The organism is Agrobacterium sp. SUL3, assembly GCF_001263295.1.
Taxonomy (GTDB): domain Bacteria; phylum Pseudomonadota; class Alphaproteobacteria; order Rhizobiales; family Rhizobiaceae; genus Agrobacterium; species Agrobacterium tomkonis.
Genome location: NZ_KQ414520.1, coordinates 1 through 57,671, shown reverse-complemented (window position 1 = coordinate 57,671; position 57,671 = coordinate 1). Strand labels below are relative to the sequence as shown.

Sequence of the window (57,671 nt, the reverse complement as noted above, 5' to 3'; positions counted from 1 at the left end):
TGATGGTTTTGCGCGCCATGATTACACTTCCCCCGGAACGAGCACGAAGAGGCCAATGACATCTGGTGGAATGATCGGCTCGACACTGACACGAGACGCCGAACCAGCGGCGGCCCGTAGGCGCGCATGGTCTTCAACCAACTCCGCAGCGCGCTTTCGGACAAACTCGGCAATCGGACCAGCCAGCAGATCCGGGAGTGCCGCCCGCGCCGCGTTGATCATGCGATCTCGGGCAACTGGTGCGAGGTCGGCAGTGGCGGGAGAGGCCAGCAGTTCGCGCACCTTGCTGCCGGAAGCAATGACGGTGTTGCTGTCGAGGGCAACGAGTGCTGCCTCTTCAGCCAGCAAAAGGCGTTCGCGTCTTGCATGAACCGTTAGCTTGTAACGAATGCGCAGGAGCGCAACGCGTGTCATCTGGGAGACGGCGGCACTTGGCCAGGCTCCGACACGACCGATGCCCAGGTCTGGCAGCGCTTCACTGTCCAGCGAAGCCTCAAGGAGGCTTTCCGCCAGGGAGGATGTCAGCGGATGTGTTCTGGTCAGGAGGGATGTCCCTGACGGCGCTGGCTCCTGCAATGCAAGCTTGATGGACCCTTTGAGGCCACGTTGTTCCAACGTTTCCTTCAGACTGGGCTGAAGAGCATGGATATGTGCAAGCTGCAAAGACTTCTTCTTTTCCAGTGGAACTCCGAACCGCGACATGGCGCGCTCGACAAATTCAAGCGTCTCATCCGGTGACCCGAGCAGAGATTTGACCTTCTCCCATTCGGGGGCGACCTCACTCGGCTTCATAGCATTTTGCGCAAAACGAGCACGCGACCGCTTTTCGTTTTCGCTTGCATCTCGCCACCGGGTCTCCATCACTTGGATTCCGTTGGTCAGTTGCAGGTCGAGTGTGAGCTGCTGTTGAGCCCCGCCACCGCGGCGAAGCATCATCGCGGCCATCAACGCATCGGTGACCGGTCCCCGCTCATCTGGTAGAGGAACAGTGACCCCAGTCGCCTTTCGGATTTCCTCTGCTTTTCGGAGAATCACGTCGAGCACGGCGCCGTCGATCGCGCTATCGGGCGAAAACATCATGATCGACCGCACGAGCTCGGCAGGCTGGCCAAAGCGATCCACACGGCCCTCACGCTGTTGATGGCGTGTCGGATTCCAGGAGAGATCGTAATGGATCACCGTGTCGAACAGTTGCTGAAGGTTTATACCCTCCGACAGGCAGTCGGTGGCAACGAGAATGCGCTGCTCATCAGCGTCAGAATTTACGGCCGCCATTTCCGCAACGCGATCGCGGCGTTCGTCCGGTGTCAGCTCTCCCGTCACTGCTTGCACATTCAGCTTCGGGAAGGTTTTGCGGAGCCCTTCCTTCACATGTTCCGCCGTCGCGAGGTAGCGGCAGAAAACGACAGGATTCGCGCCTTCCTTGATCAAAGGCTTGAGGGCCTTGATGAGGGCGTTCAGCTTGGGATCATCCGCTGAAAGAAGTGTGCTGGCCTTATCAAGCAGCCCTTGGAGCGCGGGATCGCTGGAGAAGATCGTGTTCGGCTCGATATCAACGGCGTCTTCATCGTCGCCATCCTCGTCATAGATCTGCGGCTCGAGGCGTTCATCTTCGTTAGACGCCCGATTTCGCAGCGCACTCATTGCCGCAGCAGGAGATGAGCCGACACACCGCATCAGTGCCAGCGTGCCCCAGAAGGCAAGACGACGATCCTTCTGCGTATCTCCCGCCCGAGAGACGACAGCGAAGCAATAATCGAGGACGGCCTCATGAAATGCTCGATGTTCGTCGTTCAGACGGTACGAGTATTCGGTGGTCTCGTGCTTGGGGAATGCACGGTTTTCGTCCCACGCCCCTTCGACGAGATCGACGCGCCGCCGCTGAACGAATTGTCTGGCAAGGCGCTCTCGGTACTTTGGGTCATCAAAGTTCACGGTCCCGAACTCCCGGTCGATCAACGACAGGAGCCGGGCGAAAGCTTCCTCATCCCCGGAATGCGGCGTTGCTGTCAGCAGGATCAGCCGACGCTCGGGATCGCGTGAAAGGCCTTGCAGCAAGTCGAAGCGCTGCTGCCTCCCTTTATGGGTCCCAACGCAGGCGTGGGCTTCATCTACGATCACGAAGTCTGGGCACGCCCTGGCAAAACCATCGCGACGCTTTTCGGCCTTGATGTAGTCGAGACTGACGACTGTGAAGGGGTAAGCATCGAACAATGTCTGCGCCAACGGTAGATTTCGCTCCAGACGTGCGGCCGTCCCGGAGGTGACGGCAACAGCGTCGATCCCGAACCTGTCCTTCAGCTCGATGATCCACTGATCAACGAGATGAGGTGGGCATAACACCGAAAAGGCGTCGACCTCACCACGATCCATGAGTTCGCGAAGAATCAGGCCCGCTTCGATCGTTTTGCCGATGCCGACGTCGTCAGCGATCAGTAGGCGCGGCACCTGTAGGCGCAAAGCCATCAACAACGGAACGAGTTGGTAGCTGCGCGGCTCGAATGCGAGCTGCGCGGCCGAGCGAAACGGCCCCGCGCCGCGACGAAGGGTCAGCCGGAGCGAATCCGCAAGGAGTGCCGCCTTCGACTGGACTGTCGGGCGAGCATCGTCCGGCAGGTCAAAGCGAGCAGCTTCGACAGGCGTCAGTTCGAGATCCGGTGCGAGAACGACGATGTCGTTTTCGTTACCTGAGAGTGGACGTAGAGCGAGGAGCCCCTCCCCGGGTGTCGGCAAAGCTACCCATTCCCGGCCGCGTGCTTTGATTAGATCGCCAGGAGTAAAATTCAGTGTCATATCAACCTGCAAAATTCTTGATGAAACCGTCTGGTAGCCCTTCGGACGAAACTTCGGGCAAGCTGTATACAACCCAGCCCTTGCTCATCGCATCCGCCTCAGCTTCCGATGTCAGCTCTTTGGTCGACGCAGCAACCATACTTGCACGCCACGCAAACTCGAACTCGACGCCCCCGAAACGTGCGGGCATTGTATCGATCTGAGGAATGCCAGCGGCTCCGAACGCCTCAAGCCAAGGCGATACCACTGCGCCTGGTGCTGCCTTTGCCGCTCGGGAAATCTCCCCGCGACTCAGATCGATTAGGAATTGCGCAACTTGTGGGCTCGCCCGATTGATCAACTCGTGGTCTGGCTGATTGAAGTAGGAGAGAAGGCAGCGATAGCAGCCACGCACGCAGCTCCCATCCTCTTTCTCCTGCAGCAGATCTGCATCCCCCGCCGCAATCGCAGCATCTACATTTTCGAAATGCATCAAGCCGAGCGCCGTCTTGGCGACCTCATTGATTGCTCCTCCGTCGTCAATCAGGCGCGTAAGCACGCCGGCTCCGCCTTCGGTCGCCTCATAGGTGAGAATTGCTCGCCTGTTATCTCTCGCAGGCAACGGCTCACTCAGAATTTCACCTTCCTCAAGTTGGAAGACCACCTCTATCCCACGCAGCAATGCATATTGGACCGTTGCGATCGTTTCTGGCTCGTATTGTTCTGGCCTTTCAAAGCGGAGCAGCAAGGCATTCTTTCGGTCGCGAACGATTGGCACTATTTTGACCGGTTTCACCACATCCGGCGGCACATCCGTGTCACCATCCTCACCGTCAGACTTCGCCCAGTAACCGGATCTTGGATCGATATGGAAGCCGAAGACGGTCTGATCCCTTCGACGCTTAAGGCCCTTGTTCAAGCGACTGATTTCAGCGCTATTGGCGTATTGAAGTGACAGGAGCGACGTTTCTTCGCAGACGAACTTGGCGTTGCTCACCTGGACCTGACCGTCCTTCTTCGGCCAGGAGAACACGGTCTGGATATCAAAGCCCTGCCGTACTCGTTCTTCATCGTTTGCCGTAATGCGCTCAGTCGGGGCCGCTTCTACATTGTCGATACGAAGCGTCTTCTTAATGGGGACCTCTCCGGCCATGTGATTGTCGCACCCGTGACAACGCTCGACTTCGCCTTCGTGGGACGCACCACAGTTGGAGCAAATGTAGATGTCCTTGGTCGCCAATTCGGATCCATCGCCTTGGCGTACCTCTGGGGGCAGCTTAGCCTTCATAACCCGGTAGGCACGGCCTTCATGGTATATCAGACTGCGCGGCCCGAACTCGGAAATGGCCAGAAATCGTGCCCTGGACAGGAATGTGCCGGTTTTCCCTTCACCGGGTACAAACGCGTACAGCGGTAGGCGTGGGAAATTGTACCCAGGCAGGAAGCCTTCCGTCGCAAGATACCGATACGAATAGAAATCGGATCCATTCGAGGCTTTGCCTTGTTCGAGAATTGCAATTTGATCCTGGGCTTGCATCTGCGCGGCTTTGATCTTACGTCGGTCCGCTCCTGAGAGCCCAGTGATCTCCGAGCGCTTGTTCGCCTCGGCCAACTGCGTTCTTGCGGAGCTGTAGAGCTCACGCCAACGGTCAAATGCCCGATCAAATGCTTTCGGCGCGTTCATGGCTGTTTGAAGAACGAACTCGTCCGGATCTTCCATCCAGATTGGGATCCTGCCACCATCGGACGCCAGAATCTGTTTCAGAACTCGCGCCATAGGACCGCGTGCCTGAGAGGCAACAGTAGACTTCGAAATTACCGCCAGAACCTCATCATTCAGCGGGAATTTATCGCCGTGAAGGTCTAGGATTTCAGGAATATCTGGGGAAAGCGCCAATTTCGCTTCCGCGAGCCAAACCGCATGAAGGTGCGACCGGACAAGTTCTTCATTCGTGATGTCGAGTGCTGGTGGACGAACGACACCGGCCACCATATCATTGCGCCGTTCAAAGAAATACTGGTCATGCGGAGATCCCGAAGCGCAGTACGTCACGACAACCGCCGCCTGCCCAGACCGTCCGGCACGTCCAGCGCGTTGTGCATAATTCGCTGGCGTGGGCGGTACGTTCCGGAGATACACGGCGTTCAATGCGGAAATGTCGACGCCGAGTTCCATCGTTGGGGAGCAGAATAGCGCTGGCAAAAATCGGTCGGTTTCGCCGGTTGCTCGAATTTCCGTGCGGTACTCCGAGGTCGCGAGATGTTGCATATCATCCTGTTCGAACCGGAACCGCCATTCTCGCCATTCGCGCTGTTTCTGCGATACCTGCGCCGTATGTTCACGGCCCTCCAGCCCCCAGTAGGTACTGCGCCCATCGCCAAGGTCATTTGCGATCGCGGTGTAAAGGTCATGAAAGTATCGGTTGCCGCGCTGGCTTTCATCAGAAAGCGCGGGCCCGGGGATAAGCCGGACTGCGGATGGTGACAGGCGCCAGCCTGTCACGTCACCATCGAGCTCGACGGGCACAAGTAGCCCTTCATCGCTCAGAAAGGCAAGCACTCCCTCCATGAACTCGTAATACTCATCCTTGTTCAGCTTCGCGCCTAGGACGGACTTCCGGTTCAGGAACCTTGCGATTCTGGAGTTGGGGCCAGCCCGGAGAAGAGTTTGTTCTTCGCGAAGCGTGACCACATTCTTGCTGCCCCCGCGCAGGACCAGGGAAGAGCGTGCTCTCGGGTTCTCCTTCTGGTCAATTGCCCATGGGGCTTGAAGAAGTATTCGGGATTTCTGCGCCACACCATCGAGGACAGTCAGGTCTAGGGCCTCGGTCTGAACAGCCAGGCCTTCGAGCATCGCAGACAATATAGCCTTGAGAATAGCCTGCCGCTGAGCGATGCGGAGATCGCCAAGAGCTGGATGGATGGCCATGAAGCGCTCGCGATCTTCAGAAAGTTCCTCAAGGCCGAGGAAATTCACATCGATCAAATTGAGAACAGACAGGCTGGGGTTGGTGAAGCGCCATCCACGGCGTAGGTCGGTCCAGACACGATGGGCGAGCACTTTAGCGAGCGAACGCTGTGCGTCTTCACGGATAATGGCGCCAACATTCGCGTCGAGAAGCCAATGCTGCCGAGCCTGCTTGTTGACTGCGGTGAAACCAAGCGCCTTCACTACCTGAAGGCCGAACTCGTCTTCTGCAAGGCCTTCTGAGCCAGCGGAGATCACCGCGTGAAGAATGGCTCCGCGCAACAGACTTACAAACAAGAAGTCGTTGAAATGACCTGACTGCAGTGCGGCATCCTGACGGTTGTCGGTAAAGCCCAGCAGTTTGCGCTTCGTCGCAGGTACGCCGCTGCCCGGTTTGTTCATCCACTCCAGGGCACTGGCCACGAGCAGTGTTGTCGCAGAACTCCGCCCTTCGCCAGAGAGCCCGGCAAGCTTGCTGCGTTCACGCATGCCTTGCGTGGGCTCGTCATGACAGCAAAGGCAGAAAGCAAACTTCCCGGGGATGAACCAGAAATCGTTGCCGCCCGCTCCATGGCGGCCGTCTGCACCCACCGCATATGATATTGGGGTGCGCTTCTTACGATAGCCTCTCAGCCGCTCGATGCCATTCTTTTCCTCCCGCCAACTCTCAGGGTAGCCCTCAAGCTCCCCGGAGAACTGAAAGTAACTATCGTCGACATTTACTGGGCAGAGATAGCCGGCAACCTCGTCGTCCTCAGTATCGAGCGGGGTGTCATCAATGCTTCGGGGAAGAAAACGCAAATCCCCATCATCCTCGACCTTCGTCACGACATGGTATTCTTGGCCACAGTTTCTGCAAAAACGCGTCGGATAGAGGCGGTTGCCAGGCGCATCCGGATCTTCAAGCTGCCCCTCGAGAAGAATCCGCCGGGGTCGGGCTGTGAGTGTCGTAAATACTTCGCCTGCGCCGGAGATGAAACGATGGAGCTTGAAGGCGAGAAAAGCACCATCCTTTGTGCCGCCGCGCTCATTCTCAGGCAGACTTGTCCGCGTTAGGAACGTTTCGAGATAGTGGCGGCAGGTTTCGGCGTCGACCCCAGTGGCCAGCGACAGCTTTTCGACAGCCTGTTCGAACGGGATCGGCCTTTTTCTCCGGAGTTCGAGCCCGTCGTCCAATCCGAGCTCCAACTCCGCCCACACCGAGAGCGGGTGGTGCTTCAGGGCCGCGTCGTCGAGTGCGTCCGGGAGGGGCTGCGTTAAGACCTTGCTCAAGGCGCCAACGACATGCTCAGTTTTCAAGGCGTCATCGGTGGCACGCTGCAAGGACTCGTCGATGACCGCATCCGGGCCAATCTCGGTGCCAAACAGTCGTGACGCGACCTTCGCGACGGCGAGTGCGCGGCTCTCATCCGAGCCCTCGGATGCCATCGTTGCCGAGGTGCCGATGCAGATCGGCTCTTTGTCAGGAGAGCATCGATCACGCAGACGCCGAACCAGGACTGCAACATCGGCTCCCTGGCGTCCGCGGTAGGTGTGAAGTTCGTCGAGAATTATGAACTCGAGGCCAGATGCGTTTGCGATTACCTGCGAGTCCAGATCGTCCTGCCGCGTCAGCAGCAATTCGGCCATCATGTAGTTTGTCAGGAGAATATCTGGCGGGTTGGCGGCAATTCGCTCGCGTTCTTCTCGGCTTTCCTGACCAGTGTAACGCTTTACCACTGGCCTGAAATTATCAGGTAACCCGGAACCAGCGATGAACTTGTCAATCTCCTTCATCTGGCTATTGGCCAGGGCGTTCATCGGATAGACGATGATTGCCGATGTCCGCCGCGGTTTTCCCGCGCGACGAGCACGGATAATTGCGTCGACAACTGGCACAAAGAAGCACAGGGATTTCCCCGAACCTGTGCCGGTCGTCACAACGTAGCTCTTGCCTTGTTTCGCCTTCGCAATTGCTTCGGCTTGGTGACGATGGAAGCGAAGGGGTGTCGCTCCGAACCGGAAAACCTTGCCCGTGCCCTCATCAAGGTCACCTGTGGCGACGAGTTCATCGACCGTCGGCCCAGCCATAAAGCGCGGGTTGAGTGATAGGAGGGCATCAGGCCAGAACTTTCCGGCGTCGTACTGCGCGTCGATCTCGGATTTCAGGTCAGGCGCCCGAATCGCGCTGAAGGAACGCGAGAAGTGCTCATATGCGTCGATCAATTGGTGATCAAACTCAAACGCTTTCATCAAGATGCCCAACTACCTGAACGACAATAATTGTTTACGATAAACACCAAGTAGTGAAAGTACAATTGACTTTCCGACTGCCGAATTTCGGAAAAAGCCGCGCCACTTCAGCAACTTTCACGGTACTGAGCAATGGATGCCGCATTGGCGTATAGGCTCGTGCGATAAAGTTCGAACGAGGAGATAAGCGGAAATAATTTCCGCTGGGGCCGGGAGCGGAATGGCAGCTTTGGCATCATGCAATTCAAAAGCTGACATATCTACTACGCCAACTTCAGCGCCAGCTTGCCTCTGGCAAATCTCACTTACGATCAGCCGCAGCAAGTTTCGCGCAAAATTGCATGGCCAAGTTGAACGCACGCAATGAAAGGGATTTTTCGCTATGGCTGATTTCAGTAGTGATCGGGCGATGATGGCGTCCTCTAAAACTTACAGCAAAGTGATTTCTGAAATCAAAAAAGCCTGGCTCGAGGCATTTGGAGATGAGCTCGTGGTCCGCGGATCCGCCCCGACTTCCCGGTTCGAAAGTATGGTGGATGAACTCCGCAGGCGCTGGGCACGACGCGATGATAAGGAGCGTCTGATCGTGGCCCTTGACCTCGAAGAAGGGGGCAATGAGAAGAAGAGTGTTGAAGAAGTCATCGAGAAGCTTGCTACCGGCAACCTTGTGAAAAGCGTTGACGATCTTACCGCGAATCAAATTTTCTCTGCCATTCACGCGGTTGCACTCGACTCCAGTTTTGACAACGAGCTTGTCGAGATGGGATTGGACGAATTCCTGCGCTTGGTCGTGCGTCGGATCTTTGACGACAACAAAATCAAGGGCCGGATCAATATCGGGCCGAACCGACATTTCCCTAGGCTTTTTCAGTGGCTCCGCGAATACGCCAACAACACAGAGTGGGAGGATGGCATTGGGTTGAAAATTCGCAACCTGTCTGGACGGGGGCGCGTCGCACAATATCCGACTGATCCGAAGCTGCTCAAGGTCGTGATTGATCGCGGGTATCTCTGATGCTTCGACAAAAATGAGATCTTGCGCCGTGCACATTTCGTGCGAATTAGGCAACTTCGTATTTTATCTTGTACCGCTATCGTTCTAGCTTTGATCGTGGAAACCATAAGTGCATCAGATTATCACTAATTCAGAGTCATGGTGGCTGCCATGGCAAATATGATCCCATCGTCGACCAAGGACTTTCACGATAGCAGAGGGGAAGAGAAAGTCTTCTACGCGCTGCGAGGTCTTCCCGATCACGTCACGGTGATCCATTCGCTGAGGTGGCTGCATCCGGGTCGCAATCTCAAAATGGACAAACGGATAGGGGCCCAGGGCGAAGGCGATTTCGTCATCTTCGATCCCACACAGGGAATAATGGTCATCGAAGTCAAGGGCGGTGAAATCTGGTGCGAGCGCGGAGAGTGGCACCAGAAGAATCGAAAGACAGGTGATCATAAGGTGATCCGCCCGGAAGAGCAGGCGAGCAACACCGTCTACCGTATTCGGGAGGAGTTGATCGACCGCGCGCCTCACCTGGCAAAACTCTTGTTTTGCCATGCGGTCTGGTTTCCGGAAGGAATGCCGAACAGAAGCAACCTCCCATTCAATTGCCCATCCGACATCGTATTGGACGAGGAAGATATTGCTCGCCCTGGCCAGGCAATCGACCGCGCTTTCGCACATTGGCGGCACGCCTTGCCAAACCGCGGTCAGGCGAATGAAAAGGAAGCGAAAGCCGTCCTCGATGCCTTGGCGCCTTCATTTTCTTTGGTGCCTTCAGTCAGAAGATCGGTGGAAGAGCGCGAGGAACAACTCGTGCAAATGACCCGCGAACAGGCCAGGATTGTTGCCTTTCTTGATGAGCAGCACCACGCGGCGATCCATGGTGCGGCCGGAACAGGCAAGACCATGATCGCTTTGGAGAAAGCTCGCCGCCTTGCAGGACCGAACGATCAGGTGCTGTTCCTTTGCTACAACAACGCGCTCCAACGACACCTGCAGCAGTTTCACAAGCATCCGCATGTCACGTTCGCAACTTTTCACGGACTCGCCAGGGAGCTGGCGGGGCCGGGCGGTTCGCTTGATGACGCGGAACGAAAGCTGCTGAACTTGCTCGTGGATGACGGCCCGCTTCCCTACGATCATCTGATTGTGGATGAGGGCCAGGACTTGACGGATTGGCTTGAGTTCTTCGGAAGCCGCTTCCGAGATAGCACCTTCTACGTGTTCTACGACCGGAATCAGATCATGCAGGCCGGCGATCTTACATGGCTCGACTCGATCCCATGCCGCCTTGTGCTCGGTAGAAATTGCCGGAACACTGACGAGATCGCCCGTGTCGCATATCGCGCTGGAGGGCTAAACGTAAGTCCAACTCTTGGCCTGAGCGGGCCAAAGCCGGTCTTACACGTGGTCGACACGATCGAGGAAGCCGCGCGCCTTACGGAAAAGCTGTTGGTTTCCGCTCGGGAGGAGCAAAAAGCGCGACCTGACGAAATGGCCGTCCTAACGCTCGCGCCCCCGCCCGATGGCAGTCCATTAAACAGCATAAGTCCACAAGGACTAAAGCTTTCAGGAGATCCGTCAGAGGGATCCGTCAGCGTCATGACGGCTTGGCGGTTCAAGGGCCTTGAGGCGAGCATAGTGATCGTCCCAGACATCGATTTCAATCAAGCCGAAGACACGAAGTGGCGAAACCGACTCTACGTCGCGTGTTCGCGTGCCCGCCAGCAAGTTCACCTCATCGCAATTTCAGCCGGACAAAACCCAGCGAGCGCCGCTACGGTATTTGCGGACTCAGAAAAAGTTCGTCGAACTTGGCGCGCGCTTGCAAAGCAACTGGGCGCAGAACTTTCACAGGGAGGAAAAAATGATCCTGTCTAAGAACACAGAACTCGGCGAGTTCGATGTCATCGGCACACAACCCCATATCCAGAAGGTCTGGGCCGAGATAGAGAAGTCCCTCCCTAAATACTGGGCGAAGTTTGTCGCAGCGCAGCCGGCCGCGGCCGCAGCCAAGTTGGCTTCCCATTTCGGCGGTGCGAAGCATCCGCCAAATAATTCTTCGGCAGCGCTTCAGGCTTTTGCAACAGCGGTTGAGAAATTCGAGAGGGCCGCTCCGAAATATCGCGATTTTTTCGATCCGGACGCCATGGAGGAGTTTTCGGACTCTCCCACGAGTTTCAAATCCCATCTCGCGAAAGAAATTCCTGTCATAGCGGGTACGCTCAATCAGCGGCGGCCCGAACTGCAGGAATGGCAGCACGATTTCCGCAGGGCGAAAGCCAATGATCTCTTGACCGTCTTTTCAAACATAATGGATTTCAAAGAAGATTGGGCTGCAACGAAGAGTGAGGCCGTATTTTCCAAGTTTGACAGTCGGGAAGAATTTGGGCTCGACGAACTCGACACCGACGAAACGATGACGCTCTCGAGCGTTATCGGGATGGGTATCAAAAGTATCGTTCTGTTCCATCTGGATCCGCGAATTTTTCCGCAGCGTGCCCGCACAGACCTTTACGGTCTCTATTTTCTGTCGGGAATGCAGGACTTCGGCTTGGCAAGCAAGTCATCTGAGTTTCTAATGATTAACGATCGGGAACCCGCTTCGAATGGCAGCCTGATCATGGAACATAATTTCTGGTATCCGTACGGCCTCTTCTCGGCGTATGCGATCCGCATCTTCCGATGGCTAGACGAGCAAGTACGCGCCCTCGGAGGCGCACTCGACACCAAGGTCCGATATGTCTACGTCTCGCATTTCCTCGCCGCGGTTTGTGCGGAGCATGCAGAACATATGAAGGTCATGCGCGCGCACGATCGTTTCGGAAATCCCTCATGACAACAACGACTGTTGAGGCACTCGCAAAGTGGTTCCCGGAGATCAACGCTTTTCGTGATCGGCAGGAGAATGCTATCGATCGCTTGCTTCACGATCAGTCGGCGCTACTCCTGATGCCTACCGGCGCGGGCAAGACTCTGACATACCAACTGCCCGTCCTCCAAAAGGGCGGCATCAGTTTGGTGATTTCGCCGCTGATTGCACTCATGAGAGAGCAGGTCGAGAAGCTGACAACGAGGGGGATAGGAGCAGTCGCCCTTGGTGGCCTAGACCCCGCCGAAGCGCAAGCGGCCCTTGCTAGATTTCCCTGGGAAAGCGGCGCCGGTTTTCTGTTCACATCACCGGAGAGGCTCGAAACCGATGGCTTTCTGGAACACGTATTGAACGCCCATCGGCAGCGGATAGTTCAGGTTACTATTGATGAAGCTCACTGCATATCTCAGTGGGGACACGATTTCAGACCTGCTTACAAAGCTCTGCCGCGGTTCCTGGATCGGGTCTTCGGTCCCAGTGGATGGCCACCGCGGCTTTGTCTGACAGCAACTCTCGACCCGCCAAGCGAGGAGGAAGTCAGAACTGACTTCAGGCTGCAGCCGTCGGATGTCGTGCGAAGCGACCATATGCTACGCTCCAATCTCGATTTAAGCTACGAGACGTACAGCCATACCGATACCAAGCTCGCGGCCCTCGACGATCTGCTGGAAGAACATCGTGGCGAAAAGATCATTGTATACGCGCACCTCAAACAGAACAAGCGTGGCGGGACCCGAACGATCGCCGAGCGTCTGCGCGCAAAGGGCCACAAGGCTGAGGCATTCGATGCTGACTTGCCACTGAGCGAGCGAGATCGCGTGGCAAGCTCCTTCAAAAGCGGGGAAAGTCTCGTTGTCTGCGCGACCGGCGCATTCGGAATGGGCATCGATATTCCGGACATCCGTGGTGTCGTACATTTGATTCCGCCGGAGTCATTCGAGCAATACTATCAGGAAGTCGGTCGTGCAGGCCGTGATGGCAAGCCAGCCTTCGCAAAATTTCTCTATTTCTCGAAGAATGGAGAGGTTCGCCGCGAGATGATTGAAGCCAGCCTTACGACGCCAGTGGCGGTAATGCAGAGCTGGAACGACCTCATGGACTCCTGCGGGCAAAACGATTTGAAGCTGATCGATCCCCAGATGGTATTCGACGGAAAGGACTATAACTACGCTCTTTTCCACGCGTTCCAGAGGCTGGGGGCCATCGATGTCGTAGCCCGCGGTCCAATGCGGCTTGATGTCTACGAGCCCAAAGGACCAGATGGGTTGCAGCTCATCAATCGACTTCGCGCCAACACAAAGACTGGCAACTTTCTGGCGGCATTCCGGAAGATGTCGCTCGATCCCGCCGACGGGTACCGTCAGGTGTTTGAACTGCAGGTGAGCGGGCAATTAAAACTCGTGAGGAGCCCAGGCAACTGTCTGATATTCCGAACAAAGGATTTGACAAATGTCCAAGCGGACCAGATCTCGACCGATATCAATATAAAGGTTGAAAATCGGCTCAAAGAGTTCGACACGTTCAGAGCAGTCATGGAGACCGGGATGGATATAGAAAAAGTTTTGGCAAAAAAGTTCGCGAGTCGCTCCTGAGACATCTGGTACCGATCGAGCGAATAGCGCCGGACTTCCAGAATGGCGCTGTAGATATCAGCCGAACGCGTTCTTACGGCGCTGATGACGTTTGAGAGCATTGTTGTGAGGCACGTCAATAAATCACAGCCTCCACCCTGCGCGCTACTAAAAGATCGACAGGATGCCCTTCTTGATATTGAACGAAGGTCCGGCTGTTATGATTAGCCGTCTGCCACCCGCCGTTGTCAGGACTAACCAATCGCCTGACTGCCGCCAGCGTCGTGCGAAATTCCTCGGCCACCGCCCCAAGATTGACCAGCTAGCAAGCGGTAGCAAGGTGGATGACGAAATGGGAAGTGAGCAAAAATTATGTGTTCGCGGGTATCTATAGTCAGATAGAACGAATCCAGTCGACTGCTACGAGAGATTGCCTTGCCTGTCACCTTAAACCTCTACCTCGACGATTCCGGAACTAGACATCCCACCTACAAGGTCGGGAAGAAAGCGGCGCACGGGTACGACTGGTTCGCACTGGGTGGAATTCTGGTTCGAAGTGACGAAGAGGACAACGCGCGAAAACTTCACGCACAGTTCTGCGAGAAATGGGAAATCACTGCGCCCCTGCACTCATCGGAAATCAGATCGCAGAACGAGAATTTCGATTTCCTGCGAGGCTGGGAGAAGGACAAGCTGGGAGCATTTTACGAGGAGCTCTACATTCTTATGCGAGAGGTGCCCGTGGTCGGTATCGCGTGCACTGTCGACCGTCCTGGATACTGTGGACGATACCTCGAACAGTACAAGCAAAATCCTTGGATGCTCTGCAAAACCGCATTCACGGTTGTTGTCGAACGCGCCGCGAAATATGCTATCGCCGCGGGCATGAAACTGCGCGTGCACCCTGAGCGCTGCAACAAGGCTGAAGATGCGAAGCTGGAGGGGTATTACAAGGCTCTAAAGACGGAGGGAATGCCGTTCGCTAAGGACAACTCCGATAAGTACGGCCCCTTGACCCCCGAGCTGTTGAACCAGGCGCTCTACGAGTTCAAGACCAAGCTGAAGACTTCGCCGATGGCGCAACTGGCGGATCTGTATCTATGGCCGATCTGCATGGGCGGCTATCATGCCAGTAATCGTCCTTACCAGCGCCTGACCGAAGACGGAAAGCTGATTGATTGCCGCATCAAGGAAGACGAGCGGCCGATGCTCGGATCAAAATATAGCTGCTTTGAGAATGTCGAACGGAAGGCCTAAAAACTCAAAAAGCCTCCGACGTTTCCATCAAGGCTTTTGGGCGACCGCAAAGGCGATCTCGTGGGCCAGGCCCGACTGAATAACTATCGTAGCCGATGATTTGTTGCAAGGAATTTTTCGTTAACCCGAATTAACCCGACGGTGGCACGAACACAACGCTCGTCGAAATCATACCTAGCTTATTACCTCGGAACCTATCACGAAGCCGCGGTCATTGTCGACGTCGTAGCGCGCGATGACGTCCACTGTCACCGTCCGCGCATCTAATGTCGAAATTTTTAGCGCACGCGCGCTAGCTCGTACATATATGCCATAGGATGCCTGGTCATCGTCTCGCGCTGTTTGCGGTTGAACGCGAGGCCACCGCTGAACATATCGGCGACCGCTGAACCGATATCCTTCCAGTTCGAACCGAACACAGCGCCGCCTACGCCCGCGAGAGCGGACGAAAGATTGCCGGCACCTGTCGCTGCCGTTGCGGCGGCCGCAATTCCTGCGATTACTACTGGCTTCAGGACGAACTCGATACTGTTGCCGCCTAGCTCGCTGCGGAGATCGCGGAGATCTTCCGCCATCTTTTCTCGGAAAATGCGGTTGATCTCATCGCGGTCGAACTGATCGATCGCCCCGTCGAGGGCACGTATGTGTGCCTGCACTCTATCGGCATACGTATGCCGAAGCTTGCGATAATCATCACCTCGGCGTTCCTTGGCCTCGCGCTTTCGGAAGGCGATGAGATTTTCAATAGGAATGCTGCCAGCATCGATCAGATCGAGCGTAATCGGCACAACCTCTGCCGTTGTACCCGGTCGCTGACCGCTGCTGCCGATCATCCCATAAGCCATCAATCGGTCAGTTACACGCGCGAACTGCGTTCCTGCGCATGCGTCGGCTAGCTTAGCCATCACCATAAGGCCGCCGTCTTGGGTGAATGGAAAGTCTCCGTTGGGGAACTGCCCAGCGGTGAGCCCGTGCTCCTTCATCAGATCCCAGGTTCGCATCGAGAATTTCTGCGGCCAGATCTCGTAAGGATCCTGTGGCCGATCGACCTCGCCAACCCAATATAGGCTCGGTGGTAGACGCCTCGCCAGTAACGTCGTCTCAATCGCTTCGTGCGCGCGTCGCTTCTGCGCTTCATTAGGAACTATCTTGGCTCCGACCAGCTCCCACGCTTCAGCCAGATCTGCCTTATCGTGGTATTCCGGCGAATAGTGTTGTTCCGGGACGATTGTGTGCAACTGATCCCAAAGGAGAAGCGACGATTGCATAAGCGAGCGGCTGTGTACCGTCGTCCGCGGATAATATACTGCCGATCTCATCGTTCCCTCACTAGCTGACCAAATGCGCCTCGATTTTTTTATTGGGCATCAGACTGCTTTGGCGCATTACCGTACATCAGCTTTTTGCTTTTTCCCACGTCGGGTACAAGAGGTTGGTGACGGCTCAAACGTGGCAGCCCGCCGCTCGGCCAAAGCCTTCACCCGCTCACCCCCGAATTTCCCCATCGCCCGGCCTCGGCTCGAGTAACCCGCGCAGGCCCGCCTCACTTGTTGCGGTTGGCGTCCGTGATGCGAAGGCCGTAGTCACGCTCCAGCATTTCGACAACTTTGACCAGCGCCCGAAAGATGCCCAGCTCGTTGCTGCCGAACTGATAGCGTCCCGTCATCAGCACCTCCGGATCGATGTCCGCAGGGACGTATCGGCGCTTTAAGCTCTCGTCGCCCTTGTCGAATTTCACGGGATATCGGAACGACCGCCCTTCACCTTCCCAGATGCCCCCAGGGCCGTAGTTCTGGATATTGGCGTTGTAGCATTCGTCTCCGATAATGCCTTCCATATCAATCAGCAGATTCTTGATCGGCTCGATCCTCGCCCGAAGATCCCTGACGTAAATAAATCGCCGGGCGCCTGCCACGACATGATCGCGCTGCCCCGTGAAGTCATCGGGGAATGACTGCTCAGCTTCATTTTTCAGTCGGGAGATTTCTTTGGCGGGCACACCGTCGAACCTGGCGGCATGCAGTTCTTGAAAAGCTTCGATTTCGAGTTTGGCCATGGAGAGCCGCTCGTCCCAGCTCTCGGAAATCTCAGAGACAGCGGCAACGATGCTTTCATGAAAGCTGGCAGCAGTCCCGAAGTCCAGCGCTTCAAGCTCAAGATAGGCGGCTGTTTCGGTTTCGATAGTGTGGGCAACCATAACGGCATCATCGCCCCAGCCATCGATTGCCGACTGTCTGATGGCGGCGGCAACATCACTTGGCATTTTCTTGTTCTTCATCGGCAATCTCCTCGGGACACTGACATTTTTGCATGCCGGCCAAAGAACGAGCCACCGATTTCTTCACGCATATTTCCCGTTTCGGCATTTGATAACATTGCGGTCCTGACAGTCCCTGCCTTTCCCTCTCAAAATCATCCTCACGCCACGACGGGCCGACGCTCCCTGCTCTTTTCGGTTGCCGCTACGATAACTGAATGGCATCACATGAACGACCGAAATGTGGGCGCAAAGCGGACGTCCATGTGGTTTGTCACCTGCTCGTGAATTCGTCATTAGAGCGGAAATTATTGCCGCTCGACCGTCCAGTTGACTGATAACCAAAGCCAGGGCACAAAGGTGGCATCCACGGTCGCTCGCGATTGGAAAACAGAGGGGATTTCAAGGCTTTTCAGCTAAGCCATTGAAATTATATGAGAATTCAAGCCCCCAGCAAGCCATTTTTGGACCTATTCCCCTCAGTTTAATCGCTGCCATTCCCCACCAGAAAAAGTGACGTCTTTGCAGCTACTTGCCGCGATTTCGCGTCAAGAACCATGTGAGGTCCTCCAGATCCCGGGGATGCCTGGAGCTCTGTAAAAAGACGGCTGTGGACCCCTTTCGAGTACCTCAAACAACCCGAGACCAACGACAGTGCTGGGGCCGGAAGTTGAAAGTCGGGTTTGCGCCGCAGTAGATAGGATTGCCGCCGTTTGCTTCGACGTCCTCCGCGGGGCCTGCGAATGCCATCACCATAATCACAGTTCGAAGGCAGTCATCGTCGCCAAGGTGCATTTGTGGCGGAGGCCTGAAGCCGCAGCCGCTTTTGACATAAGAGAAGCTCTGCACACGCCTCACTATGAATCAGGTCTCATTGAGAATTGACTGCGCGACGAGGTGACCGTCGCCGAAGTCGATGAGGCGCACCTGTTCCGGGGCTTCGCCGACCTTCCACACCGGGCTCGGGATCTCGCCCGCCAAGCGCAGGCCGGTCGCCCTTTCGCGACGCGGGTCCGGAACCGGGACCGCTTCCAACAGGCGCCTGGTATAGGGATGCTGAGGATTGCCGAAAAGCTGCGCGCGCGTTCCCATCTCCACGATCTGGCCGAGATACATGACGGCGACGCGGTCGGAGATGTTCTCCACCACAGCCATGTCGTGGCTGATGAAGAGGTAGGTTACCCCGCTTTCCTTCTGCAGGTCGCGCAAGAGGTCGAGCACCTTGGCCTGGATCGACACGTCCAATGCCGCAACGCTTTCGTCGCAGACGATCAGCTTCGGCTTCAGCGCCAGCGCGCGGGCAATGCAGATGCGTTGACGCTGGCCGCCTGAAAACTGGTGAGGATAGCGATTGTAGACGCTGGTCGACATCTCGACGCGATCAAGCAATTCGCGCACGCGCGCCTTCTGTTCGGCCGGCGTGCCGATCCCGTGGATAACCAGCGGTTCGCGGATGAGCTCGCCGACGGTCATGCGCGCATCGAGCGCCGCCATGGGGTCCTGGAAAACGATCTGGAGATCGCGTCGGATCGCCTTGCGGCCGGCGGAGTCAAGATCACCCATGGCCTGGCCGTTGATCTCGATGCGACCTGCATGGGGCACGAGCCCGACCAGCGCTTTCGCCATTGTCGACTTGCCGCAGCCGGACTCTCCGACCAGCGACAGCGTCTCACCTCGAAAGATCTCCAGCGAGACATGCTCGACCGCATGGACGCGGGCAGCAACGCGGCCAAGAAGACCCTTTCGGATCGGGAAATTCACCGACACATCATCATAGCGCACGAGCACGTCGCGAGTTTCCGGCTCGGGCCGCGATGCCCCGGCACCGATCCGTGGTACGGCGGCGAGCAGGTCGCGCGTGTAATGCTCTTGCGGGGCATCGAACAGGTCGACCGTGTTGGCGGCCTCAACCATCTTGCCCTTGCGCATGACGATGACGCGGTCGGCCATCTCCGCCACCACGCCCATGTCATGGGTGATTAGGATGACGGCGGTGCCGAGTTCCTCCTGCAGGTCCCGCAACAGGTCGAGAACTTCACGCTGAACCGTCACGTCGAGCGCCGTCGTCGGTTCGTCGGCGATGAGGACGGCGGGGCGCAGCGCAATCGCCATGGCGATCATCACGCGCTGGCGCATGCCGCCAGAAAGTTCGTGCGGATATTGCTCAAGTCGCTTTTCGGGCTGGGAGAGGCGAACGGCCTTGATCGACTCGAGCGCGCGGGCTCTGGCCTGCGACACCGACAGAGATTCGTGCGCGCGGATCGCCTCGATCAATTGGCGGCCGATACTCATGACCGGATTGAGCGCGGTCATCGGCTCCTGGAAGATCATGGCGATGCGCGCGCCGCGCATCGCCTGCATTTTTTTCTCGGGCAGGGTCGTCAGTTCTGTTTCGCCGAAGCGGATGGAGCCACCCGTCACCCGCACGGCGGGTGCGGGCAAGAGCCCCATACAGGCCAGCGACGTGATCGACTTGCCCGAGCCGCTTTCTCCCGCGATCGCAAGCGTCTCGCCTCGATGAAGGTCAAAGCTGAGCCCATCGACCAGCGGAATGAGCCCCTGGTCCGAGCGGGCAGAGACCCGCAGGTCGCGAACCGACAAGACGACGTCGGCTGTTGATTCGAGCACGGGAGAAAGCATGGCTGCGGTCATTCGAAGACGGCCCTCGGGAAGTAGAAGCTGACCACGACATTCGGCATGTCGACGATCTCGGAAATGCGAAGATCGCCACAGGTCGAGACGAGCATGTAGGCATCGACTGGATCCATCTTCTGCGTCGTTGCGAGAAGATCGACCATGTTGGCGACGGCATCCTTGGCCGCGGTCCACAGGTCAGGACCGATGCCGGTCGTGACCTCATACCCCTTGGCGTCGAGATGACGCGTGACCGGGCCCGGCGTCGTGAAACGCGGCGTCTTGAGCGGCTGGTCCTTGATCAGGTCGAGCGTCAGCACGACGTCGAAGGGGCTTTCGATTGCGGTACCGCAGACCTCGCCATCGCCCTGGGCGGCGTGGGTATCGCCGACAGAGAACAGCGCGCCGTCGACCTCGATCGGCAGATAGAGCGTCGTTCCGGCGGACAGGTCGCGGATGTCGAGATTGCCGCCGACGCGCCTCGGCGGGACAACCGTATGGTGACCCTTTTCAGCGAGCGCATTGCCGATGGTCCCGGCAAAGGGTTTAAGGGGCACGCGCCCGTTCTTGCCGAACAGGGCCGGCTCCATGCTCGTCGCGTCGAACTTCCAGACATTGAGCGCGGGCACGGTGAACTGATCGGCAAGCAGGCCGAAGCCGGGAATGTTTGCCGTCCAGCCGAAACCGGCGCCGTCGCGAAGCTGCGGTGTGAAGCTCTCGATCGTCACCTTCAGCACGTCACCGGGCTTCGCACCATCGACGTAGATCGGACCAGAGACCGGGTTGATCTTGGCGAAATCCAGCGCGACCACGTCCTCGACGGTGGACTGGGGACCAAGTTGGCCCCCAGAGCTGTCGAGGCACTGGAACAGGATCGTCTCGCCCGGTGCAGCCGTCAGCGCAGGGGCAAAGGAATTGTCCCAGCCGAAATGGTGCTGATGGGTGTGGATCGTGTGGTTGCAGTGCCTGCACATGGCTGCATCACTCCTTGATGAAGACGTAGTCGTAGTTGACCGGGATCGACACCGGATCGACGTACAGGGCGTTGTCACCGCCCATACGGGCAGACTTCATCGTATAGCGCTGTTCGTTGAACACCGGCGCCCACGGCGCGTCTTCCATCACCTTCATGTAGATCTCGGACCACTTGGCCAGACGCTCGTCCGCCTTGGCCGGATCGACGATGGAATCTGCTTCGGCGGCCAGCTTGTCGAGGTCGGCGTTGCAGTACTTCGCCCAGTTCCAGCCGCCTTCGCCGGCACCGCTGCACCCCAGGATCGGACCGTAGAAGTTTGCCGGATCCGGGAAGTCGGCGATCCACGCCATGCCGCCCGACCAGATCATCGGGGCGTTGCCGGCGCCGCCGGCCTCAATCACGTTGGCCTGCGCCAGCGACTTGATCGATGCATTGATGCCGATGGCCTTCAGGTCCTGCTGGATAGCCTGGGCGATACGCGGGTTCGGGTCGGTGTTCATGACGAACAGTTCCGTGTCGAAGCCGTCTGCGTAACCAGCCTCGGCCAGGAGCTTCTTTGCGCCTTCCTGATCGAACTTGTAGCCCTCATAGCCTTTGGTGTAGCCCGGCATGGATGGCGGAAGCGGCTGGGTTGCCGGAACGGCGCGACCGTTGATGACCTGAACGATGCGATCCTTGTTGATCGCCATGTTGACGGCTTGGCGCACCTCGACCTTGTCGAACGGCGCCTTTGTAACGTTCATGGTGATATAGCCGGTGTGCAACTGACCGCCTTCGACCACGAGGCTTTTCTGCGCCTCGTCCTTCATCACTTCCACGAAGTTGGCCGGCGGAATGCCGTCGCCCGGAATGTCGACTTCGCCGTTCTGAGCCCGCAGCAAGGCGACGACCGGTTCCTGGCCGACTTCTACCGTGAAGCTGTCGAGGTAAGGAACACCCGAGATCCAGTAATCGGCGTTCTTCTCGAACACGAGGCGCTGGCCGAGCGTCCATTCGGTCAGCTTGAATGCACCGGTGCCGACCGGCTTCTTGCCGAAGTCTGCGCCCGCTTCTTCGACCGCTTCCTTCGGCACGACAAAAGAAAAGTTGAGCGCCATCACGTGCAGGAATGTTGCGTCCGGGCGCGACAGCTTGAAGACGACGGTGCTCGCATCGGGAGCAGAGACGCCCGAGACCGTCTCGGCCTTGCCCTCTGCGGCTGCGTCATAGCCGTCGATCATCGCAAAGAAGCCTTGGCCGGGCGACTGAGTGGCCGGATTGATCACGCGGTTGATCGAGTAGACGACGTCGTCAGCCACCAGCGCGCGGCCATTGTGGAACTTGACGCCCGGGCGCAGTTTGAATGTGTAGGTTAGGCCGTCCTCGGAAATCTCATAGCTCTCGGCAAGGCCCGGACGCAGGTTGGTCGTGCCGGGCTCGTAGTCCATCAGGCCGTCGAAGACCGACTTGATCATCGACCAGTTCTGCCAGTCATAGCCGATGGCCGGATCGAGCGTTGCGACATCGTCCTTGTAGGTAACGACCATGTTGCCGCCGTGTTTCGGCTCCTGGGCCTGAGCCGGGGCAAAGGCCGGCAGGGCCAAGAGGGTTGCGAGCGCAGTTGAAAGGATAAGCTTCTTCATAGGCCTTACTCCTGTGGGTTGACGGTTTCAGCGCAGCTTGATGCGCGGATCGATGAGCGGCGAAATCAGGTCGGCGATCAGGTTGCCGATGACGATGCCGCAGGCTGAGACGAGCGTGACCCCCATGATGATCGGGATGTCGACACGCTGAATCGCTTGCCAGGCAAGCTGGCCGATACCGGGCCAGCCGAAGACGCTCTCGACGACGACGATGCCTGACATGAACAGGCCGATGTCGATGCCGATCATGGCGATGATCGGCAGGATGGCGTTGGGCAGCGCATGGCCAAGTATGACCTTGCTGCGGCCGAGGCCCTTGGCGCGGGCGGTGCGGATGAAGTCGGCACGCAGGACATCGACCATGGAGGATCGCATGATGCGCGAGTACCAGCCCGAGCCGAGAATGCCGAGCGTCACTGCCGGTAGTACAAGGTGAGAGAACGTGCCGTAGCCACCAATCGGAAACCAGCCAAGCTTCACCGCAAAGACATACAGCAGCAGAAGGGCGACAACGAACTGCGGCGCGGAGACCGTCAGGAAGCTCGTCAGCATCAGGCCGTTGTCGATCGTCTTGCCCCGATTGAGCGCCGCGACGATGCCAAGCGGCAGGCCTATCAGAAGCTCGCAACCAATCGCCGCCACCAGTAGGAGCAAAGTTGCCGGCAGGCGCGAAAACAGAAGTTCCGCGACTTCCGTCTTCTGAAGATACGATCGCCCGAAATCGCCCTGAACAAGGTTCCACAGGTAGTTGCCGTACTGCACGAGGAACGGCTGGTCGAGGCCAAGCTGCTGGCGGATGCTTTCGACCGTCGCCGTCGTTGCGGAACGGCCGGCGATCTGACGGACCGGGTCTGCGGGCAGGACGTAGAGCAGGACGAAGGTGATGAACGAGACACCGAGCAGGATAAGCGCCGACTGAACGAGGCGTCTGAGGATATAGGCAGCCATCAATCACGCCCCTGTTGTGTCGGATCGAGAATGTCGCGCAGCGCGTCACCGACGAGGTTGAAGGCGAGTGCAAGCAGCAGGATCGCCGCGCCGGGAATGAAGACGAGCCATGGTGCCGACTGGAAGTAGGTCTGGTTCTCGAAGATGATGTTGCCCCAGGATGGTATCGGCGGCTGAACGCCGATACCGAGGAAGGACAAGGTCGCCTCCAGCAGAACGGTGGTCGAGATTCCGAGCGTACCCCAGACGATCAATGTCGGAATGAGATGAGGCAGGATGTGCTTGAAGAGAATGCGGCCGTGACCGGCGCCAAGCGTTTTTTCAGCAGCGATGTAGTCTCGCTCGGCGAGCGACGAGGTTTGCGTGAAGATCACCCGGGCCGTTTGCACCCAGTTCACGAAGGCAATCACCATCGCGACGATCCAGAGCGACGGGGAAAAGATCGCTGCAAGGCAGATCGCCAGCAGCAATGCCGGGAAGGCCATCATCAGATCGGTGAAACGCATGAGCACCGCACCGATCACCCCGCGGAAATAGCCTGCGGTCACCCCCACCAGCGTGCCGATAAGCAAAGCGGCTCCGTTGGCAACGAGGCCGATCACGAGCGAGGTCTGCGCGCCATACAGGATGCGTGAGAACAAGTCGCGACCGAGTAGATCCGTGCCGAACCAGAATGTCTCATTCGGGGGCAGCGGCGCGCCTTCGATGGTCAAGCCATCAAAGAACTGCTCGTAAGGATCGAACGGCGCAAGCCACCTGGCGAAGACCGCGCCGCCAACGCAGATGATGGTGATCAGCAGCCCCAAGAGTGCCAGCTTGCGCTGAGCCAGTTCACGCAGCACGGACGGCCCACTCTCCGACACGACCAAGGGTTCAGGCGGGATCGATGCGTCTGCCATCGTCGTTGCCCCTTTCATTCGAATAGTTTGCCACAAGCCGCTCCGCGGCAATTTCGATCGTCACGCGCCATGCCATTGCAGTCTGGCGCAAGAGGTCATAGGCCTCGGCCTCGGTCTTGCCCTTCATCACGAAGATCATGACGGCGCGCACGATCGTCTGGCGCGCCGAGAGGCGGCTTTGCAGGTCGGCAATCAGGACCTCGGATGCATTGGCCCGATCGAAATTGCTGCGCGCGACGAGAAGAGCCGCGTAGACGCCCTTGTCGCTCATAGGCTTCAGGAGCTGCGCGTGTGCGCCCATTTCCATCGCCCACCTCAAGCGGCCAGGCGCTTCCGACCCAATCAACGCGATCATCGGCATCGGCGATTGACCGGGCGCCCAAGGGAACTGCTCGTCATGCCCCATGTCGGCATCGTAGAAGATAAAGTCGGCCTCAATCGTCTCCGCCGGCAGTTCCGGCCAGGCTTCGCGCACCTCCAGCCCGATTACCCCGAGCTGGCGGACAAGACCGTGAACGGATGGGTGAGGCCGGTGCAGGATCCAGGCCGTTGCTCCACCCAGATTTTCTGTCCTGATGCGCGTCATTACACGACCTTCAGCCGGGAACCCGTATGCACGGGCTGCGAACGTTGCGTCAGGTACGGATCGGCCCGCGTCTCAGGCAGCCGCTTGATCTCGTTGAACCGCCCGCTCTCGAGCCGCGCAATGATGGCAGGCTGGCGCGCGTGAAGGTGTACAGGATCGAGCCGCGTCGGGCGGCCACTACGGAGCGCTGTGTGTAACAGCTCCGCCAAAGGGAGCTCTTCTGCCCCCGGGCGGCCATGAAGCAGCAGAGCCAGTTCATACACGGACTGGCGCGCCATCTCGTGAAACGATCCGCCGGTACCACCGCCTGGCTCAAACCAGGGACCGGCCGAGACCAGTCCTTCGGCCGCCTCGCCGGCCGCGTCGATCTCGCATTCTGTGAAGTTGCACGACAACACGGTCACGTCATGGGCGAATTCGGTCTCCTGCTTCAACTCGGTCAGCCGCGCGAGAAACGCATAGGAGCTGTCTCCGACAAGCGAGTTCAGTATGAAGCTCGGCTTTAGCGTCCGGATGTCATGGATAATGTGGTCGAGTTCGGTATCGCCGATCGGCAGATAGCGATCGCCGAGGATCTGCCCCCCCGCCGCCGCGATCTTTTCGCGCGCGATCTGAGCCATTTCCCATCCCCAAATATAGTTAGAGCCGACGAGGTAGGCACGGGTGCCGAGCGTGGGCAGCGCCCAGTCCAGAAGCGGCAGCAGATGCTGGTTCGGGCATGCGTGCATGTAGGCGACACGCTCGGACGCCTCGAAGCCCTCGTAGGGCACGGGATACCACAGAATTCCGTCAAACCGCTCGAGTTCAGGAATGACCTCCTTGCGGCTCGCAGATGTGATGCAGCCGAAGATATGGCGTGCCCCGGAACCACGCAGGATTTCACGGCAAAGCGGCGCATAGCGATCGAGTCGTCCCTCCGGGTCGCGCTCGGTGACGCGGAAGGAAACGTCGAGCCTCGGATCGGCATTCACCTCCTCCACGCCACGAAACACACCGTCGCGACTGGCGCGGGACAACGCGGCATACATGCCGCTACGTGAAAGAAGTACGCCTATGTCTACGGTACGCTTCATCGAAATTCCAATGCAAAAAGCCCCGACGATGCGCGTCGTAGACGCGATCGAAACGGGGCTCAGGTGCCGACTATTTGGTTCAGTCTAGCCTCGGAAAAGGCAGATTGGAAGCTTAATTTCGAAATGAGGCGGTGAAATCGCACGATTGCTTCTCACTCACCCCCTGCCGCGCAACAATTGTGCATCTGCTGCTTTCTTGCCCGATTCGCTTTCAGGATTTGCGAGGGGTCATGCTAACGAGCTCTGCAACCTCCCAGCGCTTCAGGAGGCCCCTTCCCCATGCAGACACCTTCGTGTGCTAAAAAGCCGACGGACAGCACACGGCGCTTGTCGGTCATCATGACGCCCGCGTAGCGACATCAGCTTCATAACGCGCTGTGAGGCGTGCCCAAGGCAACGCATGGTTCCCGCAAGCGCGACGGCGTCCTGCAAGACCTACAAGTGTGCGCGAAGTAGCAGGGCGCCCTATCGCCGCCTCACCGCAAACTTGAGGTCCGAGAGCGGAAATTATTGCCGCTAGCCCTCTCCTGTTGACTGATGCCCAAAGCCAAGGCACAAAGGTGGCATCCACGGTCGCTCGCGGCGGGAAAATATAGGGAATTCAAAGGAAATTTTGGTAAGCCATTGAAATCATGTGAGAATCCAAGCCCCCCCCAGGCAAGTCATTTTCGAGCGAATTTTTGACCTAAACTGGCGCCCATATACCGCACAGAAAAGTGGTGTCTTCTCAATAACTTGAACAACACTGCCCCCCTTTTTCAAGCTTAAACGTGGTGCTCGAGCGGGTCTCGCAAAACTGGCTGGGGACCCGCTTTGGTCGGACGCCACTCCCTGACCACGCGATCTTCTTGACCGGAGCGGCTCATGACAGCGTATTGACGAAGCTTCGGCTTTTCTCCGATCGGCCCGAAAAATCGCTCCAATTATTCGCAAGGCGGCACCGTTTGTCGCACTTGGAAACTGACACATTGTGCAGGCCGCTCGGGAGCGTGTCCTAACGCTTCGACATTCTCGCCCCGACGCCTGCCATGCTGGTCGAAATCTTAGCCTTTCCTACGCAGGTAGGAAAACGGACACAGCTCAGGAAAGCACCATAGCGTCCAGATCGTTCAATCAGCCACCCATCCTTGCATTCCGGACATACCGGATAGCTGGTCGCGCAGGTACACCGAGCCTCGCCTGATCCGTCAAGGCGACGCGGAAGGCCAGCACCACAGGAGCGGCAGGCGGGCAGTAAATTTTCGCAGTGCTGGACATGTTCACAGCGATACCAAGTTCGACTATCCTGGCCCCGTACGTCCAGTAACCTTCCGCCACACTCTCCACACTCATGCGTCATCTGTTCGCTGCCAGCCTCCGCAGCAATGCCATATTCTGGGTCCTTCGCGAATTCCGTCACAAAGGACGATGGTCTTGAGTTGGAGGCCATGATCGTCAGAGTGTGACGGGCTCTGGTCATCGCGACGTACATGACCCGCCGCTCCTCAGCGTTTTCGAACAATTCTTCGTCTGGCGACACCAAGGTTAGCAAAGGGTCGTCGACAATCTCAGACGGGAAGCCCATTCGGCCGCTGTCAACGTTAAGGACGATCACATGATCGGCCTCGAGGCCCTTGGATGCATGGATCGTCTTGAAGCTAATGCGCAGACGCGAGAATCGACGCTGCAGGTCTCTCATGTCCGGCTCAATAAAACGATACCGTCCAAGAAGTAGGACGCTTGCGGTGTTCGCAGGTTCGATCTTTGCGGATATCTCGGCAAGAATTTCGCCAAGTTTTTTCGCCTCCTCGTTCTTCGACGTCATGACGATCCTAATGGCCGGCTCTGTTGCATTGCCAGCAGGAATGATCTGTTTGGAGATTTGGGCAGGATTTTTCAGCACGAAGGCCCTCGCCGCCAATGCGATCTGGTCGATCGATCGGAAGGTGCGAGCAAGATCAACCGTCCTGTGAACTCCAGTCTTTCCGTTGAAGCTCCCACCAAATTCTTCGCCGAAGTGGCGCATCAGATGGATGTCCGACCCTGCAAATCGGAAGATCGATTGCCAGTCGTCGCCAACCGCAAAGACACGGACGTCCGGATGCTGAGCTTTCAATGCCTTCACCAGCCGGGCACGGCTCTGTGAAATGTCCTGAAACTCGTCTACTAGAATGTGGCGGAACGGGCTTACATATCGGCCGGATTCGGCATACTGGGCGGCTCGCAGGATCATGTCCTCGAAGTCTATGCGTCCGCCGAGACTTTTCTGATACTCCTCAAAAACTGGCGTGAAGACGGCGAGGAAGGCCTTGGCGCGATTGCCCAACTTCAATCGCTCGGACTTGGTCTCACAGTCAGCGACGCTATACCCCCCGCTCTTGAACTTGCGCAGGAAGGTGCCGAGTAGTTGTGAGAACGCGTCGACCTGATTTAGCTCAACCACACGGTCAAAGATGGTATCGGCAGGGCGAGGTTTGAGGATCACATGCGGTGCGAGCTTTTCTGCCAGTGCGGTGAGCAGACGCCCTTCCTGCCGCTCGTAGCTATATGTCTCGATAAGCATCGTTTCATGAGCCGCATGGACTTCGCGCTTCCATTCCATGCCGGCCAGATACTCGTCACGATTGATGAAGGGCGCGGTGAATAGCCGCTCGCTACCATCGGCCATTTTTTGCCGCCGAACGCCGAAATGCTCGATGTAGACACCACTTTCGGTCAGACGAAAATCCGGACAATAGTCCCGGCGCCCCGTCTCCCGGATCTTGTGCTCGTAATCCGGCTCGTACTCGTACTCGACGCCATTCTCATAAAGCCAGTTGGCGATCTGGAGCTCTTCGTAGCTCTTAACCTTTTCGCCCTGCAAGGTGCGGAGATCCTGCTTTTCAATGTGGGTGTAGAAATCGTGCTTGGTTTTGAAATCCCATTCGGTCTTAGGCTCGACCAGAAAGTGCGCGAACCACTGGATAATCGCCCTAGACACTTCAGACAGCGCCCGAACCAGATCCTTCAGGATCTGTTTGATCAAGTGCGTAAACTTCACATCATCAGTAGCGTGATCGGCCAATGCGGGCTTCGAACCCTCAACGCTCCCTATGATGTCATAGGCAATGGCGTGGAAAGTTCGCGCAACAATCGGCACGCCGGAACGTACTTCGACCCGTTCCGACATTTCTTCGGCAGCGTTCTTAGCAAATGCCAATAATAAGATCTCGTCCGCCCGACGGATCCCGGCCTTCACGAGATAAGCCGCTTTGGCCGTGATTACACTTGTCTTTCCGGACCCAGCACCAGCGAGGACCAACGTTGCGTCCTCGTCGACGACGACAGAAAGTCGCTGTTCCGGCGTCAGAGGCTTGCTTTCAATTGTATCAAAGAAATCCTTCCAGTGTTCTAGCTCCACAGGGACAAAGGTCGCGATGGCGGTCGCTCTTATTGCGTCGGGCTCGACGGCGAACTTCCTTACAAGTGCAACACGCTCGGCTTGGTCGGTTCCGATGGCCTCTGGTTGAAGTTTCGATAGAAGCGAGGTCTCAAGCGCCCTGGCTTCGCTCAGAAGTGACGCGAGTTGGCAGGCAGCAGGATAACGAACTGGCTCTGCCAGCTTGGAAATCGCAGCATGAAGACGACGCAGGCGGTCTGCTTCACGTTCAAGCGCCGCGAGGTTGAATCCTACCCAGCCTGCTTTAAGGTCTTCAGCGAATGCGTTCGCATCTGTATACCGCACGCCACGAATTACGATATTGTGCTCCATAGCAGTGACAGTCATCGTCGCGCAAAGTAGCCCCCTCCGAACCCGCGGCGCCGAAGATATCGCCTCCAGGGGAACGTTTATGGTTGATCCTCGCCGCGTGAGCCGCAGGTGATCTCGTTCAAGCTCCAAAGCCTGACATGATGTCCCGAACGGATTCGCAAGTAGTCCAAGCAAGGGGCGTTGTTGCAGTCGGTTCAATAAAGCAGCCTCATTCGCGTGCGGCGCAGGGGCTATGAGGCCGCAAATGTTCTGACTAATACATCACGAAGAGTAAAAAGGATGCGTATGAACCGACGACTAAAGTTCTGCGTTGAACGAACACATCGTCGAGCGGAAGCCACAGGGGCTACCTCACGCGAGTTGTGGCAATTTCTGGCATCGCCGTCTACACGCACTACGTGCTCGGAGCGGAAATTGTTTCCGCTTGACGCTCGGTAGCGACCCGTTCCACCGCCCGACGTCGCATTTTGCTAGGGCATAAGGGGATGGCGTCTTGATCAGCTTCCTTCTAGTTTGTCCTCATTTTCGCGAGAATCAGTGGGTGTGTCCCCTTTTCAGGTGATTTATAGTGAGCAACTCCAGTGATTACGGCTCTTTGAGTATCTACGTCAGAGAACTTGGCGGCAGCGTCTCGATCGACCTCAACCCCTACGCCGATAGCGAATGGGAAGAGGAACAGCGAGAGCGAGGAGAACGTATTGCAAGACTCGAAAGCCTAGGAAGCATCCCCTTGTTCGCTGGAAGTTCCCTTTCTTATATAGAATTGGACAAGCGCGGTATCTCGCCGGAACATTGGCAGTGGGGCGCATATCAGGCAGAGCGCTATCTTCGCCACTATGATTCTTGGCTCAGGTTGGAGCCGCTGTTCGTGCGGCAACTTCATTCCGTTGGTCGCTCTTACGCGATACGACGATACGCCAAGTTCGAGCGGCTGCCTATCGCGGCCGCAATGACTGCGGCACTGCCCCATGGGGCGAGCGCGCTTCTTCATGAATACTTCGTGTCAGAGGGCCTACAATCGGCTCCTGCTCTTAGCCAAAGAATCTACGCCATTCTACGGCACGGCCTAGAGAACCCCGATGCGACCGCCTATTCAAAGACTACATGCGTTCAGGCTGAGATTCATGCGATAGCGACTGAGGCGTGGGGCGGATCCGCAGATATGACGCTCAGCCGCAAAAAGACGCGCCAGATACTGGCGCTGAGCCGCCTGCATTTTTCGGTAGCAGAATCCAAAGGCTCCTCACTGAGAAAATTGGCCCAACTGGAGGAAATGTATGCTACCGAACGAGAACGGCTATGCCGGGATGGACCCGCGTATCTGCATCCCTTTGCGCGCTTCATCCGAAATTGGCATGTGCAACATGTATGGCCGCTCACGGCCTATTATCCGATTTCCATTCGCCACGCCTTCGATCGTGGCAATCGGCATCTCAAGATGAACAGTGGGAATGCAGAGCGCGAGTTGACGGTGAACGAACTTGCTCTCGTATTTTGTTCAACGTCGAAAATCGAGCAAACTGCGCGAGAAAAAGGCCCGCGAAAAGCTGAGGCGGATCAGACTCTACCGTGGTGAAGATTTGTCGCTTCCAAGATCACCCTACCCAGGTGGATGCCGGTCACCCTTTTCGTCTGAGAAAGAGGAAGAAATTGGTCGGCGCACCTCTGTACTGCGTTGGTGCAGATCACGACTCTATTACGGACGCGGATGGGTGGAAGCACATAAACGCCTACCGCGACGGGCAGCGAAGGCACGCTATCACGCTTACTCAGCGCGAGGCCGACTTGATCGCGGTCAAGAATCCGGGCGCCGCACCACCCCGAGCGCTTGAGGCGCTTCTTCCTTGGTTACCTCGTGAGAAATATCTCGGTGATTCTGGGAAGAGCTTTACACTCTTGACCAGTCTGCTGCGCAGGTATGCCGCCCATCTCTTCGTGCCTGATGAATACTGTGATCGCGCTTGGGCCACGGTCTGCAACTCTGTGCGAATGACAAGCAGTCTCGACGCCAGCTTCTACAGTGCGTGGCATCTTCCTCTTCAAGAGGCCTTTGTCTTGAAAGAAGCGCGTGGGGATCGGTCTGTGATCGCGATCGACTTCAATGCTATGTATGCGGCATGTATGCAGCATCAATTTCCCGTCCCAAGCGCGATGAGGCGCGTTCGATACGATCGGCACTTGAGTCCAACGGATGAATTGCCCGTCGGGCTATTTCGGTGTCGGCTTGGCGGCGAACTCAGCTCGTTCATTCGTCGGTACAACCCTTTCCGGACTTTCTTCTCCGGGCGATATGTAGGTGCCTCGCTTGATGACGACATTGAGGTCGATCTAAACGAGTTCGAGGTTGCCTTCTATCGCCGACATTTTTCATGCATCTATGTGGTCGATGCTGTTCTGAGCGACGGCGTCATGATGCATCCCCTCGCCAAGGAGGCACGGCGAGCCTTCGCTAGCCGAATGAGCTATCGATCGCAGGGCAACAAGGCCCTTGCGGATCGGGAAAAATTCAAGATGACGCTCCTGTCATCCTGCACCAACCGCCCGACTAAGATGCGAAGAACATTCAATGACAGCGCGGAAGCGTTGGCGTTTCTTGCCCAACGCTTTGGCATTCAACCTTTTCCGGGCGAACCTACCGCGGCTTTCGCCACGTGGCTTAAGAGAGGGAAGCGTGTCTCACTTGCCTACGATGCAGCCGGCACGACCGTTACCGCACCTTCGCTTGAGAGCGCGAGCGCCTGCTTCAGCCTTAGCCAGAGAATCGTAGCACGCGGGAGGACAATGCTCCTGGAGCAAATGGAGAAGATCTCCCGGCTCTCACCTGACGTGGAGATCTGCTACTGCAACATCGACTCGATACATTTTTCCGTACCAAAGTCTGCTCTTCCTAACATCCTCGGTCAGCTCCAGGCCGAGGTGTCGGAGGAGATGGGTAGCTTTAAGATAGAAGCAGTGACGGACTATGGCCTCTGGCTCGAGCCTGGACGTTATTGGCTGTATTCGTCCGCAGTGGAAAAGTTCCGGAATCGCGGCATCGGCGACGGTGTTCATCCCTTCAAGGATCGTCGCATCCATGTGTCGAGCCGTCGAATCGGTGGCTTGCACATCCCCATCCGTGCGGAGATTGATCTCGGCGGCTCCATGTCGGACGCCACGAGCCTCGTTTCCGAAGAGGCCGGGTTCGCGAGGCAGTGCCATGCCGGGGTATCGAACGCTACCCGATTCGGTGACGTGATAAAGGCGTTGGAGACAAATCGTCGATGTGCCATCCCCGAAAAGCTCGCGGCTTTTGAGAGTTTGCGTAGCAGGATGGCAGAATAGATCCAGGGGATCAGCTTGCCACGCTGCCACGCGGCAAGCCGAAGTCGCCATTTGCTTGATTGGCGCGCAGCGCCCCACCATGTGGGCGTGTTCAACGAACACTGGCCGCAGGAACGGAAGATCCGAGCAGATCCTGCAGACTTTCATATAGAAGACCTAGTCAGCCGCAGCAAGCATGACGCCGATTCAACCGTGGTGAAAACACCGGTGGTTCCGGACGCGGCGACGTGCTCTGATCAAGGCTCCGGATCAGGGATACATAATGGAAATAATTGCCGCGTGGTTCCGCCAGTTGACTGAGGCCCAAAGCCAGGGCACAAAGGTGGCATCCACGGTCGCTCGCGGCGGGAAAATAGAGGGAATTTCAAGGCCTTTCTACTAAGTCATTGAAATCACGTGAGAATCCAGGTTCCCCAGCCAATTTCTTCAAATAAAATCAAACATATACGCGCCGGCTTTTCGTTCTGCGCACTGCCACCGGGCTAATCCCGATAAACAATTGCCCCCCCGGTCAAACCGGCTCCTGCGGCGGTGAGCAATAACGTCTCGCCCTTTGCGATACGCCTTTCCGCATTGGCAACGGAGAGCGACAGCGGAATGGTCGCGGCGGAAGAATTGCCGAAGCTCTCCACCGTGCGGACGGTTTTCTGCCGGTCGATGCCGAGATTGCCGCAGACGGCATCGAACATGCGGGCATTGGCCTGATGGGGCACGAAACGGTCAATATTCGTGGCCGACAGCTCCGCCTGTTGCAGCACACGCTGTGAGGTTCGGGTCATCAGCGCCACGGCGCGGGAGAAAACCTCGCGGCCGTCGCGCATCGTCATCAGCGTATCCTCGGTGGGCGTATCCGCAGAGAACGGCTGGCTGCTGCCGCCTGCGGCTATCTGGATCAGATCGTAACCGCCGCCATCAGATCGCAGGTCGGCGGACAGAAGGCCACGCCGCGCCTCGTGGCACGGTCTAAGCACGACTGCCCCGGCTGCATCGGCAAAAAGGACAGCGCTTGCCCTTTCCTGAAGATTGATGCGGCGGCTCAGAATATTGGCCGCGACGACAAGCACGGCGCGACCATGGGTGCGGACAAATCCATCGGCAAGGGTGAGCGCATAAAGAAAGCCGGAACAGGCGCCGGCGAGATCGATGCCGCCCGATTGCGTCAGGCCCAATCGATGGGCAAGCAGCGGAGCGGAAGGCGGCAGAAGATGGTCCGGTGTGGAGGTCGCCAGCAATGTCAGCGCGACATCGTCAGGGGCGATTTCCGCATCTTCCAGCGCCATGCGGCCAGCCTCGGTGGCAAGGCCGCTCAGGGTATCGCCCTCTTCCGCCCAATAGCGCTTGAGAATGCCGGTTCGCCGCTCGATCCAGCCGGTCTCCAGCCCCAGGCGCACCTCTATCTCGTCATTGCCGACGCACCGCCCCGGAACGGCATGTCCAAAGCCGGCCATGCGCGAAGAAAGTGTCTGCATTGTCTGGTCTTTCAAGAGTGTTCAGGAGGCTGCGGATATCCGGTGTCACACCATCCCGGGCACAGGTGTTTTTATGCGAGCGGTTTCGGTGACGATCGAGGCCACTTCATCGATGGCGTCGAAGGCATGGCCCAGATCGTCTGGTGCCGCACAATAGGGGGGCATCAGATAAACAACGTTGCCGAGCGGGCGGATGACAAATCCCCGCTCCCGAAACAGGCGCCGCATACGCGGCCCGACTTCGGCGAGATAACCACCGGAAGGCACCACGAGATCGAGCGCGGCTATGGTTCCCGCCTGCCGGATATTGGTAAAACGTCCGTCATCCGCAAAGCGCCGCAGATGGTCTCCCAGCATCTGTTCCAGTTGCCCGATACGCTGCGCCACCGGCTCATCCCGCCAGACCTGAAGATTGGCGACGGCGGCGGCGCATGCGATCGGATTGGCGGTGTAGGAACTCGAATGGAAAAATGTCTTATGGCGGTCGGTCGAAAAATGCGCATCGAAGAGAGCGCCGCTGCACAGCGTGGCCGCCAACGGCAGGGAGCCGCCGGTAAGGCCCTTCGACGTGCACAGGATATCCGGAGAAATTCCGGCCTGCTCACATGCGAAAAGGCTTCCCGTCCGGCCCCAGCCGGTCATCACCTCATCGGCAATGAACAGGCAGCCATGGCGTTCGGCGATCTGCTTCAGCCCGGCCAGAACATCCGCGCCATACATCTTCATGCCGCCGGCGCCGAGCACCAGCGGCTCGATCAACAGGGCGGCGACACGGCCTGAGCGGCAGAAATGTTCAAACATGTCGAGGGTGGCCTGCCCGCTGCCCGCTTCTGGAAAAGCCAGCCGATCGACACCGAAGAGCAGCGGCTCGTAAGCGGCATTGAACACGCCACGTTCACCGGTGGACATGGTGCCGATCGTATCGCCATGATAGCCATGCTCCATCACCACGATGCGATCGCGCTTTTCTCCGCGGTTATGGAAATAACCGAGCGCCATTTTCAGCGCCACTTCCACCGCAGTTGAGCCGCTATCGGAGTAAAACACGTGTTCCAGCCCGGCGGGCGCAATGTCGACCAGCCCTTTTGCCAGCTCTTCGGCAGGCTCGTGGGAAAATTCGGCAAAAATCACCTGATCGAAGGCCTCCGTCGCGGCGCGGATGGCGGCCATGATCGCCGGATGCCGGTGACCATGGGTGATGACCCACCAGGATGAAATCGCATCGAACAGCCGAGTGCCATCCTCATCGACCAGATAGGCACCTTGCGTGGACACGATGCGTTTCATCGGCGGCTCCAGCCCGTGCTGGGTGAAGGGATGCCAGATGGGCGAATGGCTCATGCCGTAACCTCCAGAAAATCGGCAGGATTGAATTGTTGAGCGAAAGCCTGATGCAGCGCTCCGGCGGTCATCTCAGGCAGACGCGGCAGACGGCCGAGTGCACGAACTCGGCCGATATCGGTGATGATGCGCTCATTTTCCGCATTCTCGTCACCGATGAAAACCAAACCATGCACCGGAATGCTCCGTAACCGCAGCGCTTCAAGCGACAGCAGCGTGTGGTTGATGGTGCCAAGCGCAGTTCTGGCGCACAGGATCAGCGGGATTTGCCAGTGGGCGAATATATCGGCGAACAACAATCTGTCGGTCAGCGGCACCAGAAGCCCGCCCGCCCCTTCAATTACCAGCGGCCCCTTCGTTTCCGGCGGTTGCAGGAGGGTGGGATCGATCGTCACATTGTCGAGACGGGCTGAAAGATGCGGCGAGGCCGGTATTTTGAGGCGATAGGCTTCAGGCAGGATACGGGCGCGCGGCACACCACCCAGCCGTTCCACCGTCTCGCTGTCGGTCTCCTCCTCCAGCCCGGATTGGACCGGCTTCCAATAGGAAGCCTGCAAGGCGTGGGTCAACGCCGCGGCAAAAACTGTCTTGCCGATGCCGGTATCGGTGCCTGAAATGACGAAACGAAGGTTCATGCCCGCTCCTCCTTCAATGCGAAGGCAAGCAGCCCGACCATATCGGCAATCTGGCTCTCATCCACATTCAGCGTGATGGAAAGACGCAGGCGCGCCGTTCCTTCCGGCACCGTCGGCGGACGGATCGCCCGCACGTCAAAACCACCTTCGCGCAGGCGCGCAGCTATGCCGAGCGAACGGGCATTGTCGCCGATCATGACCGGCATGATCTGCGAACCGCTCGGCATGACCCCGAGCCGTGAGCGTAGCTCTTCGCCGGCAAAATTTACCAGCGCCGCCAACCGCGACCGCCGCCAGGCTTCATCAGCGAGGATCCGCAAGGCTTCCCGTACCGCCGCCGCCATCAGCGGCGAAGGTGCCGTGGAATAAATGAAGCCCCGGGCGCGGTTGATGAGGTATTCGGCGAGAACCGCCGGCAGGCTCAGGACTGCGCCGGAAAGGCCCAGCGCCTTGCCGCAGGTGTGCAACGCCACCACATTGCCCCGCCCTTCCAGCTCCGCGGCAAGACCACGGCCGCCAGGCCCGAAAACGCCGGTGGCATGAGCCTCATCGACCACAAGAAAACCGCCATGCCGTTCGGCAAGGTCCGCGAGCGCCGCAAGCGGCGCCCGGTCGCCATCCATGGAATAAAGGCTCTCAACCGCGATCCATGGCCGTCCACGACCACCAGCCTGTCGCCAGCGGTTTATTTCCCGTTCGAACGCCTCGACCTTGTTATGTGACACGGCGAGCGCCTGTGCCTTGCCGGTCGCAATACCATCATGCGCGCTGGCATGGATCAGCGCATCGTAGAGCACAAGATCGTCCCGTAATGGCAAGGTGGAAAAAAGCGCAACGTTGGCGGCGAAACCGCTGGCGAAATAGATCGTTTTTTCCGCCCCGAAAAACGCTGCCGCCTCCACCTCCAACGCCTCATGTTCCGGGTGGTTGCCGCGCAGCAACCGTGAGCCGCCCGCGCCGACCGGTACACCCCTCTCGATTGCTTCGGTAAGCGCTGCCTTCAGCCGGGGCGCATCGGCAAGTCCGAGATAGTCGTTGGAGGTAAAATCGATCCCCTGTTGGGGAACGAGCGCCCGTAGCCGCGATTTGCGGTGCAGGCCGGCAAGTTTCACCTCGTAAGCGGAGAGCGCCGATGCGTTCACCGGCCCTCTCCTGACTGCGCAGGCTGCAACTCCATCGGCTTCAGACCCAGACGCCGGAACAGTGCCGTATCATGATCCTCACCCGGATTATCGGCCGTCAGCAACGTTTCACCGACGAAAATGGAATTGGCCCCGGCCAGAAAACAGAGTGCCTGCGTTTCGTCGCTCATCTCGGTGCGCCCGGCGGAAAGCCGCACATGCGAACGCGGCATCAGGATTCGTGCCAGCGCAATGGTGCGGACGAAATCGATCGGGTCGACAGGATCGGCATTGGCGAGCTTCGAGCCGGGGATCGGGATGAGCATGTTGATCGGCACGCTCTCCGGCGGCACCGGCAGTCCGGCAAGCGTCACCAGCATCGAAATACGATCCTCGACCGTTTCCCCCATGCCGAGAATACCGCCGGCACAGACCTTGATACCCGCATCGCGGACATTGGCGAGCGTTTCCAGCCGATCCTCGAAAGTGCGGGTGGTGATGATCTGCGAATAAAAGCGCTCGGACGTATCAACATTGTGATTGTAATAATCGAGCCCGGCATCGGCCAGCCGTTCGGATTGCTCCGGCGTCAGCATGCCGAGTGTCATGCAGGTCTCCATACCCAGCGCCTTGACGCCCTCAACCATGGCCACCACGGCCTCCATGTCGCGCTCCTTGGGGTTGCGCCAGGCCGCGCCCATGCAATAACGCGTCGCCCCACCTTCCTTCGCCTTGCGCGCCTCCGCCAGCACCCGCTCCACTTCCATGAGCTTGGAGGCCTTCAGACCCGTCGGGTTGCGGGCCGACTGGCTGCAATAGCTGCAATCCTCAGGGCATCCCCCCGTCTTGATGGACAACAACCTGCTCATCTGGATGGCATTGGCATCGAAATGGCGGCGATGCACCTGTTGGGCTTGAAAAAGCAGATCGTTAAACGGTAAATTATAGATAATTTTCGCTTCTTCGAGTGCGGAACTTGCCTCGATCACGGGAAGTGCAGCCTGATTTCGAGCGGTTTGCGCAATTATCTGATCCATTTGACAGCCTCTCCTTCAAAATAAATAGATAGAACTTCTTTTTATCTATTTTTTTTATCTCCGTTTTTGCAAGTGCTTTTTTTTGGGAAAGTTCTCAACGCCGTAAATCTGGCTGGACAGCGGAGCTGAAATCGCCTGCTTTCGCTGCGGAAATCATCAACCGCAAAGGTGCGCGAAAAAGATCCAGGCGGTCCCCATGGCGTGAAAAGGTCGCAATTGCTAAGGGTGGGACATGATCACACTTCGCCCCTCCACCAACCGCGACACAACCCGCATCCTCGACATATGGAGCCGGGCCGTCGACGCCACCCACGGCTTCCTTCTTCCGACGGATCGCGCCGCGATCGGTGAGGAAGTCGAAGCCTTTCTCCCGCAAATGCCCCTGATGCTTGCGGTCAATGTTTCGGATTACCCGCTCGGCTTCATGTTTCTGCATGAAGGGCACATGGAGGCGCTTTTCATCGATCCGGATCATCACGGCAAAGGCATAGGCAAGGCGCTGGTGCAGGCGGCCATCGCCACGCATCCCGGGCTGACCACCGATGTCAATGAACAGAACATCGAGGCCATGGGCTTTTACTGTAAGCTGGGTTTCGAGCCGACAGGGCGCTCCGATCTTGACGGACAGGGGCGGTCCTACCCGCTCGTTCATCTTCGATTTCGCGCAACAGAAAAATAGGCTGCCGGGATCGTCGGGGAGGATCAGGCCACGAATACCATCATCCGTTTCGCAACCGACGATTTCCAGCCCGAGCACCGCTTCGACCAATGGCGCGAGGTGCGCGGCAAAAGCCTGTTTGGCGTCACGATCGAGCTTGCGCGGGATCGCCGCAACAGCTTTCAGGGGTCATTTCAGGCGCGCGCCATCGCCAACGCCGTCGTGAGCGAGATGCACGCCTCCTCCTATCGGGTGGATCGTACGGAAGCCGACATTGCTCGCATTGCCGGCGACAGCCTCTGTATCGGCCTGCAGGTCAGGGGTTCCGGATTGCTATATACGGGCAGGGACCGGGTTCATGCCGTCGGCGGCGGTGATATCACCATCAACCACTCGGATCTGCCTTATGCCGGCATACCGGGTGGCGAAGATCATTTTCATTTCCGGATGCTCAAAATCCCTGTCGATTACGAGGTTATGCTCGGCCAGACAGCCTATGATCTGTTTGCGGCCCGTTATACGGATAATGCCGCCTTCTCGCGGCCGTTCCGGGCCCTCTTCAACGCGCTGAATGCCGATCATGACCGGCTCATCGACCCCGCCCGCGATGTGACCCACATCACCCGGCTTGCGATGACGGCGCGCGGACGGCTTTCTCCCGCCATGCCGGAGGTGCGCGCCGCCCTTCGCACCGGGCTTTGTTATGCGGCCCAGGACATCATGATGCGGAAAAAATCCCGCCAAAACCTGACGCCCGCCGCAGTGGCGAAGGAACTGGGAATTTCGCTCCGGCAATTGCACGTCGTGTTCGAGGGCGCGGAACTGTCATTTTCCCGCACTCTGTCGTCCATGCGGATCGAGGAGGCAAAACGGCTGCTGCTGGAATTTCCCGCTTTGCCGATCACGCAGATTGCGCATGGCTGCGGCTTCGACAGCCTCGCCACCTTCTACCGGGTGTTTGCCGCCGCCTACGGCATGGCACCGGGCGACGCCCGCGTCATGGGCCTGCCCGCAGTTTAAAATTTCGCCTCTGCGCGCAATGAGAAGACGCCTCATCCCCGCCCCTGTAAGGCCCATGGATCGTTCAATCCAGACGCCTCCAAAGAGAGGTGATGCCGGCGATTCGAGGAGCGCGCGCCATGACCAATTTTTTCGATTTTGCGATTTCCCGGCTGCCGGATGCCGCAGTGATAGGCAGCAGGCCACCACTGAACGAAATCGACGCGCTGGTTCAAACCGCTTCTTTCACAGCCGCGTTGCGCCTGTTGGCCGGGGGCTTCATAAGCCTTTATGAAGGCTCCCCCGAGATAACCGCGCTTTTCGCGACACGCCAGAGCCGGCTTCTGTGCCACGCGCTGGTGGCGCTTTATTTCCAGAAGCGCAGCATCTGCGAGGCTGAAACGGGGGAACCCTTCCTGACCCGCGATGATTTTGCGCAACTGGCGCTGAAAAACGGCCTCGCCAGCCACGAGATCGCCTATACCTTCTTCAAAGAGGCGCTGAAACGCGGGCTGACGAGACCGGTGACCCAATCCGAAAGCGACAGGGTCGATGGCATAGCGCCTTCACCATTGACGCTGGCTATGCTCGCCCATTGGTACGACGTCCATTTTCAGGCGCTGGACCTTATCGACGAGGGGTTGAGGGCCTCACGCTTCATCGAACGCTCCGAAACCATGCTCGCACATATCCATCCTCGCGTGGCACAGGCGCTGCTATCCAATCCGGAGGTGCGCTGCCCCGGCCCGCTTTCCATCATCTTCAACTGGTTCGATGCCGGCGGCTTGCTGATGGACCGGCTGATTGCCGGTATCGACTGGGAAAACCCTCTTGAACATGGCAGGCACCTGACGGATGTGAAGACGGCCTCACAACTGGCGCAATCGCTTTCGCTGTCGCGAACCCATGTCAGCCGCAAACTTGCGGCGGCCGAAATGATCGGCGGCATCGGCTGGAGCGGGCGCCGAGGCCGTTCCGCCCTCTGGATCTCACAGGGTTTTTACGAGGAATACGCCCGCACACAGGCACGCAAGCTGCTCATTCTCGACGGTGCCTTCATGGAGATTTTCTAGAGCCCCCAGCCCTGTGATTGCGGTGGCAACCAAAGCCCCGAACCGGCTTTATTGTTCTGCAATGTGCCGGTTTCTGTTGGCTTTGCGCGAGAAGGCAGCGTCAATCGTCTCGCGATATTTCGTGAACGGCCGATGCAGCAACAGAAACACTGCAAGCATCAATGGCCAGGCGATCAGGACATCGGAGAGGAAGTGAGCGCCCATCGCAACCCTGTTCAGGGAAAAAATCATGATGAACGGCATCAGGACCGCGGCTCCGACGAGGCGGAATTTTTTCGGCAAGAGGATGATGAAAGCCAGCAGGGCGATGGCGGAAGCACTTTCGCCTGATGGAAATGAGCAATTGCGGAGACAGGTGCCTTCAAGCGAGAGAACGGGCGTAAAAAACAGCTCTCCCCCGAAATCGCCTAGGTGGCGCGGTCTGGCCCGACCGAACAGGTTTTTCACGACATCGACGGTCGCGCCTGGCCCGAGTACATAAAAAGTGAGAATAAGCAGCAATTGGTGAGGGCGAAAATTGCGCTGTAAGCCGGCAGAGAATGGGCGGACGAGAAGTATGGAAACAAGCCCGGATAACAGAAGAGCTGGGAGCGCGCGGTTCAGATCGCGGACGGAAAGCAGGAACGCATCCTCACCGTGACGGAAGCCATCGGTCCAGAACCCACGGCTGACATCAAGATCGATATCCGGCCAGGCGGTGAAGAAAAGCATCATCGCGAGCGCAACCGCAAGAGCCAGAAGAGATGGCTTGCGGACAGCACGTGCAAAAGCCTGGCACGCGCCGTGGATGAGGTTCGAGCGAAGTTTCGACCTCTTGGGCCAATTCGGCGCATTTTGATTGGTTTTACGGAGGAGATACTGGTGCATGACCGGCTCTCTTCCGCAGAAATGTCAAGCCTTTGCGGAGAAACACCCAAGAGCGTGAGGAAAACAGCTCCCACGGCCGATATCTCACACGGGAACCCTTGCCCGATGTGTCACGCCGGCTTAGCGTCCCGGCATTAACGCGGCTTATATACGTAAAATTGCAGGTTCAGCATGGATAGAGGGCTCATTCTCATCGTCGAAGACGATCCCGACATCATGCAGATTCTGGACGCCTACCTCATTCGTGATGGATACAGAACCGTCAGGGCGGGCGATGGAGAAACGGCGATCACGCATTTCTCCATGCTGAGACCGGATCTCATTCTTCTCGACATTCGTTTGCCCAAGCTCGACGGCATCGACGTATTGACACGCATCCGGCGCGAGAGGGATACACCGGTCATCATGGTGACCGCGCTTGCGGAAGATATGGACAAGCTGACCGGCCTGCGTCTCGGCGCCGACGACTACATCATCAAGCCTTTCAATCCGCAGGAAATAATCGCGCGGGTGAATGCCGTCTTGAAGCGCACGCGACAGCCCGTTGGTGCCAGCATCCTGCGTTTCGGCGCCATCGAAATCGATACAGAATCCTATATAGCGGCGGTTTACGGCGAGGCGGGCAGAACCATCCTGCCGCTGACGCTCAGCGAATTCCGGATACTTGCCCATATGACGCGGCGTCCCACCCATGCGTTTCAGCGCGCAGATATTCTCGACGCCTGTTTGCCGGAAAGCGACGCGCTGGCGCGCACGATTGACACGCACATCGCCAATCTGCGCAAGAAACTGACGGATCATGGTGCTTGCGGCTATCTGGTCTCGGTACGCAGCATTGGCTATCGGCTTGCCGGGGAGCAGAAACCATGAGGTTCCGGCGCCTCAGTCTCAGCACGATGACGGCGATCACGATCACCACGATGCTCGTCTTCGCCGTTGCAATGATCTATTACGGCGTGTCCTGGTATGCGGACAACATTCAGGAACGCGCGATTGCCGGGCTGTCGCCGGGCGCCGCCAAAGCCTTCTCGGACATAGATCGCGGCGTGATGCCGGACCTGCAGCAGTTCCAGGCGCTTCTCGACGTTTTGCCCCATGTACAGAGCGCAGGCGATGACGAGCTCGTCGCATCGGTGTTCGTCTTCGGGCTGGCCGGCGTGCTGCTGTGCAGTCTGCTCGGCTATATCATTTCCCGGCGCATTGCCGCGCCATTGCAGGAACTGACCGTGGCGGCCCAGCGCATGGCGGCTGGCGACTTCAGCAGCGGCGAAAAGGTCAAGGCAAACCGTATCGTCGAGATCGTCTTCCTCGTCGACAGTTTCGACAGCCTGAAACAGGAGCTGCAGATGATGGAGCGCCGCCTGAAATTCAATACGATGGCGGTTGCCCATGAACTACGCACCCCACTCACCATCCTGCAAGGCCGCCTACATGGCATTGCGGATGATATCTTTCCCCTCGACAAGCAGGCCATTCGTCACCTCATCGTTCAGGTGGAAGGGCTGGCGCGTCTGGTGGACGATCTGCGTACACTCTCTCTGGCGGAAACCAACAGTCTCGTGAAAGACATCGAGCCACTTGATCTCGCAGCCGAATGCGCGGCGGTGGCGGAGGCAGCGCGGCCCCTCCTGAAGGAGGCCGGTATCTGTCTCAACCTGTCACTGGATCCGGCTCCCGTTCAGGGCGATCGTCAACGTCTTCGGCAGCTGCTTCTCGTCCTGATAGACAATGTACGCCGTTATGCGGCAGGCGGAAAAAGTCTGCGCTGTTCAACCGGCATTCGGGAAGGACGTCCCTTCATCGCCATCGAAGACAGGGGACCGGGTTTTCCACCCGGCGTCGAGGCGCACGGCATCGAACTCTTCTGGCGCACGGAACCATCACGCGCCCGCACCACGGGAGGTACGGGGCTCGGCTTATCAATCGCCCGCGCCATTGCGCAGGCGCACAATAGCGACATGCAGATCGCGGCCGGGCAGGATGGCGGAACGATCGTGACAATCCTCTTCAAGACAACCTCTTGAAAAGCTGGCGCTTATCGTCTTTTTTTCCCTGTACAGGGGGAGATCCGGGCTTAGCGCAAGCTCCACTGTTTCTCGACACAATCTTCACAAATCCGGCGCATGCAACGGCTGCAACACCCATGCTCGCCGGAAGCCAAACCTATGCCGCACACCAACGATGCCGCCTTTCAGGCAGAAAAATTTCCGGCAACGGACGATCTGCAGAAGGCATCGGGCACAACCGAATTCACCTTGTTCTGGACCATCATGACCTTCGTCGGGCGCGCGCACTGGAAGCGGGCGGTCCTGTTCTGGATGCGCTTTGCCGCCAATCCCGTCGTCACGTTTCGGTGGTGGCAGTTTCTGGCCGCCTTTTCGGCAAAGCGGAAACTGCCGCCGCCCCATGATGAATTGCTGCAGAAACCGCTGTCGAAGTTTCTTGTCGGCGAAATTTCCCAGCAGAGACGACTGCTTTTTCTCGTGGAGAACTTCATAGTCGCGGACCGTCATTTTACGAAGGCCGTCATGAGTGGGCTCTGGGCAGGAAAGACCCTGGAGATGGGCATCGTTCATGGCCGAAAGGATGACTACCGGTGCACCCTTGCTCTCGCGGATTGTTGCGGCGGCCGGCACGAGGGCGCTTTTGCAGTCCGGTTGGTGCGCAACCGCGACGAGGCCGTTCTGTGGACCGCAAAGTTCATTTTTCTGGGGCAATACGGGCGAGACCACCATACGCTTGTCGTTGGAGGTATGCAGGGGCCGCGCGCCGCAAAAGATGAGATGGTGTCAGTCACGCGCGATCTTTGCGGGCTTCGCCCCAAGGAGGCGGTCCTGATGGTTCTGCAGGGCCTGATGCCCCAAAGCGCATGTGCCTATTTCGCCGTCGCCCGCGCCAGACACCCGATCCATTATCGCCGCGCCCGGAGGCAAAAAATGATGATTGCGGATATCGACGCTTTCTGGCGCGAACGTTCTGCGGAGCCGGCCGAAACATTCGGTTTCAAGGTACCGGTCTCCAGTCTTGAGGGTGCTGACAAACGCACCCGGATGAAGCTGTCTTTCTTTGATATAGGCAAGCGCTTTCTGGAAGGCGAACCCGGCAAAGACGATTAGGATATTCCAACCCAAGCGGCAATCTCAAACGTGCTGGATCGGTAGAGTCCAACGCATTTTTTGATGGTTATGGGCGATACCCATTGACAAATCTCAGGACTGAGGCTCTGCTACAGCGCATGAATGGGATGTTGCGAGCATCGAAATTGATGGCCCTGTTGTTCAGGCTGGTGATGGTAGTGTCACTGGCGGGCTACAGCGTTTCCACCGTCAATGCCGCAATGCATGCCGAAAACGACGTCCCGATCTCACAGATCGAAAACGACCATTCGTCAGGCCGGGGTCACCACGACGCCGCCGTTCAGGATCACGGCGACCACGCCGATCAACATGACCACGCCAGCAAGGAAAAATCGAAGAATTCCTGCTGCCAGGATTATTGTGGTGTCGCGGCCATTCCGTGCCCCTCCTCATCCCTGAACCACCCGACCGTCATTTCCCTGCGTGCGTTCATCGACGATACGCATGCTGCCGGTCTGGCACCTAAGCTTCAGCGCCCCCCTAATATCTGAATATCCGGAACCGCTTTGCGGGCTTTCCTGCACCTGCATGCGTGAGCGTGCTGGAGCAATCATGATCTTATTGCCGGATTTTCACCATGAAACGTTTGTTCCTGGTGGTTGCCCTGCCGCTTTTTGCGGGCGGATGCGCAGCCACCTTACCTGAAGTCGTCATATCGACCGACAGCCCCGACGCTATGTCCAGCGTCAGGCCCATTCCCTATCAAAATCCGATCGGAGCTTACACGCACCGCGTTCCCGTCGATCCGAAACCCTGGCGTGGCCTGAACGATGCGCAGTCGCCAGCGAAGGGAGGCGCATGATGATCCCACGTCCTATCAGGCTGATATCCTCCCTCCTGTTTCCCCTCATCGCGGCAGGCTGCGTTACGACTGATTATGCCGCCAAGGATGCGGGCTTTGCCGATGCAACGCTGAAAACCAGTGAGGCAACCGGCAAACAGACTGTCTGGGTTCAGAACCAGCAGCAGGCGCAGGTGGTGCGCGACCGCGTCAAGGCGCTGATGGCCAAAAAGACCATCGACGTCGAAACCGCTGTTCAGGTTGCATTGCTAAACAATAAGGGGCTGCAGGCGTCCTATGCGGATCTCGGAGACAGCGCCGCCGACGCCTGGCAGACGCAACTCTCCGTCTTTCCGACCTTTTCCGTCAGTCTGAACGGCATCGGAACGCCCGGGCTTGCCATGTATCGTGTCCTTGAAGGGGCCGTCACCGCCAATATTCTCGCCTTGGCGACCTATGACAAGAATATCAGCCTGGCGAATACGCGCTTCCGTCAGGCGCAGGTCAATGCGGCAATCGCCACCGTGTCGCTTGCTGCGGAAACCCGAAGGGCATGGATCAACGCCGTGGCCGCCTGGGAAAACGTCGCCTACCTTAACCAGGCGAAGGTCGCAGCCGACGCCTCTTCGGAACTTGCGAAAAAGATCGGTGAAGCGGGCTCGATGCCCAAGGCCAATCAGGCCCGCGAACATGTGTTCTATGCGGAGCTGACGGGAGAAACGGCAAAGGCGCGACTGGCAGCGAAACTCGCCAAGGAAGAGCTGATCCGGTTGATGGGGCTTTCCGGCACGGATGCCGAGTTCCAGATACCAAACCGGCTTCCTTCCTTGCCGAAGACCCTGATAGCGCGCAACGATATCGAGGCGGAAGCAATTCACAAACGCATGGATTTGCAAGTCGCCCGCCTCGAATTGCAGGCAACCGCGCAATCCTATCGCCTGGAAGACGCCACCCGCATCGTCACCGATATCGAGCTGGCAGGAAGCTGGGAGAAGGAACGCGAACGCGAGGACGGTGCCACCCGTTCGGACATTGCAAGAACCGGTTCGCTGTCCTTCACGATCCCGATCTTCGATTCCGGGCAGGCACGTCTGCGCAAGGGCGAACTCGCCTATATGCGGGCGGCCAACCAGCTGGCCGGGCTGGCCGTCGACATCCGTTCGCAGGCCCGTTCCGCCCATCTGGCCTACAGGTCGAATTACGACATTGCGCGCCACTACCGCAACAATGTCCTGCCCCTGCGCAGCGCGATCGAGGAGCAATCGCTGCTCTCCTATAACGGCATGATTACCAGCACCTTCGAGCTGATCGCCGATACCCGCGAAAAAATCGAATCCACCATCCTCGCAGTCAACGCCAAGCGCGACTTCTGGTTGGCCGAAGCCAACCTTGCCCCCGTCATCTATGGCGGAAGCACGGGCAGTGCCGCGGCCGAAACCGAAGTCGCGTCGGCCGAAGCACCGGCAGGCGGCGGTCATTGAGAAAGGAAACGGGAATGTTCAGCAGAAGACAATTGCTTGGAGCAGGGGCCGCCGGCGCGGCGCTCGTATCCTCCAAAACCTGGGCGCAGACGTCCAATATGGGCCTGCCGGAAGCAGCCAGCATGGAAGGTGCTGCCACCCAGACGCCCACTCGTCCCTCTACCGGCCCGGATTACAACCCGGTCGTCACCCTCAACGGATGGACCCTGCCCTTCCGGATGAATAACGGCGTCAAGGAATTCCACCTCATCGCCGAACCGGTGGAACGCGAGATGGCCGAGGGCATGACCGCCTATCTGTGGGGTTACAACGGCCAGTCCCCCGGCCCGACCATCGAGGCTGTGGAGGGCGACCGGGTGCGTATCTTCGTCACCAATAAATTGCCCGAACATACGACGGTTCACTGGCACGGCATGATCCTGCCTTCAGGCATGGACGGTGTCGGCGGCCTGTCGCAACCGCATATTCCGGTCGGCAAAACCTTCGTTTACGAGTTCGATCTCGTGAAATCCGGCACCTTCATGTACCACCCGCATTCCGACGAGATGGTGCAGATGGCCATGGGGATGATGGGCTTCTTTGTCGTGCATCCCAAGGACCCGGCGTTCATGCCGGTGGAACGGGACTTCGTGTTCCTGCTCAGCGCCTTCGACATCGACCCGGGAACTTACGTGCCCCGCGTCATGGAGATGACCGATTTCAACCTGTGGACCTGGAACAGCCGGGTCTTTCCCGGCATCGATCCGCTGGTCGTGTCGAAAAACGACAGGGTGCGGGTGCGGGTCGGCAACCTGACCATGACCAACCATCCGATCCATATGCATGGTTACGACTTCGAGGTCACCTGCACCGACGGCGGCTGGGTGCGGCCCGAGGCCCGATGGCCGGAAGTCAGCATCGACATTCCCGTCGGCGCAATGCGCGCCTACGAGTTTGACGCCAAATATGAGGGCGACTGGGCGATCCATTGCCACAAGTCACACCACACCATGAATGCCATGGGTCACGAAATCCCGACATTCATCGGTGTCGACAAGAAGGAAGTCGCCAAGAAAATCCGGCAGATCCGCCCCGAATACATGCCGATGGGCACCGCCGGCATGGCTGACATGGCCGAGATGTCGATGGAGATACCCGAAAACACCGTGCCCATGATGACCGGCTGGGGTCCCCACGGCCCCATCGAAATGGGCGGCATGTTTTCGGTGGTGAAGGTCCGCGAAGGTATCTCCGCGGGCGATTACGCCGATCCGGGCTGGTATCAAAACCCGCCCGGCACACAGGCCTTTGAGTGGACGGGCAACCTGCCCGACGCACCCAAAGCCAAAGATGCAAGCACGCAGCCCCCATCGGCCCATTCGAACCATGGCTGATCGTCAACGTTCCCAAACGATAGAGGAAAACATCATGAACACTGCAATTCTTGGCCTTGTGCTGGCAGCACTTGCGACCCCCGCTCTGGCGGCCGGTAGCCATGCCGGCGGACACAGCGAGGCCATGGCAGTCGGTGAGCCCGGCGATGCCACGAAAGTCACCCAGACCATCCGCGTCAGCATGAAAGAAACGGCGGATGGCAAGATGATCTTCACGCCTAACAACTTCAAGGTCCGCAAGGACCAGACCATCCGCTTCACCGTCAAGAACGAAGGCGAGCTCGATCATGAATTCGTTCTCGATGAAGAAGCAAAGGTCATGGAACACAAGGGGCTGATGGAGAAATTCCCCGAGATGGAACATGCCGATCCGAACGCCATCCGTCTGGCGCCCGGCAAGACGGGGGAAATCGTCTGGAGGTTCATCAATGACGGCGTCTTCAAGGTCGCCTGCCTTGTACCCGGACACTACGACGCCGGCATGCACGGCGATGTCACCGTTGCCAAGAAGTAAGCAAACAAGGAAACCGACCCATGAAAACAATCATCAACACCACACTCGCCGCAGCCCTCTTTCTCGCCTCTGCCGCCGGCGCCTTCGCGCAGGAATTCACCGCCGGCACGGTGAAAAAACTCGATACCAAGGCCAAAAAGGTTACGCTTATCCATGAGGAACTAAAAAACCTGGACATGCCGGCAATGACCATGGTCTTCGAGGTCAAGGACGAAGCCATGCTGGCGAAATTGCAGGAAGGCGCGAAAGTGCAATTCGTCGCCGAGCGGGTGAACGGCAAATTGACCGTGACACAGCTGAAATAACAGCGGCAGAACCTGCAAGGACCAGCGCGCACCCCTATCGGCAAAACCGCGTGGGGGTGCGCCTCATTCGCCTGCGGCGCCCTAGTCGCAGGCGGGTTTTCGCACCCGGCCGAAGACCAGGAAGCTGATGGCGGCAAGCAGCCAGACACTGATACCGGCATAAAGCATGACCAGACCGAAACCATCCGCCAGCGCCTGATGGACGAGCATTTCGGGAACGTCCTGCGCCGAGGATCCGGCAGTTCCCGCCGCAACCTTTTCAGCGAGCAATTGCAATGTGTTCACATCCATATCGAGCGTCAGGTTTGCCTGAAGCGAAGAGCGCACGCCCTCAACCAGAATGAAGCCCATGATCGGAATATTGATGGCGAGCGAGATCATGCGCGCACTCATGTCGATGCCCGACGCCATGCCGGAACGCGACGGCGGCACCGCACCCGTGGTCGTGTTGGTGACCGGCGTGTTGGTCAAGCCAAGCCCGATGCCCGAAAGAATGCAGCCGGGCAGCATGGTAAGCCAGTTCGCATTTTCGATGCCGCTGCCCAGTTTCATCAGCATGAAACCGAGACCGATGGTGAACAGCCCGGCCGGTATAACAATGCGAGGCTGATAACGCAGGGACAGACGCTCCGCCAGCGGCGGCATCACCAGCGCCGGCAGCGTGTAGGCAAGCAGGCCAAGACCGGCGGCGACGCTGTCATAACCGAGACCCGCCTGAAACCAGATCGGCAGATAGATCATGAAGGGCCAGAAACTGATGTTCATCGCCGCCGAGCCGATGATGGCTCCGGAAAACGGCCGGATTCGGAACACGGAAAAATCGAACATCGGCCTTGGTGTGAGCTTTTCCACGATGAGAAAAGCGATGAAGCTCGCGACGGACCCCGCGAGGATCAATAGCGCCGCCTGACTGGCAAAGCCGAGTTCAGGGCCTTGTGTGATGAAAAAGGCAAGGAGAAACACGGCCAGCGACAGCGTGGCGATACCGGCAAGATCAAGACGTGTCGCTTCCGGATCAAGCGATTCTCTCACGCCGCCCACTGCGAGCAGCAAAGTGCCCGCGCTGAGCGCCACGTGAACGAGGAACACCCATTCCCAGCTCCACAGCGCGACGATGGCCCCGCCGATAATCGGGCCAAACCCCAGCCCTACGCCGGAAATGATGCCCCACCAGCCGAACGCCATGCCACGCTCACTGGCCGTGCGAAACTGGTACGACAGGATGGCAATCTGGCACACCAGCATCGCACCGCCGCTCAGTCCCTGAAGGAAACGCGCCGCAATCAGCACCATCACATTTTCCGTCACTCCGCAGGCGAGAGACGAAAGTGCAAAAGCGACAATGCTGGCAATGAAGACGCGCTTGCGGCCAAAGCGGTCTGCCAGCGCACCTGTCGCCATCAACACCACCGTCACGCCGATCGTGTAAGCATTCATGATCCACTGAAGCTGCCGGAAATCCGCATGCAGCATCTGTTCGAGTGTCGGCAGGATCGCCGGAACGCTGGAAATCTCCAGTCCGAACATCAGGGCGGAGAGACAAACGGCAGCGAGCGCCATGGCGCTTCTGCTGCCGGCGGGTGCGGTAACGGCAAGGGTCATTCTTCAGCCTTTCATGGGGCGGATCGCAACAGCGAAATCCGGTCTGCGGAACCGAACGCAAACTAACCAAAGCTTGACCATAACTGAATTGGATGGTTGGCTATTTCAGAGACAACAAATTGGAATTATTGATTTGCGCACGCTGGATGTGGATGCCGTCGAGGCTTTTGTCACCATTGCCGATCTGCAAAGCTTCACCCGCGCTGCCGAAGCTCTGGGAACCACGCAGGGTGCCATCAGCGTCAAGCTGAAGCGGCTGGAAGACCGGCTGGGCCAACGGCTGCTTGAGCGTACGCCCCGGTCCGTGCGGCTGTCGGCGCAAGGTGCGGTGTTTCTGGCGCCCGCCCGCGAATTCCTTGCCGCGCATGATCGTGCCCTCGCCGGCCTTTCATTCCAGCGCCGCCGTTTTGGCCTTGGCATTGCCGCCCATGTTGCGGGGCCGGAGGTGCCAAACCTTCTGGCGCGGCTCAATGCCCATGATCCGGGACTGACGATCGAAGTGCGCATGGACAATTCCCGTGTGCTGCTGGACGCCTTCGACCGTGGCGAAATCGACGCCGCAATTATCCGGCGTGAAGACGACCGACGCGACGGCGAGGTGCTGGGGCCGGAGCATTTCGGCTGGTACGCCGCTCCGCAATTCGAACACCGTCAGGGCGAACCCCTGCGGCTGGCCGCGCTTTCACCCGCCTGCGGTGTGCGCAACATTGCCGCCCGCGCGCTGGATTCGGCCGCCATTGCCTGGACGGAGGTGTTTCTTGGCGGCACCTCGTCGATGGTTACGGCCGCGGTCTCCGCCGGTCTTGCCATTTCCGCCTTTTCCTGCCGTCTTGCACCGCCCGGCACGGTCGAGGTTAGCCAGCGCTTCGGCCTGCCGTCGCTGCCCTCCACCGAGGTCGTGATGTTCTCCACCCTCACCGACAGCAGATCCCGCGAGGCGTTGCGCACACTTGCCGCCGCATTCCGGGAACATCGGCCCGGGTCCTGAGGAATGAGGCTGCCGGATGGACGAAGAGCTGGATTTGCCTTGCCGACCGGCCGCTCCGGCGTTATGGAAGAAATGTCGAAAAAGGCACGACTTGGTGTGGTCTAGCCCAAGTCCTTTCGGAAACGAAAGCTCTGTCCATGCCCTGCGCATGAGTCCCACGACGAACAACGACGCTGTCAAGGCGTCAAATTGTTCGTCCGTGTGGTTCTCAAAACGATGAACTGCTCCGGTCGAACGACCAAAGGAGCATTTCATGTCAAATACCCCTCTGATTTACGATGTCGTGATTGCCGGCGCTGGTCCTGTGGGCCTGTTTCTCGCCTGTGAGCTGCGCCTTGCGAAGGTTTCGGTACTGGTGCTGGAGCAGGCCCACGATCCTTCGTCGCCGCTTAAGAAACTCCCCTTCGGCATGCGCGGTCTTTCCGTGCCCACCATCGAAAGTTTCCACCGCCGGGGCCTGCTGGAGGACATAACCAAAAATCAGCCGACAAAAGAACAGCCAAACGGCAGCCACGGCTTGACCACACACTGGATGCAGCAGCGCCGCCGCCCGGGCGGCCATTTCGCCGGTATCCAGTTCTTCCACGACAATATCGATGCGTCGAAATGGACCTATCGCTTGCCGGATTCGACGCCGGTGACCATGGCCTCCAGCATGGAAGAGATCGAAACCGTTCTGGAAAGACGTGCAACCGCGATGGGGGCCGAGATCAGACGCGGCGCTGGGGTTGAGAGCGTCCAGCAGTCGGATACGGGTGTGACCGTTTACGCGGGTAGCCAGATATTTCACGGGTGCTGGCTCGTTGGCTGCGATGGCGGCCGCAGCGCGGTGCGCAAGGCGGGCGGCTTCGATTTCGTCGGCACCGATCCCGAATTTACCGGCTATTCCGTCGAGGTCGAGATGGCGGACCCGGAAAAACTCGCCCCGGGCCGTCACTACACACCAACCGGCATGTATACCTACCAAGAGCCCGGAACCATCGCGATGGTCGATTTCGACGGCGGCCGGTTTCACCGGACCAAGGCGATGACACCCGAGCATGTGCAGACTGTCCTGCGGCATGTCTCCGGCACCAACGTCACGGTCACAGGCCTCAGACTTGCAACGACATGGACGGATCGCGCCTATCAGGCCACGACCTATCGCAACGGCCGAATATTACTGGCGGGCGATGCCGCCCATATCCACTCCCCGCTTGGCGGCCAGGGGCTTAATCTCGGGCTGGGCGATGCGCTCAATCTTGGCTGGAAACTTGCAGCGGCAATCCGCGGGGATGCCCCGGACGGATTGCTGGACACCTATACCAGCGAACGACACCCGGTGGGAGCACAGATCCTCGACTGGTCGCGCGCGCAGGTCGCTCTCATGCGCCCCAGCTCGAGCACAAGGGCGCTGGAAACCATCATCCGCGACCTTATCGAGACCCGCGATGGCGCGACATATTTCGCCGAGCGTGTCTGGGGTATTTCCCTGCGCTATGAGCTTGGCGGCCAACATCCGCTTGTCGGCCGCAGCGTTCCGGATTTCGTACTGACCGACGGAAGGAAGATCGGCGAACTTCTGAGAGAAGGAAGAGCGCTGCTTTTGAACTTTGGCGTGGGTGCATCACTTGAAGCGCTTGCAGGTCGTTGGACCGGACGGATCGCTTATGTGGCGGCCAATGCCGTCGACCCGCTCGGATTAAGCGCCGCGCTGGTGCGTTCCGATGGCATTGTCGCCTGGGCTACGGGGTCAACTCCTGACAAGGAGGAACTCACGGAAGCCGCTAGCCGGTGGTTCGGTACGGCATAAACTACATCTGAAGCGGGAAATCAGCTTATGCAGGGTTGAAAAAACTACCGACGCCCCTTGAAAGCACCAATGAAGTGCTTTATATATTTCACATGAGCACGAAACTTCTGTCCAACGTCGTTCTGGCACTCAATCTTTCAAGGGAAGATCGATCTTCCCTCGAAGAAACGCTTCTTGCCTATCGACGTGCGATGGCAATCCTCGATCAGACAGAAGGCGCCAACCTCGTGGCGCTGCATGCCGCAGCTTACGAAGAAATCAGGGTCAAGACAGGTCTCCCATCCCGCATGGTGACGCTGGCTTTGCGCGACCACAGCCAGCGTGATCCGCAGGAGCCGGTGCGCGACATCCCGCTCGACAGCAAGCTGTTTTCGGTCAAAGGGCCTGACAGCCTTAGCATCGCCACCCTCTCGGGTCGGGTCGTCGTGCCCTACACGGTTCTTGGCTATCACGACGGCTGGAATGACTTTTCAGAAGCGCGCCTCGTTTTCGAGGGCGAAACCATCAGCATCCATGCCGGCATAAAAACCGGCTTCCAACCGAACAGGGAGGCTTCGATGAACAATGAAGGTATTCTTGGGCGACTCGGGCGTGTCATCGCCGGTGTCATGAACAACGCCGTCGATGCGGCGGAAGCGTCCAATCCCGTCGCAGTCGCGCAGCAGGCCGTGCGGGAAATTGCCAAAATCGCCGAGGAAGCGCGAGCGGCGCTCGGCGTGGCGGTTGCCGCCGGCCATCGCCTCAAATCGAAGGCCGTCGATCTTGATGAAGAGATCAGCGACCTCGACGACAAGATCAGAATCGGGCTGGAAAACGGCCGCGAGGATCTGGCCCGCGCCGCAACCGGGTTGCAGATCGATCTGGAGGCGCAGCGCGAAGCGCTGAACAAGGCGATCCTCGAGAATGCCGCCGAGATTGCGGAAGCGGAAACCACCTTGCGCAGCATCGCCTCCGCAAAGGCGGATGCGCAAAAGCGGCTCGAAGATGCCAAGCGTGCCGAACGCGCGGCACCTGCCAGTGTCGACGCCACCCCGTCCCAGCGCAATGACCGCCGTCTGGCCGAGGCGCTGGAAGCGATCGAAAGGGTGACCGGCACACCGGCCAAGCCCAATACCGGCGCAGCCGAGGTGGAAGAGTTAGGCCGCATGCAGCGCCAGAGCGCCATTGAGGCGCGGCTCAAGGCTTTCCGGGAGGGACAACGCTGATGGAGGGCATTGTCCAGCCCGGCACTGCCCCCTTCTGGATCGCCCTCTTGACGGTCGCCGGCCTCGGCATTGTCGAACTCGTCTCGGTCCTGCTCGGCGTGTCAGCCTCCGGTCTGCTGGACGACAGTTTCAGCTACCATGCGCCGGGCGATACCGAAGCGGGGCTGCTGGGAAGCTGGATGTCCTGGCTCAACGCCGGCGGCGTGCCGCTGCTTGTTCTCGCGGTCATTCTGCTTTCGGTTTTTGCCGTTACCGGTTTCTTCATTCAGGGGGTCGCTTCCACAATATTTCTCGGGCCCTTGCCGCTCCCTTTGGCCATGACCGGCGCGATTGCCGCAGCCATTCCGGCCACGCGGTCGCTCAGCCTTGCTGTTGCAAAGGTCATTCCACGCGATGAGACCAACGCGCTTGAGCAGGCCGACTTTCTGGGTCTCACAGGCGTCGTCACCATCGGGCCGCTTGACCAGGGCAAGCCCGGCACCGTGCGGGTCAAGGACCGGCATGACAATATTCACTTCCTGCGCGCACAGGCCGCATCCGGTCACACGATCGATACGGGTGCGCAGGTATTGATCGTCGATGGGGCGGATGGGCTTTTCCAGGCCATCCCCGCACCGCCGGATCTGAAAAATTCATAATAGCGGGCACAACAGGGGTTAATTCACCATGGACTTCTTTTCTTTGAGCCTGATTGCCGGTGCCATCGTCACGGCGATCGTCGTCATCGGCATCATCATGACATCGCTTTACACGCGCTCGACGCGCGACAAGGCCTATGTCAGAACCGGCCTTGGCGGCAAAAAAGTCGTACTCGACGGCGGCGCGATCATTCTGCCGATCTTCCACTCCTATTCCTGGGTCTCCCTCAGCACGTTGCGGCTGGAAGTAAAGAGATCCGAACATGAATCGCTGATCACCAAGGATCGCATGCGCGCCGATATCACCGCCGAATTTTACGTGCGTGTGAAGCCGGACGCCGAAAATATCGCGCTGGCCGCCCAGACACTCGGCGACCGGACAAATGATGCCGATGCGCTGAAATCCCTGGTCGAGGCGAAATTTGTCGACGGCCTGCGCTCGGTTGCGGCAACCATGTCGCTGCGCGACCTGCAGGAACAGCGCGCCGAATTCGTCAAAGCCGTGCAGGCAGCCGTTGCGCATGACCTGCAGTCCAACGGTCTGGAGCTGGAATCGGTGTCGTTGACGCGGCTCGACCAGACCGACATCAAGCATTTCAACCCCAACAACACCTTCGACGCGGAAGGCCTGACGGCGCTGACGCGGATCACCGAGGAGCGCAAACGCGAGCGCAACCAGATCGTCCGCGACAACGAGGTCGAAATCGCCACCAAGGACCGCGAAGCCGTGCTTCGCCGCCTGACCATCGAACGCGAACAGCGCGATGCGGAACTGACGCAGGAACGCGATATCGCCAACAAGACCGCAGAAACCAGGGCGGAGGCGGCACGCGCCGAACAGGCGGCACGCCTGAACGAGGAAACCGCCAAGCTCGATACCGAACGCGGCATTGCCGAGCGGGATGCGGAAGCCCGTCAGGCGCGCGAGACCGCCCGCATCGAGGCCGAGCGCGGCATCGCCGAGCGCGAGGCGGAAGCCCGCAAGATCACCGAAACCGCCCGGATCGAAGCCGCAATCGCCGTTGCCCAGAAGGTGGAGCAGGAACAGGCTGCGCGCGCCAAGGCTGATGAGGCAAAGGCAGCGGCCATCACCGCCGAAGAACAGGTGGCAACCGCCCGCGAAGTGGAAATCGCCGAACGCGCCAAGCGTATCGCCGTGATCGACGCCCGCAAGGCGGCCGAACAGGAAGCGACGGCGATCACCGTGAAGGCGGAAGCCGAGCGCGAAGCTGCGGAAAACCTCGCTGCCGCCGCCAAGATCGGTGCCGAGGCCGAGGCGCAGGCCGCCAAAATCCGCGCCGAAGGCGTCATCGCGCTCGGTGATGCCGAGGCGCAGGCGGAGCGGGCGAAAAACGATGCACGCAATGCGCTTTCCGGCGACATCATCGAATTCGAACTTGCCCGCGCGCGGATCGCCATCATCCCCGAGGCGCTGGCCGAAGCGATGAAGCCGATCGAGAAGATTTCCGACATCCGCATCTTCAGCGCCGGAAATCTGGCCGGCGCACTCGGTGGCGGCAGCTACGGACAAAACGGCAATGGCCTGGGTGATCTTTCAAGCCAGCTGCTGAGCTTCACCGCGCAGAAGCCGGTTCTCGATGAAATCCTCGCACAGGCCGGTTTCAAGGGAGCAGACCCGACACAGGCCCTCCTCGCAGCTTCCATCACAAATGGCACGGATCGGCCAACGTCGGAAAAGCAGCCACGCAAGGAAACGTAAGAAGGTCTTGGCAGTCTTTCCGTAGACCACTCCTCTCGGCAAGAACATCAAGCGCGGTCAATCTAAGATGGCCGCGCTTTTTTCTGTTCTATAAACACTCAGCGAGACCCGTCATACGCGCCGGAAATGCTGCGCATTAGAGCACGTCCATTGAACGCGGAATCGCGTTGAGGATTCCCTTGGTCGCCGAATTCTGATTCCATCGCTGCGACTG

General features: G+C 58.5%; 44 protein-coding genes (1 of these 44 running past the window's edge). 24 read left to right on the top strand and 20 right to left on the bottom strand.

Annotated features, from left to right (window positions below):
• The 3 genes in view from AKG12_RS25850 to AKG12_RS25840 are tightly spaced (at most 2 nt apart) and all read right to left on the bottom strand, a layout consistent with a single transcriptional unit that may run on beyond the window.
• On the bottom strand, positions 1-19 hold the beginning of the coding sequence (locus AKG12_RS25850; RefSeq protein WP_052821038.1) for an Eco57I restriction-modification methylase domain-containing protein. 4,445 nt of this gene lie to the left of the window's left edge; the window shows 19 of its 4,464 coding nt (coding positions 1-19); it begins with the start codon at positions 17-19; its stop codon lies beyond the left edge, outside the window.
• 2 nt (positions 20-21) lie between these two features.
• Complete coding sequence (locus tag AKG12_RS25845; protein ID WP_052821037.1) at positions 22-2,793, bottom strand: DEAD/DEAH box helicase; 2,772 nt, start codon at positions 2,791-2,793, stop codon at positions 22-24.
• Position 2,794: 1 nt separating this feature from the next.
• A complete protein-coding gene (locus tag AKG12_RS25840) occupies positions 2,795-7,972 on the bottom strand; it encodes a DEAD/DEAH box helicase family protein (RefSeq protein ID WP_052821031.1) in 5,178 nt (1,725 codons plus the stop codon).
• A 382-nt stretch (positions 7,973-8,354) separates the two neighbouring features.
• Between AKG12_RS25840 and AKG12_RS25835 the strand changes: the two genes are divergently transcribed.
• The 5 genes from AKG12_RS25835 (at position 8,355) to AKG12_RS25815 (ending at position 14,675) form a co-directional block, all read left to right on the top strand.
• A complete protein-coding gene (locus tag AKG12_RS25835) occupies positions 8,355-8,987 on the top strand; it encodes a hypothetical protein (protein WP_052821022.1) in 633 nt (210 codons plus the stop codon).
• A 150-nt stretch (positions 8,988-9,137) separates the two neighbouring features.
• The gene (locus tag AKG12_RS25830; protein ID WP_197283356.1) at positions 9,138-10,856 is read left to right on the top strand and encodes a nuclease-related domain-containing DEAD/DEAH box helicase; all 1,719 of its coding nucleotides are present in this window, start codon (positions 9,138-9,140) and stop codon (positions 10,854-10,856) included.
• Complete coding sequence (locus AKG12_RS30820; RefSeq protein ID WP_052821016.1) at positions 10,843-11,814, top strand: hypothetical protein; 972 nt, start codon at positions 10,843-10,845, stop codon at positions 11,812-11,814. The genes AKG12_RS25830 and AKG12_RS30820 overlap by 14 nt, the downstream gene beginning before the upstream one ends.
• A complete protein-coding gene (locus AKG12_RS25820) occupies positions 11,811-13,439 on the top strand; it encodes a RecQ family ATP-dependent DNA helicase (protein ID WP_052821014.1) in 1,629 nt (542 codons plus the stop codon). The genes AKG12_RS30820 and AKG12_RS25820 overlap by 4 nt, the downstream gene beginning before the upstream one ends.
• Before the next feature lie 414 nt (positions 13,440-13,853).
• Entirely contained in the window at positions 13,854-14,675 is an 822-nt protein-coding gene (locus AKG12_RS25815; protein WP_052821011.1) for a DUF3800 domain-containing protein, read from the top strand.
• Positions 14,676-14,953: 278 nt separating this feature from the next.
• Here AKG12_RS25815 and AKG12_RS25810 read toward each other — a convergent pair whose 3' ends face one another.
• From AKG12_RS25810 to AKG12_RS25765, 10 genes are all read right to left on the bottom strand, one after another.
• Positions 14,954-15,943: a hypothetical protein gene (locus AKG12_RS25810; RefSeq protein ID WP_052821009.1), complete on the bottom strand. Its 990-nt coding sequence runs from the start codon at positions 15,941-15,943 to the stop codon at positions 14,954-14,956.
• Positions 15,944-16,218: 275 nt separating this feature from the next.
• On the bottom strand, positions 16,219-16,953 hold the full coding sequence (locus tag AKG12_RS25805; RefSeq protein WP_052821007.1) for a hypothetical protein: 735 nt from the start codon (positions 16,951-16,953) through the stop codon (positions 16,219-16,221).
• An 843-nt stretch (positions 16,954-17,796) separates the two neighbouring features.
• Positions 17,797-19,584 carry an ABC transporter ATP-binding protein gene (locus AKG12_RS25800; protein ID WP_082179050.1) on the bottom strand — a complete coding sequence of 596 codons (1,788 nt, stop codon included), beginning with the start codon at positions 19,582-19,584 and terminating at the stop codon, positions 17,797-17,799.
• Positions 19,581-20,540 (bottom strand): acetamidase/formamidase family protein, encoded by a 960-nt coding sequence (locus tag AKG12_RS25795; RefSeq protein WP_052821002.1) that lies wholly within the window; start codon positions 20,538-20,540, stop codon positions 19,581-19,583. Before AKG12_RS25795 ends, AKG12_RS25800 begins: the two co-directional genes overlap by 4 nt.
• A 7-nt stretch (positions 20,541-20,547) precedes the next feature.
• Positions 20,548-22,164, bottom strand: a complete 1,617-nt coding sequence (locus tag AKG12_RS25790) for an ABC transporter substrate-binding protein (RefSeq protein WP_052821001.1) — start codon at positions 22,162-22,164, stop codon at positions 20,548-20,550.
• Positions 22,165-22,191: 27 nt separating this feature from the next.
• The gene (locus AKG12_RS25785) at positions 22,192-23,112 is read right to left on the bottom strand and encodes an ABC transporter permease (RefSeq protein WP_052820998.1); all 921 of its coding nucleotides are present in this window, start codon (positions 23,110-23,112) and stop codon (positions 22,192-22,194) included.
• Positions 23,112-24,011, bottom strand: coding sequence for an ABC transporter permease (locus AKG12_RS25780; protein WP_052820996.1), 900 nt, complete (start codon positions 24,009-24,011; stop codon positions 23,112-23,114). The genes AKG12_RS25785 and AKG12_RS25780 overlap by 1 nt, the downstream gene beginning before the upstream one ends.
• The gene (locus AKG12_RS25775; protein WP_052820994.1) at positions 23,986-24,597 is read right to left on the bottom strand and encodes an ANTAR domain-containing response regulator; all 612 of its coding nucleotides are present in this window, start codon (positions 24,595-24,597) and stop codon (positions 23,986-23,988) included. Before AKG12_RS25775 ends, AKG12_RS25780 begins: the two co-directional genes overlap by 26 nt.
• Positions 24,597-25,670: a transporter substrate-binding protein gene (locus AKG12_RS25770; protein ID WP_052820993.1), complete on the bottom strand. Its 1,074-nt coding sequence runs from the start codon at positions 25,668-25,670 to the stop codon at positions 24,597-24,599. Before AKG12_RS25770 ends, AKG12_RS25775 begins: the two co-directional genes overlap by 1 nt.
• 994 nt (positions 25,671-26,664) lie before the next feature.
• Entirely contained in the window at positions 26,665-29,574 is a 2,910-nt protein-coding gene (locus AKG12_RS25765) for a UvrD-helicase domain-containing protein (protein WP_285277964.1), read from the bottom strand.
• 394 nt (positions 29,575-29,968) lie between these two features.
• On the opposite strand from AKG12_RS25765, the gene AKG12_RS25760 reads away from it, so the two are divergent.
• Both AKG12_RS25760 and AKG12_RS25755 read left to right on the top strand, forming a co-directional pair.
• Positions 29,969-30,976: a hypothetical protein gene (locus AKG12_RS25760; protein WP_052820986.1), complete on the top strand. Its 1,008-nt coding sequence runs from the start codon at positions 29,969-29,971 to the stop codon at positions 30,974-30,976.
• Between the two features lie 209 nt (positions 30,977-31,185).
• Entirely contained in the window at positions 31,186-32,721 is a 1,536-nt protein-coding gene (locus AKG12_RS25755) for a hypothetical protein (RefSeq protein ID WP_156316091.1), read from the top strand.
• A 482-nt stretch (positions 32,722-33,203) separates the two neighbouring features.
• Here AKG12_RS25755 and bioZ read toward each other — a convergent pair whose 3' ends face one another.
• From bioZ to bioB, 5 genes are read right to left on the bottom strand one after another with little or no spacing between them, the layout of a single operon-like run.
• On the bottom strand, positions 33,204-34,190 hold the full coding sequence (gene bioZ, locus AKG12_RS25750; RefSeq protein ID WP_052820982.1) for a 3-oxopimeloyl-[acyl-carrier-protein] synthase BioZ: 987 nt from the start codon (positions 34,188-34,190) through the stop codon (positions 33,204-33,206).
• Between the two features lie 45 nt (positions 34,191-34,235).
• A complete protein-coding gene (locus AKG12_RS25745; protein ID WP_052820980.1) occupies positions 34,236-35,531 on the bottom strand; it encodes an adenosylmethionine--8-amino-7-oxononanoate transaminase in 1,296 nt (431 codons plus the stop codon).
• The gene (gene bioD, locus AKG12_RS25740; RefSeq protein ID WP_052820976.1) at positions 35,528-36,166 is read right to left on the bottom strand and encodes a dethiobiotin synthase; all 639 of its coding nucleotides are present in this window, start codon (positions 36,164-36,166) and stop codon (positions 35,528-35,530) included. The genes AKG12_RS25745 and bioD overlap by 4 nt, the downstream gene beginning before the upstream one ends.
• Entirely contained in the window at positions 36,163-37,308 is a 1,146-nt protein-coding gene (locus AKG12_RS25735; protein ID WP_052820974.1) for an 8-amino-7-oxononanoate synthase, read from the bottom strand. The genes bioD and AKG12_RS25735 overlap by 4 nt, the downstream gene beginning before the upstream one ends.
• The gene (gene bioB, locus AKG12_RS25730; RefSeq protein WP_046801629.1) at positions 37,305-38,324 is read right to left on the bottom strand and encodes a biotin synthase BioB; all 1,020 of its coding nucleotides are present in this window, start codon (positions 38,322-38,324) and stop codon (positions 37,305-37,307) included. The genes AKG12_RS25735 and bioB overlap by 4 nt, the downstream gene beginning before the upstream one ends.
• A gap of 232 nt (positions 38,325-38,556) precedes the next feature.
• On the opposite strand from bioB, the gene AKG12_RS25725 reads away from it, so the two are divergent.
• The 3 genes from AKG12_RS25725 to AKG12_RS25715 all read left to right on the top strand — a co-directional run bounded on the left by AKG12_RS25725 (position 38,557) and on the right by AKG12_RS25715 (position 41,054).
• Complete coding sequence (locus AKG12_RS25725) at positions 38,557-39,003, top strand: acetyltransferase (protein ID WP_052820973.1); 447 nt, start codon at positions 38,557-38,559, stop codon at positions 39,001-39,003.
• A gap of 99 nt (positions 39,004-39,102) precedes the next feature.
• Positions 39,103-40,002: a helix-turn-helix transcriptional regulator gene (locus AKG12_RS25720; RefSeq protein ID WP_052820972.1), complete on the top strand. Its 900-nt coding sequence runs from the start codon at positions 39,103-39,105 to the stop codon at positions 40,000-40,002.
• A 119-nt stretch (positions 40,003-40,121) separates the two neighbouring features.
• Positions 40,122-41,054: a hypothetical protein gene (locus AKG12_RS25715; protein ID WP_052820971.1), complete on the top strand. Its 933-nt coding sequence runs from the start codon at positions 40,122-40,124 to the stop codon at positions 41,052-41,054.
• A gap of 48 nt (positions 41,055-41,102) precedes the next feature.
• Here AKG12_RS25715 and AKG12_RS25710 read toward each other — a convergent pair whose 3' ends face one another.
• Entirely contained in the window at positions 41,103-41,921 is an 819-nt protein-coding gene (locus tag AKG12_RS25710; protein WP_052820970.1) for a phosphatase PAP2 family protein, read from the bottom strand.
• A 171-nt stretch (positions 41,922-42,092) separates the two neighbouring features.
• Between AKG12_RS25710 and AKG12_RS25705 the strand changes: the two genes are divergently transcribed.
• The 9 genes from AKG12_RS25705 to AKG12_RS25665 all read left to right on the top strand — a co-directional run bounded on the left by AKG12_RS25705 (position 42,093) and on the right by AKG12_RS25665 (position 49,512).
• Positions 42,093-42,791 (top strand): response regulator, encoded by a 699-nt coding sequence (locus tag AKG12_RS25705; RefSeq protein ID WP_046801624.1) that lies wholly within the window; start codon positions 42,093-42,095, stop codon positions 42,789-42,791.
• A complete protein-coding gene (locus AKG12_RS25700; RefSeq protein WP_052820969.1) occupies positions 42,788-43,945 on the top strand; it encodes an ATP-binding protein in 1,158 nt (385 codons plus the stop codon). Before AKG12_RS25705 ends, AKG12_RS25700 begins: the two co-directional genes overlap by 4 nt.
• A 141-nt stretch (positions 43,946-44,086) precedes the next feature.
• The gene (locus AKG12_RS25695) at positions 44,087-45,037 is read left to right on the top strand and encodes a DUF535 family protein (protein ID WP_052820968.1); all 951 of its coding nucleotides are present in this window, start codon (positions 44,087-44,089) and stop codon (positions 45,035-45,037) included.
• A gap of 149 nt (positions 45,038-45,186) precedes the next feature.
• The gene (locus AKG12_RS25690; RefSeq protein WP_052820967.1) at positions 45,187-45,549 is read left to right on the top strand and encodes a hypothetical protein; all 363 of its coding nucleotides are present in this window, start codon (positions 45,187-45,189) and stop codon (positions 45,547-45,549) included.
• A gap of 86 nt (positions 45,550-45,635) precedes the next feature.
• Positions 45,636-45,860: a hypothetical protein gene (locus AKG12_RS25685; protein ID WP_052820966.1), complete on the top strand. Its 225-nt coding sequence runs from the start codon at positions 45,636-45,638 to the stop codon at positions 45,858-45,860.
• Positions 45,860-47,320, top strand: coding sequence for a TolC family protein (locus AKG12_RS25680; protein WP_052820965.1), 1,461 nt, complete (start codon positions 45,860-45,862; stop codon positions 47,318-47,320). Before AKG12_RS25685 ends, AKG12_RS25680 begins: the two co-directional genes overlap by 1 nt.
• A 14-nt stretch (positions 47,321-47,334) precedes the next feature.
• On the top strand, positions 47,335-48,693 hold the full coding sequence (locus tag AKG12_RS25675) for a multicopper oxidase family protein (protein ID WP_052820964.1): 1,359 nt from the start codon (positions 47,335-47,337) through the stop codon (positions 48,691-48,693).
• A gap of 34 nt (positions 48,694-48,727) precedes the next feature.
• On the top strand, positions 48,728-49,207 hold the full coding sequence (locus AKG12_RS25670) for a cupredoxin domain-containing protein (RefSeq protein WP_052820963.1): 480 nt from the start codon (positions 48,728-48,730) through the stop codon (positions 49,205-49,207).
• A 20-nt stretch (positions 49,208-49,227) separates the two neighbouring features.
• Positions 49,228-49,512 (top strand): copper-binding protein, encoded by a 285-nt coding sequence (locus AKG12_RS25665; RefSeq protein WP_046801993.1) that lies wholly within the window; start codon positions 49,228-49,230, stop codon positions 49,510-49,512.
• An 81-nt stretch (positions 49,513-49,593) separates the two neighbouring features.
• Here the strand turns inward: AKG12_RS25665 and AKG12_RS25660 are convergent, their stop codons facing one another.
• A complete protein-coding gene (locus AKG12_RS25660) occupies positions 49,594-51,114 on the bottom strand; it encodes an MFS transporter (protein WP_052820962.1) in 1,521 nt (506 codons plus the stop codon).
• Positions 51,115-51,247: 133 nt separating this feature from the next.
• Here AKG12_RS25660 and AKG12_RS25655 point away from each other — a divergent pair, with 133 nt between their 5' ends.
• From AKG12_RS25655 to AKG12_RS25635, 5 genes are all read left to right on the top strand, one after another.
• Entirely contained in the window at positions 51,248-52,102 is an 855-nt protein-coding gene (locus AKG12_RS25655; RefSeq protein ID WP_046801991.1) for a LysR family transcriptional regulator, read from the top strand.
• A 253-nt stretch (positions 52,103-52,355) separates the two neighbouring features.
• Entirely contained in the window at positions 52,356-53,894 is a 1,539-nt protein-coding gene (locus tag AKG12_RS25650; protein ID WP_052820961.1) for an FAD-dependent monooxygenase, read from the top strand.
• A 92-nt stretch (positions 53,895-53,986) separates the two neighbouring features.
• The gene (locus tag AKG12_RS25645) at positions 53,987-55,099 is read left to right on the top strand and encodes a PspA/IM30 family protein (protein WP_156316090.1); all 1,113 of its coding nucleotides are present in this window, start codon (positions 53,987-53,989) and stop codon (positions 55,097-55,099) included.
• Positions 55,099-55,737, top strand: coding sequence for an OB-fold-containig protein (locus AKG12_RS25640; RefSeq protein WP_046801989.1), 639 nt, complete (start codon positions 55,099-55,101; stop codon positions 55,735-55,737). The genes AKG12_RS25645 and AKG12_RS25640 overlap by 1 nt, the downstream gene beginning before the upstream one ends.
• 28 nt (positions 55,738-55,765) lie before the next feature.
• A complete protein-coding gene (locus AKG12_RS25635) occupies positions 55,766-57,457 on the top strand; it encodes a flotillin family protein (protein WP_052820959.1) in 1,692 nt (563 codons plus the stop codon).
• The last annotated feature ends 214 nt before the right edge of the window (positions 57,458-57,671 follow it).

What these genes read in the sequence shown, in the direction of transcription:
- AKG12_RS25675 (WP_052820964.1), top strand. Translation starts at nt 47,335, where the DNA reads ATGTTCAGCAGAAGACAATTGCTTGGAGCAGGGGCCGCCGGCGCGGCG.
- AKG12_RS25660 (WP_052820962.1), bottom strand. Translation starts at nt 51,114, where the DNA reads ATGACCCTTGCCGTTACCGCACCCGCCGGCAGCAGAAGCGCCATGGCG.
- AKG12_RS25685 (WP_052820966.1), top strand. Translation starts at nt 45,636, where the DNA reads ATGAAACGTTTGTTCCTGGTGGTTGCCCTGCCGCTTTTTGCGGGCGGA.
- AKG12_RS25640 (WP_046801989.1), top strand. Translation starts at nt 55,099, where the DNA reads ATGGAGGGCATTGTCCAGCCCGGCACTGCCCCCTTCTGGATCGCCCTC.
- AKG12_RS25770 (WP_052820993.1), bottom strand. Translation starts at nt 25,670, where the DNA reads ATGAAGCGTACCGTAGACATAGGCGTACTTCTTTCACGTAGCGGCATG.
- AKG12_RS25810 (WP_052821009.1), bottom strand. Translation starts at nt 15,943, where the DNA reads ATGCAATCGTCGCTTCTCCTTTGGGATCAGTTGCACACAATCGTCCCG.
- AKG12_RS25795 (WP_052821002.1), bottom strand. Translation starts at nt 20,540, where the DNA reads ATGTGCAGGCACTGCAACCACACGATCCACACCCATCAGCACCATTTC.
- AKG12_RS25830 (WP_197283356.1), top strand. Translation starts at nt 9,138, where the DNA reads ATGGCAAATATGATCCCATCGTCGACCAAGGACTTTCACGATAGCAGA.
- AKG12_RS25690 (WP_052820967.1), top strand. Translation starts at nt 45,187, where the DNA reads ATGGCCCTGTTGTTCAGGCTGGTGATGGTAGTGTCACTGGCGGGCTAC.
- bioB (WP_046801629.1), bottom strand. Translation starts at nt 38,324, where the DNA reads ATGGATCAGATAATTGCGCAAACCGCTCGAAATCAGGCTGCACTTCCC.
- AKG12_RS25845 (WP_052821037.1), bottom strand. Translation starts at nt 2,793, where the DNA reads ATGACACTGAATTTTACTCCTGGCGATCTAATCAAAGCACGCGGCCGG.
- AKG12_RS25665 (WP_046801993.1), top strand. Translation starts at nt 49,228, where the DNA reads ATGAAAACAATCATCAACACCACACTCGCCGCAGCCCTCTTTCTCGCC.
- AKG12_RS25800 (WP_082179050.1), bottom strand. Translation starts at nt 19,584, where the DNA reads ATGACCGCAGCCATGCTTTCTCCCGTGCTCGAATCAACAGCCGACGTC.
- AKG12_RS25780 (WP_052820996.1), bottom strand. Translation starts at nt 24,011, where the DNA reads ATGGCAGACGCATCGATCCCGCCTGAACCCTTGGTCGTGTCGGAGAGT.
- AKG12_RS25670 (WP_052820963.1), top strand. Translation starts at nt 48,728, where the DNA reads ATGAACACTGCAATTCTTGGCCTTGTGCTGGCAGCACTTGCGACCCCC.
- AKG12_RS25645 (WP_156316090.1), top strand. Translation starts at nt 53,987, where the DNA reads ATGAGCACGAAACTTCTGTCCAACGTCGTTCTGGCACTCAATCTTTCA.
- AKG12_RS25775 (WP_052820994.1), bottom strand. Translation starts at nt 24,597, where the DNA reads ATGACGCGCATCAGGACAGAAAATCTGGGTGGAGCAACGGCCTGGATC.
- bioD (WP_052820976.1), bottom strand. Translation starts at nt 36,166, where the DNA reads ATGAACCTTCGTTTCGTCATTTCAGGCACCGATACCGGCATCGGCAAG.
- AKG12_RS25695 (WP_052820968.1), top strand. Translation starts at nt 44,087, where the DNA reads ATGCCGCACACCAACGATGCCGCCTTTCAGGCAGAAAAATTTCCGGCA.
- AKG12_RS25650 (WP_052820961.1), top strand. Translation starts at nt 52,356, where the DNA reads ATGTCAAATACCCCTCTGATTTACGATGTCGTGATTGCCGGCGCTGGT.
- AKG12_RS25840 (WP_052821031.1), bottom strand. Translation starts at nt 7,972, where the DNA reads ATGAAAGCGTTTGAGTTTGATCACCAATTGATCGACGCATATGAGCAC.
- AKG12_RS25635 (WP_052820959.1), top strand. Translation starts at nt 55,766, where the DNA reads ATGGACTTCTTTTCTTTGAGCCTGATTGCCGGTGCCATCGTCACGGCG.
- AKG12_RS25710 (WP_052820970.1), bottom strand. Translation starts at nt 41,921, where the DNA reads ATGCACCAGTATCTCCTCCGTAAAACCAATCAAAATGCGCCGAATTGG.
- AKG12_RS25705 (WP_046801624.1), top strand. Translation starts at nt 42,093, where the DNA reads ATGGATAGAGGGCTCATTCTCATCGTCGAAGACGATCCCGACATCATG.
- AKG12_RS25715 (WP_052820971.1), top strand. Translation starts at nt 40,122, where the DNA reads ATGACCAATTTTTTCGATTTTGCGATTTCCCGGCTGCCGGATGCCGCA.
- AKG12_RS25680 (WP_052820965.1), top strand. Translation starts at nt 45,860, where the DNA reads ATGATCCCACGTCCTATCAGGCTGATATCCTCCCTCCTGTTTCCCCTC.
- AKG12_RS25835 (WP_052821022.1), top strand. Translation starts at nt 8,355, where the DNA reads ATGGCTGATTTCAGTAGTGATCGGGCGATGATGGCGTCCTCTAAAACT.
- AKG12_RS25725 (WP_052820973.1), top strand. Translation starts at nt 38,557, where the DNA reads ATGATCACACTTCGCCCCTCCACCAACCGCGACACAACCCGCATCCTC.
- bioZ (WP_052820982.1), bottom strand. Translation starts at nt 34,190, where the DNA reads ATGCAGACACTTTCTTCGCGCATGGCCGGCTTTGGACATGCCGTTCCG.
- AKG12_RS25805 (WP_052821007.1), bottom strand. Translation starts at nt 16,953, where the DNA reads ATGAAGAACAAGAAAATGCCAAGTGATGTTGCCGCCGCCATCAGACAG.
- AKG12_RS25700 (WP_052820969.1), top strand. Translation starts at nt 42,788, where the DNA reads ATGAGGTTCCGGCGCCTCAGTCTCAGCACGATGACGGCGATCACGATC.
- AKG12_RS25745 (WP_052820980.1), bottom strand. Translation starts at nt 35,531, where the DNA reads ATGAGCCATTCGCCCATCTGGCATCCCTTCACCCAGCACGGGCTGGAG.
- AKG12_RS25790 (WP_052821001.1), bottom strand. Translation starts at nt 22,164, where the DNA reads ATGAAGAAGCTTATCCTTTCAACTGCGCTCGCAACCCTCTTGGCCCTG.
- AKG12_RS25820 (WP_052821014.1), top strand. Translation starts at nt 11,811, where the DNA reads ATGACAACAACGACTGTTGAGGCACTCGCAAAGTGGTTCCCGGAGATC.
- AKG12_RS25785 (WP_052820998.1), bottom strand. Translation starts at nt 23,112, where the DNA reads ATGGCTGCCTATATCCTCAGACGCCTCGTTCAGTCGGCGCTTATCCTG.
- AKG12_RS30820 (WP_052821016.1), top strand. Translation starts at nt 10,843, where the DNA reads ATGATCCTGTCTAAGAACACAGAACTCGGCGAGTTCGATGTCATCGGC.